This is a genomic window from Streptomyces sp. NPDC001443 (assembly GCF_053597355.1).
Genome location: NZ_JBSFIA010000058.1, coordinates 1 through 41,099 on the forward strand (window position 1 = coordinate 1; position 41,099 = coordinate 41,099).

A 41,099-nucleotide genomic window follows, 5' to 3' on the forward strand; every position below is an offset into this window, starting at 1 on the left:
AAGGTCCTTGTAGCGGAGCTACCAGGGCCTTTCGGCAACGCGGCGAGGGTGCGTGCCGGGCGCCGCCCGCCGGGCCCCACTTCTGTCCGGAGCTCCAAGAGCTCCGAGCGCGCGGGCCGTCAGTGCGGGGCGCGCTCCTGAAGGGCCGTGCGCCAGGCCGGGGCCGGTCCCTCCGGTTCGGGTTCCGGACGGCGGCCGCCGCGGGAGAAGAAGTCGGCGAGCGGCAGGATCGCCGCGCCGACGGTGACCGCGTCGGGCCCGAGCCGGCCGAGCTCGACGGTGACCTTCTCGGCGGGATGGCGCAGGGCGTACGCGGTCGCGTGCCGGCGGACGGAGGGCAGGAAGCGGGCGCCGAGCTGGAGACCGGCCCAGCCGCCGATGAGGATGCGTTCGGGCTGGAAGAGGTTGATCAGGTCGGACAGGCCCGCGCCCAGGTACTCGGCGGTCTCCTCCAGCACGGCGAGGGCGACCGGGTCGGCCGTGCCGTCGCCGTCGACGGGGTAGGCGGCGGCCAGCATCGCGGTCAGCGCCGTCTCCTCGTCGGCGCCCTGCGGCGGCTGTCCGCCCGCCTCGCTCCACCGCTGGAGCAGCGACTCGGCGCCCGCGTACGCCTCCAGGCAGCCGAGCGCGCCGCAGCGGCAGCGGCGCCCTCTGACCCGTACGGTCAGATGGCCCCACTCCACGGCCCGGCCGTGTTCCACGTCGGCGGTGACGAGGCAGGCCCCGACGCCGGAGCCGAAGAGGACGACGACGGCGTTGTGCGCCCCGCGTCCGCCGCCGAACCACATCTCGGCCTGGCCGAGGGTCTTGGCGCCGTTGTCGATGAAGTACGGCACGCTGTCGGGGAGCTCGGTCCCGGCGCGCAGCAGCGCCTCCAGCGGGACCGCGGTCCAGCCGATGGTCTGCCCGTGCACGACGGCCCCGCGGTCGGCGGTGTGCTCGACGATGCCGGGCACGCCTATGCCGACGCCGAGCAGCCGCTCGGCGGGGATGCCCGCGGTGGCGAGCACCTCGGCGATGCCGTCGCGGATGTGCCCGACGATCACCTCGACCTCGTACCGCTGGTGCTCCAGGGGGCGTTCCGCGCGGGCGAGCTCGGTGAGGGTCAGGTCGAACAGCTCGATGCGTACCCGGGTCTCGCCGACGTCGACGCCGATCATGTGGCCGCTGCCGGGCGCGACGCGCAGCAGGGTACGGGGGCGGCCGCCGTCGGAGTCGACGCTGCCGGCCTCCTCCAGCAGGCCGTCCGCGACCAGGTCGGAGACGACGTTGCTGACCGAGCCGGAGCTCAGGCCGGTCACCGGGCCCAGCTCGAAACGGCTCAACGGGCCGTCGAAGTAAAGCCGTTGCAGCACGACCGTGCGGTTGGCCCGCCTGAGGTCGCGCACCGTGCGCCCGTTCCGCCCCGCCATGTGGTTCCCTCCCGAACCCTGCCCGGAACCCGTCGGAACGGATCCGGCACCCTGCCCGACCTGCAACATACCGCCGCAAGCTCTCCGGGCGCACTTCTTATGACCCTTAATTCATGTAACGAGCTAAGCGACGCCACACCTTCTCGCCCTGGAAATCCGTTGGCGTCCCCCCGGGACACTGCTTACCCTTGGCAGAAACCTAGTACCCCTAGGTTTACGGGCGTCCGGGACCGTCGGCACCACCGGAACGCGACGCCGTACCCGCCGAACCCGCCTTGACCGCCGTACCAGGAGGCCACCCCCATGAGATCGCTCACCGAGCCGGAGATCCGCGAGTCCTTCGTCAACTGTTCGAAGGGCGAAGCCAAGCGGTTGTCCGTACCCCGGGATCTCGACCGGCGCCCCTGGGCCGACCTCGACTTCCTGGGCTGGCGGGATCCGGGCGCGCCGGACCGCAGCTACCTGGTCACCGAGCGGGCGGGACGGCTCGTCGGGGTGACCCTGCGGTTCCCGTCCTCGCAGCGCGGCATCCTGCACCGCAGCATGTGCTCGCTCTGCCTGACGACCCACCGTGGCGGCGGCGTCTCGCTGATGACCGCGCGCAAGGCGGGGGCCGCGGGCCGCGAGGGGAACTCGGTCGGCCTGTACATGTGCACCGACCTCGCGTGTTCCCTCTACGTCCGCGGCAAGAAGTCGCTCGACTCCGGTTCCCGGTTCGAGGAGAGCCTGACGGAGGAGGAGCAGATCGCCCGTACGACGGGCAACCTGTCCGCGTTCCTCGACAAGCTGGACGTCTGAGCCCGCGCACACCCGGCAGACGGCCCGGCCCCCCTCCATCGGAACGTTCGAGTGGTCCTGGGACGGGGAACAGGCCAAGAGATGCAAGTTGCACATGAGTGGAAAGAGTCCCTACGTCGGCTGGTGAGGCGCCACCGGGACCCCGTCGTCGTCCAGGCGTTCCGGTCGACCGCCGCGGCGACGATCGCCTACGTCATCGCCCTGCACCTCAGTCCGGAGCCCGCGCCCCTGACGGCCCCGCTGACCGCGCTGCTGGTCGTCCAGGTCACCCTGTACTCCACGCTCACCACCGGGATCCGCCGGGTGAACTCCGTGGTGGCCGGTGTCCTGGTCGCCATCGCCTTCAGCCTGCTGGTGGGGCTGACCTGGTGGAGCCTCGCGCTGGTCATCGTGGCGTCGCTGGCCGTGGGGCATCTGGTGCGGGTCGACGAGTTCGTGCCCGAGGTGGCGATCAGCGCCATGCTGGTGCTCGGTGTCACCGCGGTCGGCAACACGGCGTGGGCGCGGGTCCTGGAGACGCTGATCGGCGCGGTCGTCGGGCTCGGCTGCAATCTGCTGCTCGCCCCACCGGTGTGGGTGGACGAGGCGGGCGAGTCGATCGTGGAACTGGCGCGCCGGGTGCGTCAGCTGATGCTGCGGGTCGGCGACGAGGCCGCCGGGCACACGCCCGTGGAGAACGCGACGGCCCGGCTGCACGAGGCACGCAGGCTCGACCACGACATCGCCCAGGTGGACGCCGACCTGCGGCAGGCCGAGGACAGTCTGCGGCTCAATCCGCGGGTGCAGGAGGGCCTGTTGCACCGCATCGTGCTGCGCACCGGGCTGGACACCCTGGAGATCTGCACGGTCGTACTGCGGGTGATCACCCGCACGCTGACCGACCTCGCCAAGGAGCGTGAGTCGGAGCCCCTGTTCCCGCCCGGGACGGGGGAGGTCGTGGAGCAGTTGCTGTCCGAGGTCGCCGACGCCGTGGTCAGTTTCGCGGTCCTGGTCACCAGCCACGTGAGCGTCAACGCCGAGTCGGCCGAGGAGCGGCTCGCCGCCGCGCTGCGGCAGGCGGCGACCACCCGGGACAAGCTGTCCCGGCTGCTGCTGGAGGAGATCCAGCGCGACGCCCGGCAGTGGCAGCTGTTCGGTGCGGTGCTGACCGAGGCGACCCGCATCATCGACGAGCTGGACACCGAGCACCGCTCGCGCCGGCTGATGGAGGAGCTGGACCGCTGCGCACGGCGACAGCACGCACGACTGTCGTGGGTGGCCCGGCTGCGCGCTTAGCCCGGTCGGGCAGCCCGGCAGGGCTCCGCGGCCTGCCGGAGCCCCGCGCCGCGGCCGCCATGGGACTCGGTGTCGGCGGCTCGATGCGCCAGGAGGTCCACCGGGACGCCCGGCCGGTCGACGACCGGTCGGCCGAGCCGGCCGGGCGGGTCTTCGTGCACCTGGTGACCCCGCCGGAGTGGCGTCGTGTCACCGGCGAGGAGCCGCCGCCGCCCGTGGACCGCGCCGCCTGCACCCGGGCCGGCCTGCCCCGGTACGACTACTACGACGAGGAGGCCGAGGACCCCGCCCCCACGGACCCCCTCGAGGACGTACGACCGGTCGGCGACCGACTCGATGACGATCACGAACCCTGGCAGCAGCCGTCGCCCCATCAGGTGCAGCCGCCGAAGGACGCGCCGGGCGAGCCGGTGCAGGACGGCGACTGGTAGCGGGCCCGGACCCCGGTGGGTGTCGCACCCTGCGCAACACCCATCGGTCGTTTTGCGCTTCGGGGGCGCCGCGCGTCAGGGTGGCGGGGACGACCGGGACCACCGACGACCTGAGGTGCACAGATGGGCAGTGGGGCAGAAGCGTCGCGCGACGGCTGGAGCAGGCGCCGTTTCGTCGGCGCGCTCGGCGGAGCGGCCGCGGCGACGGCCCTGGCCGCCTGCGGGTCCTCGTCGGAGGCCTCGCGGGCGCCCGCGACGGCGGGAGCCGGGACGGCCGGCACCGGGTCCGGGTCCGGGTCCGGGACCCGGCGGCCGGACCCGGACGCGTCGGGCGGATCCTCGGACTCCACCGGCCCGCGCCCCCTCTACGTCGGCACCTACACCTCTCCCGAGGACGGCGGCAAGGGCATCGGGCTCGCCTCCTACGACACCGCGACCGGCCTGATCACCGCCACCGGCTCGGGCGTCCTCACCGGCGTCGCCGACCCGTCGTACCTCACGGCGCACCCGGACGGCCGGACGCTGTACGCGGTGAACGAGCGCGAACAGGGCACGGTGACCGCCGTACGGCTGTCCGACGGCCGCGTACTGGGCAGCCGTGCCACCGGCGGCGCGTCGCCCTGTCATCTGTCGGTCCACCCGGGCGGACGCTGGCTGCTCACCGCCGACTACGGCTCCGGCAGCGTGAGCGTGCACCCGATCGGGGCGTCCGGGGCGCCGGGCGAGCGCACGGACCGGGTGACGCACTCCTCCCCCGCCCCCGGCCCCGGCCAGCACGGCCCGCACGCGCACCAGGTCGTCACCGCCCCGGACGGCCGTCACGTCCTCGCCGTCGACCTCGGTACCGACACGGTCTACACGTACCGGCTGGACGACCGGGCCGGCACGCTCGCCGAGGTCGCGCGGGCGCACACCCGGCCGGGCGCGGGACCGCGCCAGCTGGCCTTCCACCCCGGCGGCCGGTACGCCTACCTGGCCAACGAGGTCGACGACACGGTGGCCGTCTGCCGCTACGACCCGGCCACCGGCCGGCTGGCCGTCGGCGATCCGCAGTCCACCGGGAGCGGCAAGGGCACCAACTACCCCGCGCAGTTCCTGATCACGGCGAACGGTTCCTACGCGTTCCTCGCCAACCGGGGCCACAACAGCATCGCGCGGTACGCGGTGGAGGCGGACGGCGCGCGGCTGCGGATGCTCGGCACGGTGCCGGTGGCGGGCGACTTCCCGCGCCAGATCGCGTTCTCGCCGGACGGCGGGCTGCTGTTCGCGGCGAACCAGCGTTCCGGCACGGTCAGCGTCTTCCACGTGGACGCGGAACGCGGCGGGCTGCGGCTCGCGGGCGACCCGTTCGCCTCACCCCTCGCGGTCTGTGCGCTGCCACTGTAGGGAACGCGGGCAGGCGGCGGCACTCGCCTGGGCGAGCAGGACGTGCATGCGCTCGGTGAGCTGGGCGACGTCGTCGGCGGGCGCGTGGAAGGGCAGCCGCACCTCGCCGTGGGTGCGGGCCCGTTCGATGCGCAGGGTCAGTCCGTGCCGGTCGACGGCGAGCGGCTGGACGCGTACGGCGCCGTGCAGGCTGTCCGGCCGGACCAGCCGGGTGAGCCGTTCGACCGCGTCGGGGTGGGCGTCGGCGAGGTGGGTCAGCAGATGGGCCTCGGCCAGGGCGAGCGGGTCGGGCTCGGCGGCGGCGAACTCGTCGAGGCCGACGACCGTGGCCCCGGACTGCTGCCGCAGCACCACGCGCGTGGCCCGGAAGAGGAGGTGGCCGTCCACGGGCTGGAACCAGCCGGCCAGCCAGAGCCGGCCGCGGATGCGGTTGCGCACGGGGACGGGCGCGACGTCGGCGAACTCCAGGACGGCGGACGGCTCGCCGCGGGGCGCGCAGATCGCGGCCGTGCGCAGGGCGCTCTCGTCGGGCACGTGCAGGAGCACCCGGCCGTCGGTGTCCACGGCGTGCGCGCCGACGTACTCCTCGCGTCCGCCGTCCGCGGTCACCGCGCACGACCACGCGGCGGCGAGCACCGAACGTGCCCGCTCCGCCGCGGAAGGCGCGGCCGTCCAGGTCTGGCTGTCACCCATCCCGAAGCCTCCTTAGGTAAGCCTTGCCTAACCTATCGAAGATCGGGGTGCACGCCAACCACGCGGCACGTGTCCGGTCGCGGACTCCGGTGCGAGCTTCGATCACGAGGTCCGGTCACGGGGGCCGGTCACGGGGCCGGTCAACGAGATCCGGGATCCCTACGAGATGACCCCCAGGAGCGCCCGCGCGCACAGCTCCCGCACCTGCTCCCGCGACACGCCCTCCCCCCGCAGCCACTCCAGGCAGACGGCGGTGGTGAACGCGAGCCAGCCGCGCACCGCGAGCCGTACGTCGGGACGCTCCTCGAAGACCGGGCCGAACTCCGGGTCGGCGGCGAGGGCCGCCAGGATCTGGCGTTCCTGGGCGGCCAGGGCGCGCTGATAGACCCTGCGCACGGCCTGGTCGCCGGCCGCGTCCGCGCGGTGGAAGGCGCGGTACCCGTGAGCGTGGGAGTGGACGTACTCCAGATACGCGTCGAGGCCCGCGGTGAGCTGCTCGCGCACCGGGACGCCGGGCACGGCGGCGGTCATCCGCAGCATCCGCTCGCTCTCGCGCTCCACGACCGCCGCGAAGAAGTCCCGCTTGGTCGGGAAGTAGTGGTAGAGCAGCCCCCGGGACACCCCCGCGATCTCCGCGACCTGCTCGATCCACACGTCGTCGTACGGACTCTCCGAGAACAGCCGCGCGCCGACCGACAGAAGCTGCTCCCTGCGCTCCTCGGTACTGAGCCGACGACGTGCGCGCTGCCCCTGGTTCGCGGCCATGGCCGCACTTTACTTGACGTCGGTTCAGCGGCGGGACCAGACTGGAACCGTTATTGAACCCACGTACAACACGAGCGACGCGCCGCTGATCGAGGGAGATCACGTCATGGCGGAGACGGCGGAGACGGCGAAAGCAGCGGGCCCGGCAGGGACGGCGGGACCGCCGCGGGTGGCAAGGGCGGCGGGGGCGGAACCGGTGGGCACGCCCGCGCCTCCCGACGGCGCGCTGCCGCGAGGGTTCCGCAGCGCCGAGCAGGGCTGGCCCGAGCTGGACCGCATCCCTCATCCACCGCACCGGCTGCCCCTGCTCGGCGACCTCGTCGGCGCGAGCCGGCGCACCCCCGTGCAGGACTCGATGCGGTTCGCCCGGGAGCTGGGGCCCGTCTTCCGGCGCCGGGTGTTCGGCCACGAGTTCGTCTTCGTGTGGGGGGCCGGGCTCGCGGCCGACCTGGCGGACGAGTCCCGCTTCGCCAAGCACGTCGGGCTGGGCATCGCCAACCTGCGGCCGGTCGTCGGGGACGCGCTGTTCACCGCGTACAACCACGAACCCAACTGGCAGCTGGCGCACGACGTGCTGGCCCCGGGCTTCAGCCGGGACGCCATGGCGGCCTACCACCCGATGATGCTGGACGTGGCCGCCCGGCTCACCGACCACTGGGACCGCGCGCTGGCGTCGGGCCGGTCGGTGGACGTGCCCGGCGACATGACCCGGCTGACCCTGGAGACCATCGCGCGCACCGGCTTCGGGCACGACTTCGACTCCTTCGAACGCTCCCGGCCGCATCCCTTCGTCACCGCCATGGTGGGCACGCTCAGCCATGCCCAGCGGCTCAACACCGTGCCCGCGCCGCTGACCCCGCTGCTGCTGCGCCGGGCGTCCCGGCGCAACGCCGCCGACATCGCCTACCTCAACCGCACGGTCGACGACCTCGTACGGGCCCGGCGCGCGGCGCACACCGACGGCGGCGACAGCGACGGCGGCGGCGATCTGCTCGACCGGATGCTGCGCACCGCGCACCCGGAGACCGGGGAGCGGCTGTCCGCGCAGAACGTACGCCGCCAGGTCGTCACGTTCCTGGTCGCGGGCCACGAGACGACCTCGGGCGCGCTCTCCTTCGCCCTGCACTACCTCTCCCGGCACCCCGAGATCGCGGACCGCGCCCGCGCCGAGGTGGACCGTGTGTGGGGCGACGCCGCCGTGCCGGGGTACGAGCAGGTGGCCCGGCTGCGCTATGTGCGCCGGGTGCTGGACGAGTCGCTGCGGCTGTGGCCGACGGCGCCCGCCTTCGCCCGGGAGGCCCGGCAGGACACCGTACTGGGCGGCACGCATCCGATGCGGCGGGGCGCGTGGGCGCTGGTGCTCACGCCGATGCTGCACCGCGACCCCGAGGTGTGGGGGCCGGACGCCGAGCGCTTCGACCCGGACCGCTTCGACGCCCAAGCGGTACGGGCCCGCGCCCCGCACACCTTCAAGCCGTTCGGGACCGGCGCCCGGGCCTGCATCGGCCGCCAGTTCGCGCTGCACGAGGCCACGCTGGTGCTCGGCCTGCTGCTGCGCCGCTACGACCTGCGGCCCGACCCCGACTACCGGCTGCGGGTGACCGAGCGGCTCACGCTGATGCCGGAAGGTCTGCGGCTGCACCTCGAACACCGCGCCCCCGCCCACCGGGCGGACGGCTGAGCCCGGCGTCGGGCCGCCGTCGAAATCTCACCGCGGTGTTTCCGGTCCTGTGGGGGACTCCTCATCCAACGGAAAACAACGTCGGCTACCAAGGGGGGAGGAGCCGACCGAGGCAGGAGCCCGCGGATCGAGGAGAGACGTCATGTGCAGCCACCAACCCCCCTGTCCCAGCGCGGACAGCACGCACCACCACTCCGCCGTGACCGTGTCGGCCCATCCCGAGCAGGGCTGGAGCCTGCTGTGCAACGGCACGATCGTCTTCGACGACACCGGTGAACTGCTGCCCGACGGGCGGGTCGTCGGCCCGCTCGCGGTCGCCGGCTGAGCCGCCCGGCCGGCCCTCGGGCCCGCCGCGGCCAGCTCGGGCGTCCGGGCCGTCGTCCAGTCCGCCAGGTCGTTCAGTCCGCCAGGTCGTTCAGTCCGCCAGGGTGTCGAGGCCGAGGTCGGCGAGGCGTTCCGGGTCGGCCAGGATGTACATGCCGGTGATCAGGCCGTCGACGACGGTCACGGCGGCGACCGACTGCGGCTGCCCGTCGGGCACGGCGGCGAGCCCCAGCGAGCCGTTGACCGACACCAGCCGGGTGGCGTCCGCGAACCGGGAGAACATCGCCGCCTGTTCGGCCACCCGCCGGGCCCCGCGCACCACCTTGGACGCGGCCGCGCCACGCACCAGCGCACCCGAGTCGACCCGCAGCACCACGTCCGGATGCAGGACGGCGACCAGCCCCTCCAGGTCACCGGCCCGGGAGGCGGCGAGGAAGGCCTCCAGCACCTCGCGCTGGCGTCCGCGGTCGGGCTCGGCAGGCGGCGCGACGTCCTTCACCCGGCGCCGGGCCCGGCTGGCCAGCTGCCGGGTCGCGGCCGGACTGCGGTCGACGATCCGCGCGATGTCGTCGAAGGGCACCGCGAACATGTCGTGCAGGACGAACGCGAGCCGCTCGGCGGGCTCCAGGGTCTCCAGCACGACGAGGAGCGCGAGGCCCACCGAGTCGGCCTGGAGCACCTCCGCCTCCGGGTCGATCCGGGTCGCCGGACCGACCACGGGGTCGGGAACGAAGGTGTCGAGGGCGTCGAAGGTGCCGCCGGTGTCCGTCAGTTGCTCACGACGCGCGGCCCGCGACCGCAGCAGGTCCAGGCACACCCGCCCGATCACGGTGGTCAGCCAGCCCCCGAGGTTGCGAATCTCCTCCGTCTCGGTCCGGGCGAGCTTCAGCCAGGTCTCCTGGACCGCGTCCTCGGCCTCGGCGAGCGAGCCGAGCATCCGGTAGGCGACCGCCTTCAGATGCCCCCGGTGCTCCTCGAAACGCTGTGCGAGCAGTTCCGTGTCGCTCACTGCATGTCCCCCCATTGCCCCAACGGCTCGAACACCACGGCCGACGCGCCGTGAAGACGCTACCCGACGCCCTGCGCCACCCCCTCGACGACAAGAGCCGACTGCGGCGTCGGTTAGGGAACTCCTCTGTGCCGCACGTCGATGGCGGCACCCGCCGAAGTGGTGTCGCGCCGCCACGGTAGGGTCACCCCCTGCAGACGGGGAGGGGCCGACAGATGACGGCGTACCAATGGGGCTATGCGGTAGGACAGTGCGCGTTCTGGATCGCCCTGGGGCTGGCGGTGTTCTGGTTTGCGACGGGCCGGTGGCGGAATTGACCACGCGCATCGAATTCGGTTCGGAACTGCCGTCACACCGGGGGAACATGACATGCCCGTCGCCAAGTATCTGAGGCCCGTCCTCGCCGCCGCTCTCCTGGCGTCGCTCACTGCCTGCGAAGCATCGTCCGCGCCGGACGCCCCGGCGAGCTCCACGAACAGCTCGGTGGCCGCCGGGACGCGTCGTCCGGCAGAACCCGAGCCCATTGCCGCCGTCATGCCCGATGTCATCGGCGGCAACGCCGGGCGGGCATTCGAGCAGATGAGCTCCGAACTCGACATGGTCTTCAAGGACGCGAGCGGACAGGGCCGTGCGGTGGACGACCCCACCGAGTGGAAGATCTGCGGTTCCCGGCCTGGCCCGAACCAGCCGATCTCCAAGTTCCCGGTGGTCTTCGAGGTGGTGGAAGTCTCGGAGAGCTGCGCAGACGCGACGCCGAAGTGACGTCCGCCTGACGCGCCGACTCCGACGGCGCGTCACGGTCCCCGGCCCCCGATGTCACGCCCTTGGCGAGGGGCCGGTCCTACGGAAGTTCCGGCATCCAGTGCCGGGGCGAACCGGCGTACCCGTAGCGCGGCAGGCCCGTGATCGCGGTGGTGCGGAAGGGACGGCCGCGGTCGTCGATCCGTATCGTGCCGACGCGCCCCTGCGAGGACCAGTCGAGGTCGAGGTACCACTCACAGGCGCAGGACCCGGTCTTTGCCGTGACCCGCAGCACCTCCGGGTCCTGCACGGAGACCCGGTACGGGAGCCGCCGCGCCGGCACGGTCACGTCCCCCCTGCTCCCGGGCATCGCCCGGGCGACGGGATCGTGCGCGTCGAGGCTCACCTCGAACGACCTGGGCGTGATGCCTCCGCCGCAGCCCGGGGACGTGTCGTAGACGTAGACCCCACCGGCGGGCGGCGCGGCGCGGCGCACGACGCGCACGTGCAGGGCCTCCAGTACGACGGCCGAGGAGGTACGCCCCTGCACCGCCACCTGCACGATCGTCTCCCGGCCGTGCACCGCGTCCTGGGCGTTCGCCCACGCCTCGGCGTCCTCGGCGAGCGGTGGCGGCGGGACCTGCCCCGGGGGCTTGTCGATGATGTAGTCGTGGCCGCAGTCGTCCTCCCACATATGGGAGTTCACCGTCCAGGTGAACGGTGCGGCCGGGGCGGACGGCCCTACCGTGGCTCCGGTGGGCGACGCCGACGGACGGTGCCGCGGCAGTGCCCCGCCGCCGGACGAACTCCGGTCCGAGAACGCGGGGATCGCCGAGAACGCCGACAGCCCCGCGGCGGTCAGCCCGAACACGGCGCCCAGAACCACGCACACCACGACCGAGCGCCTCAGCCACAGGACACGAGAAGGCCGCGCCCCGGTCCTCCCGGGCGTCACCTCCGGCGCTGCCGGCGCGGCTAGCACGGGCAACTCGTCCGGCAGAGACCGTGCGAGGGAAGCGGTCACGCCCCGCGGCACGCCCGGGCGGGACCGCCGGCGCCGCTCGCCGGCCAGGATCCACCGCCGGTGCAACTCCACGCGCTCCCGGTCCGAGGCCCCACACAGCGCAGCGAAGCGTTCCACCACGGCGAACTCCCGTGGCACCGCGTCCCCCGCGCAATAGCGGTACAGCGTCGAGACGTTCATGCCCAGGCACCGGGCGAGATCCGCATAGCTGCGATCCGTACGGTCCCTCAGGACCGTCATCAGCTCCGCGAACCCCGTCACCTCGTCGTCGGCTGCTGCCACGACCCGTGCCCACCTCCGCTCGTACAGGGCCGTCCCATTCCGGAACGGCATCTCAGGCCCCCCATGTCTCTGCACGTCAACAGCCCTGAGACGGTTCCACTGTTGCGGATGGGACGTCGGCGGTTGCCATACGCCGCCGCAGCCGACGATGCTCTTGGTGTCGCCAGCGGTACGGCCCCACCGGTCGGCAGGTTCACCGCAGCGGCGTCCACAGCACCCACCCGTCCCCGGGGACACCCATGCCCGAGCGCACCCACGACGGCGCGTCCGGCAGTCCCGTGCGACGGCGTACACCGACCCGGAACGAGGAACACACATGCACGGCAACACTCTCGGACGCCGCCGCGTCCGTCGTATCGCAGCCCTTGCCACCGGCCTCGCCCTGGGCCTCGGACTCGGCGCGACAGCCCAGGCCTCCGCCGCCGGGTCGCAGGCCGTCACCGGCAAGCCCGCCCACTCCGCTGCGTCCACCACGCTCGCCGGCTCGGACGGGACGGTGCTGACCGGCCACCAGATGGCCAGGGTGCTGAAGTCCCTGCTCCCCAAGGGCGGGAAGATCAGCGACGAGTTCAACCAGGACGGCTACGCCCAGCTGGTCTGGGACGACGGCCGCGGCAAGAGCCTGATCGGCGTGAACGCCCAGCTCGACATGGGCGACGTCGTCGCCGGGCACATGCACTGCGAGGGCCAGTACCTCGAGTGCCAGGCGCTGACCCTGGCCGACGGCACCCTGGTCATGCGCGCCAAGCGGGCATCCGAGAAGGGCGGTTCCGCCGTGGTCTGGCTGGTCGACACCCTCCACCCCGACGGCCGCCGGGTCGTGATCCAGGAAGTCAACGCCGCCGCCGAGAGCGGCCCCGTCACCAGGCCGGAGCCCCCGCTCACCCTCGACCGGCTCCAGACCGTCGCCCTCAGCCCCCGCTGGGCAGGCTGAGGGCGGGAGCGGTGGACCGGGCAGCCCGGTGCGGGGGTTGGGCCCCCGCACCGGGCTGCCCCTTCGACTGGTCCGGGGCCGAGTTCCAGTTCCCGCAGCGTCGGTTCTATCCGTCCGCGACGTGGATGACGACCTTGCCGCGCCGGTGCTCCTGCTCGAGCGCCTCGTACGCGGCACGGGTCTGCGCGAGGGGAACGATCCGGTCGATCTGCGGACTCAGCCGTCCGCTCGTGATCAGCTCGCTGATGGAGTCGAGTCCGTCGCGGTCCGGCTCGACGACGAAGAACACTCCGCGTGTGGCAGGGTCCTCGGCCGCGCCGGGGTCGGGGGGCGCGACGATGCTGACAAGGACGCCGCCCGGCCGCAGAACGGCCCAGGAGCGGGTCTGGGTGGCGCCGCCCACCGTGTCGAACACGACGTCCACGTCGGCCACCTGATCGTCGAACCGGCCGGCCGCGTAGTCGATGACGTTCCGGGCGCCGAGGCCCGCGACGAACTCGGTGTCGCGGGCCGAGGCGGTCGCGGTGACCGTGGCGCCCAGCGCGGCGGCGATCTGCACGGCGAACGCGCCGACTCCTCCGGCGCCGCCGTGGACGAGCACGTGCCGGCCGGGCTCCAGGCGGGCCTGGTCGACCAGTCCCTGCCATGCCGTGAGCGCCGCCAGGGGGACGGCCGCCGCGCGCTGGTGGTCCAGCCCGTCCGGCTTGTCCGCGAGAATCCCGGCCGGTACGGCGACGTACTCGGCGGCGGCTCCGTCACGCAGGAACGGGATGAGCCCGTACACCTCGGCGCCCACGGCGGGAGCCGTGACACCGGCCCCCCGCTCGACCACGACGCCGGACACCTCGTGCGCGGGAACGATGGGCGTCCGGTCCCGCCCGGATCCGTCGAAGCTGTCGGTCCAGGTGGCGTCCCAGGCGAGTTCTCCGGTGGTGATGGAGGCGGCGCGTACCGCGACGACAACGTCGCCGGAGCCGGGCTCGGGACGCGGCGCGGTCTCGTAGACCAGTTGTTCGGGGCCTCCGCGCCGGTGCCCACGGACTGCGCGCATCGTGTCCATGAGGCGATCACTCCTGATGATGGGCGGTGCCGTGCCGGTGGCCAGGCCGTCGCGTCCAGCATCACAGGTACGGCCGCTGTCGTTCATCGCCCGTTCAAGGGATCTTTGCCCCTTCGGAGGCGCCGTTCGACGGCAGTCCGAACCCGGCTCCGCTCCCCCGCAGCCGGCGGGTTCACAGCGTGTGGCGACGCCGGCGGACTCCCGCCTCCTCTGCCAGGTGGCCTGCGCCTCCCAGGACGATCACGCGGAAAGCCGTACCGACGTACGCGGTCACGAAGCGGAAGATCCTGCGGGTGGTGCGCATGGTGGGTTGCCTTCCTGCTCGGGTCTGTGGGCTGCTGTTCTTCGAGCGCGCGTTCAGGCGTCACCAGGTGACGGCGTCGTCCATCGACTGCTGCCAGTACGTGACCTTGAGCGAGCCGTCGACGTAGACGCCCTTCGCGGGCAGCGGCGGGTGGGCGCCCGCGCCGACGCTCTCGTTGCCGGAGGGGCCGTGGAAGTAGACCGTCAGGGACTTCGCGGTGTAGCCGTTCGAGCCACTGCCGTCGCCGGCGGAGAGGCTCACGGAGGCGTACCCGGTCTCGCCCGGTCCGAGCGTGACGACTGCCTGCGGCTGCGAGTCCTCGATGACCGGAGGCACGGCCTGGGCCTCGCCGAAGCGGACGGCCGGGTAGCCGTAGAGGTAGCAGCTCTTGCCACCGGTGTTGGTCACCGTGAGCAGCATGTGGTTCACGGGACGGCTCAGCGGAGCCGCGACTGTCTTGGTGTTGGACCCCTCACAGGTGACCGGCTTGCCGGAGGAGACGGGCGCCTTCGTCGCGGAGGTGTGCGGGGCGGGCGCCGTGGTGGTGGTGGCGGCGGCGGGCTTGCCGTCCGAGGAGGAGGAATCCGAGGAGGAGTTGGAGCCGGAACCGGAGGAAGGAGCGCCGGAGGAAGAGCTCGCGGTCGGGGTGGTGGCCGTCGAGGCGCCCTCGGTGCGAGCGCCTGTTCCGTCGTTGCACGCGGTCAGGGAGAGCGCGGCGAGGGCGACGGTCGCGGCGGCGCCGGCCAGACGGGTGCGGGAAGTGCGAAGGCTGGACATGTGGCTGAGCCCTTCGGTGTTCGGGTGGGGATGGTGATTGGATGACTGAAGCTTGTGAGGTGATCCGTCCCAACCGCCACGCACAGCGGGCAGTTGGGGACACTGGAACACTGGAACGCGCTCCGACCAGGGAGAAGGCAGTACCCCTGGAACGCGGGGCTGGGACACGGGGGATGGGGGAACGGGTGTCGGAGGCAACAGGGGCCGGGGAGACGGAGGCGTTCGCACGACTGCTGCGGGGCCTCAAGGACCGCTCGGGACTCAGCTACGGGGCGCTCGCCAAGCGGCTGCACATGAGCACGTCGACGCTGCACCGTTACTGCAACGGCACCGCGGTGCCGATCGAGTACGCACCGGTGGAGCGCCTCGCCAGGGTCTGCCGGGCAACGCCGCAGGAGCTGGTGGAACTGCACCGGCACTGGATCCTGGCGGACGCGGCACGAGGGCGCAGGCCGGATCAGGTCGCGACGAAGGGTTCGGCTCAGGGCGCCGGTTCGGACGGCTCGGACGGCTCGGCGGATGCCGTCGGTTCGGCGGCCGCGCCAGAAACGGCCGAAACAGCCGGAATGGCCGGAACAGCCGACAACGGCTCAACTGCATCGCGCGGAAGGAGCGGCGGCGAGAACGGTGAGCCGATTGTCGTCGGTGCGCCGCGCGAGCTCGCGCGGCCGCATCGGCCCCGTCGAGGCCGTACCGTGCTGATCGCCTCCGTCGCGACGGCCGCCGTGCTGGGAGCCGTGGCGCTCACCGTGCCTCCGCTGTTCGGCGACCGGAACGACACGGGTCACCGGCAGGCGGCCGGTGCTGCCACCGCCGCGGCCACCGGCACGGCCGACGCCGGGAAGCCGTCCGCCGCACCGTCCCCGAGCGCGACGGGACACAAGCCCTCCGCAACGCCCTCCCCCTCCGCCACCGAGTCCGGGGGATCCGGGAAGGGCGACGGCAAGCAGCAGGGCGCGACCCACCCCAATGGCGGCAGCGCCACCGACGCCGTCCCGCTCACTGTCGGCACCCGCCCATACGTCTACGACAGCCCGTGCAGCCAGCACTTCCTCGTCGACAGCGAACCGGCGCAGGTCGGTCCGCCGGCGAGCGAGGAGACCGCCCCGCGCTGGGCCGCCGCGTACGGGGCGGTCTCCTCGGGCGAACAGCGGGTCGCCCTCACCGTTCAGGGCACTGGCAAGGACACCGTCGTACTGGAGGCGTTGCATGTACGTGTCCTCACCAAGAGGACGCCGCTCGCCTGGAACGACTACGCAATGGGCGTCGGCTGCGGTGGCGGCGTCGACACCGAGTCGTTCGACGTCGCCCTCGACGCCGGCAGTCCTGCGGTCACCGTCAAGAACGGCCAACGTGACTTCCCGTACAAGGTCAGCGAGTCGGACCCCGAGGTCTTCTACGTCACCGCCCACACCGAGGCACACGACGTCCGCTGGGACCTCACCCTGGACTGGTCCAGCGGCCGCCACCGCGGCACCGTCCACATCGACGACAACGGCACCCCGTTCCGCACCAGTGCCGACGCGCACCGCCCGGGCTACGACTACCCGCTGGGCGGCGGCGAGTGGATCAAACGGGAGAGCTAGCGTGGCGCGCGATCGGCGTCCTGAACCGTCAGCGGCCGATCCGCGTAGAGCTACGGATCAGAAGGTTGCAGGTTCGAATCCTGCCGGGTGCACAACAGACCAGAGGCCCTGTGGAGAGATCCACAGGGCCTCTGGCTCTTGCGTTGACGGCAGTGGCTGACGGCAACCGCTCCAGAGGGCTGACGCAGGGTTGACGGGAAGGCGCTCGGCGGATCACGGGATCCATCCGGTGCGGAACTGAGTATCCGTGCTCATGCGCCGCCCTACGCGCGTGGGCAGGGTGGCGAGTATGGACTTACCCGTTGACCCTCAGGCCCTCGGTGCCACCACCGGCTCCGGACCGCAGCGTCGTGTGGACCGTGGTGCCGACATCGCAGCCGGGTGCGGTCTCGTGCTCCTGGAGCTGATCGCCCTGGCGGTGATCTTCGGGCTCTGGTTCCTGTCCGGTTTCGATCTCGACCCGGAGGGGAGCGTCGCGACCGATCCCTTGTGGGGGTATCTGGTCGCTGCCGGTGGAGTCGGAGTTCTCGCCATCGTGGCGGCCGTGATAGCCGCACGGGTCGACGCCGTCGTGACGGTTGTCACCCAAGCCGTTATGGCCGTCTTGGTCTTCATGATTTTCTTGGGTGGGGGTCAGGTCCAGTCCCACCAGGATCAGTTGTGCCACGACGCGCCGTCAGCGGCTGGCTGCAAGGACAGTGGCTAGTTGTATCGATCACGAGCGTTGTTGACACTGGCGGGTCTTGATCGGATGCACAGCACGACTACAGACGTGGCAGGCACGTTGTTTCGGCGATGCATGTGCACTTGGTCTTCGCGACGAAGTACCGGCGCGGGGTGTTCGACGACGAGACGCTGACACGCTGCGAAGAGAACATGCGCAAGGTCTGCGAGGACTTCGAAGCGGAGCTGAAGGAGTTCAACGGCGAACGCGATCACGTCCACCTCCTCGTGCACTACCCGCCCAAGGCCGCCGTCTCCAAGCTGGTCAACAGCCTCAAGAGCGTCTCCGCCCGCCGGATACGGCAGGAGTTCACCGGCCAAATCAACCGCGCCATCATGCACGGGCACCTGTGGTCGCCCTCGTATTTCTCCGCATCGTGCGGGGGAGCACCCCGCGCTCGATCCCACGGCGCCCGGCTCCACGGCATGCTCGCCGGGATCGTCTTCAGCTTCGAGCAGCATCACCATCGCCCGCTCGGTGTTCGTCACGAAGGCCGGCGATCGCACGGATCCGAGAGGCAGTGGGGCGCCGGTCCGCGGGCAGGGCCGGACCTGAGGGAACCTCGGTCCGGCCTGCCCGTGGGTCCGTCGGCGGGCGTCACCCGCGAGTCGGTCGGTGCGCCGAGCGGCTCAGACCTCGTCGCGGGTCAGGGCCAGGAGGCGGTCCAGGACGCGGGGGCCGCCGGCTCGTACGCCGTCGTGTTCGAACTCGTCCGTGACCCAGGTGCGCAGGCCGCGGACGGCGCGGGCGGTCTCCAGGGAGTGGGCCGTGTCGACGTACATGTCGTCGTGGTAGACGGCCGCCGCGACCGGCACCTCGTTGGCGGCCAGGCGCGCCGGGTCGTAGAGGGGCTGCCAGTCGGTGCGGGCGGCGAGGTGTTCGGCGGTCTCGCGCAGCGGTCGCAGCGCCGGGTCGCAGTCGAACATCCAGGGGTGCACGGACTCGCCGGTGAACAGCAGGGGTGCGTCGCCGGTGAGCGTCTTCGCCGCGTCGAACTGCGGGAACTCGGCACGGACGCGTTCCGCCGACCATGCGGTGGGGCGGCCGTCCTGGCCGTAGATCGCCTCGTGGACGAGGGCGTACAGGGGGTGCCCGGCGTACGAGAGCAGGCCCTGTACCTCTTCCTGGAAGGCGTCGGACAGCTCCAGGCCCGACGGGGTGCGCACGAAGGCGCGTTCGAGGAGGAAGTGCAGCTGATGGCTGCCCTCGGCGCCGCCGAGGAGGATGCCGAGGGACTGGAAGGCCTCGACGGTGAACCGGTAGCCGTTGGGGAGGGTCACCTCGTGGTGGAGGAGGTGGTCGGCGATGCGGCGGGCGCGCTCGACGTCCTGCGGGTAGCGGGCGTAGTGGGCGACGACCTTGCGTTCGATGCGCGGGTAGGCGGCCCGGTAGACGTCCTCGGCGTGGGCGTGCAGGGAGGGCAGGCCGCCGGTGAGCATGGCCGCCGCCAGGCCTTCGGGCGCCTTGGACAGGTACGTGACCGTGCAGAAGCCGCCGAAGCTCTGGCCGAGGACGGTCCAGGGGGCGCCGCCGGTGACCTGGGGGCGGATGGCCTCGCAGTCCCGGACGATGGAGTCGGCGCGGAAGCGGGCGAGGTAGTCGGCCTGCTCGGCGGGGCCGCCGCGCAGCGGGAGCGTCTGGCGGTTGGCGGGCGTGGAGTGGCCGGTGCCGCGCTGGTCCAGGAGGAGGACGCGGTACTCCTCCAGGGCGCGGCCGAGCCAGGCCTGCCGGCCGACGAACCGGTTGGCGCCGAAGCCGGGGCCGCCCTGGAGGTAGACCAGCCACGGCAGGTCCTGACGTGCCCGGTCGCTCGCGACGACTTCCCGACCGTAGAGCTGGATCGTTTCTGCGGCCGGGTCGTCGTGATCGAGGGGGACGGTGAAGTGACGGTCGGTGAGGACGACACCGGGCTGGCGGTAACTGACGGTCAACAGGGCTCCCCATACGGACGGACTGGGCCGTCCCAGTTCAGCACACCCGGGGCGGCGCGGCCCGACCGGGGATCATGAACAGCAACTGAACCGTGGCTCAGCGCCCGGGAAGGCTGGAGCGCCGGACGACCAGCTCGGGCTGGAGCACCACCCGTCGGTGTTCGTGGGCCTTGCGACCGGACTCCGCCTCCGCCTCCGTCTCCTCCAGGAGCAGCTCGGCGGCGAGCGCGCCCAGGGTGACGGCGGGCTGCCGTACGGAGGTGAGCGGGACGGCCGCGGCGGCCGCGAACTCGATGTCGTCGTAGCCGACGATCGCGAGGTCGTCGGGGACGCCGACCCCGGCCGCGTACATGGCCTGCAGGACACCGAGGGCGAGCAGGTCGTTGGCGCAGAAGACGGCGGTCGGCCGGTCGGCGAGACCGAGCAGCCGGGCGCCCGCGTCCCGGCCCGCCGCGACGTCGAGCCGTTCGGTGGGCAGCTCGCGCAGCGCCTCGGGGCCCAGTCCCGCCTCGGCGAGCGCGTTCAGGGCGCCGGTCCTGCGGTCGCGGACCTGGTTGAGGCCCGGCGGCCCGCAGACGTAGGCGATGCTGCGGTGCCCGGCGTCGACGAGATGGCGCACGGCCAGCGCGCCGCCCGCCACGTCGTCGACGGAGACCGAGCACTCGGTGGTGCCCTCCGCCACCCGGTCGACCAGGACGAACGGGATGCCGTGCCGGCGGAAGGAGTCGATGTTGCGTCCGGTGGCGTCGGCGGGGGTGAGCAGCACGCCCCGCACCCGCTGCTCGGCGAAGAGCGAGAGGTACTCGGCCTCCTCGCTCGGGTTCTGCGCGCTGTTGCAGACCATCACGCCGAGCCCGGCCTCGCGCGCGGCCCGCTCGGCACCGCGCGCGACGTCCACGAAGAAGGGGTTGCCCATGTCGAGGACGAGCAGCCCCATGATCCGGCTGCGGCCCGCGCGCAGCTGACGCGCGGACTCGCTGCGGACGTAGCCCAGCCGGTCGATCGCGGACAGCACCCGGGCCCGGGTCTCGCCGGCGACCGTGTCCGGGCGGTTGATGACGTTCGAGACCGTGCCTACGGAGACTCCGGCGGCACGGGCGACGTCCTTGATACCCACCGACTGGGCCATCGGGCGGGGACCTCCAGAAGAACAAGGGGCGGCGGGAATGCTTCACATTACCGCCAGGCCCCGGGCGAGCAGGGGTGATCAGGCGGGCAGGGCGAAGTCGGCGACACGCAGTGCCGACGGGGTCGTACCGGTGGACTTCTCCTGGTACATGAACGACAGCACGTTGTCCGCCTTGACACGCCATTCGTCGATCACGACTTCGCCGAAGGCGTTCAGCCCGGCGGCGTCGTACAGCAGGGTCCAGTCGGTGTACCCGGAGGACTTCGAAGCGCCGGTGATCCGGCCGTAGGGCAGGACGGCGTAGGCGTTGTCGTACTTGTCCAGGACCAGTTTGGTGCGCTGGCTGGAGTTCGGGGCGACGGGGATCTCGGTCTTCTGCCAGCCGCCGGAGGAGTTCTTGCGCAGGTGGAAGGCGCGGCCGTTGGCCGTGCGGTCGGCGACGTAGTTCGTGGTGCACTGGCCGAAGCGGCCGGGTACGTAGCTGATGATCGCGTGCGGCAGCCCGGCGGAGTCGGTGGCCTGGCTCTCCTGGTTCATCAGGGAGTGGTCGGGGTTGAGCGCGTCGACGACCAGGCCGCTGTCGGTGACCGCCACCGGGTCGGAGCCGCCGGTGGTGGCGACGAGCGTGCCTGCGTCGTTGCGCCAGGTGCGGCCGCGGTCGGTGGAGTACACGTAGCCGGTGTCGTGGTTGGTGATGCCGCCGCCGTTGCACATCACGGCGCTGTTCTGTTCGCGCCAGGTGAAGAAGGCGTGCAGTCGGCCGCCGGCGTCGTAGTCGATGCCGTGCAGGTACATGTTGCGGGCGGTGCTGGAGCCGTGCTCGCTGGTGTAGGTGCCGGTGGCGGAGGTCCACTCCCCCAGTGCCTTCCAGGCCGAACCGTCGTACTCCGCGAGGGCGTTGCGGCCGTTGCCGGAGACGCCGACGCGGTAGCTGAGCTGGAGCCTGCCCTCGGGGGTGGCGACGAACTGCGGGTAGGTGAACTGCGAGGTGGGCGCGAGCCCGTCGAGGGTGGTCTGGACGGAGCCGAGGACCGCCGCGGTCCAGGCGGTGCTCGCCGGGTTGTCGAGGAGGCCCGCGACCGACTTCACGTAGAAGAAGCCGTCGCTGTGCGAGTCCATGTTCAGGTGCAGCCGGCCGTCCGTCCTGGAGACGCCCAGACAGATCACGTTGTGCGAGTCGTCGCTCTTGAGCTGGTGGGAGAGGGTGATCGTGGACCAGCCGGTGGCGCCCAGGGCCCGGCGGGCGACGACCGCGTTGCGGGTGGCGGTGTACCAGGCCGCGTACTGGTAGCCCTTGTACGTCAGCAGGCCGTTCTTCTGGAAGGCGTTGTTGTTGACGAGACCGTCGTAGGAGACGAAGTAGATCGCCCGTGCGTCGAGCAGGGTCGTGCCCGACGCGGTGACCGAGGGGCCGGGGCCGGCCGCCCGGGCCGTGCCGGGGACGGCCACCGCGGCGGCCAGGGCACTCGCGAGAACCGTGCGTCTTCTCATGGGGGCTCCAGTCATGGGGTTTCCAGTCGTGGTTCCGGTCGTGGTTCCGGTCGTGGGGGGGCTCCGGTCCTGGCGGGGGCTCGGGCCCTGGGAGGACCGCTCGAACCCCCTGAGGGCTCGAACCCGGTGCGGGTTCGAGCCCTGGGGCTCCAGGTCAGGAGAGGTGGAAGACTTCCGTGAGGGGTTTCATCGCCTCGTCGGGTCTGGCGCCGTCCAGCGACTCGAAGAACGGCGCCATCTCCGCCTGCCAGCGGGCGTTGACGTCGGTGGCCTCCATGCCTGCCTGGGCGGCCGCGAAGTCCTCGGTCTCCAGGTAGCCGACGAGCAGGCCGTCCTCGCGCAGGAACAGCGAGTAGTTGTGCCAGCCGGTGGCGGAGAGCGCGTCGAGCATCTCCGGCCACACGGCGGCGTGCCGCTCGCGGTACTCGTCGAGGCGCTCCGCCCGGACCTTCAGCAGGAAGCACACGCGTTGCATCAACACCCCTTGGTGAATCAGAAGTTGAACTGGTCGATGTTCTTGGCGTCGAACACGGTCGGCTTGCCGAGGCTGATCACGCCGTCCTTGCCGATCGTGTACGAACCCATGGAGCCGGCCGTGAAGGTCTCGCCCTCCTTGCCGGTGATCTGTCCCGAGGACAGCGCGACCGCGGTACGGGCGGCGAGCTCGCCGAGCTTGGCCGGGTCCCACAGCTCGAAGCCGTCGACGGTGCCGTTCTTGACGTACTTGCGCATGTCGTTCGGCGTGCCCAGACCGGTGAGCTTGACCTTGCCCTTGTACTTCGAGCCGGACAGGTACTGCGCGGCCGCCTTGATGCCGACCGTGGTCGGGGAGATGATCCCCTTCAGGTCCGGGTACTCCTGGAGCAGGCCCTGGGTCTGCTGGAAGGACTGCTGGGCCTCGTCGTTGCCGTAGGCGACCTTGACCAGCTTCATGTCCTTGTACTTCGGGTCCTTCAGCTCCTCCTTCATGTAGTCGATCCAGGTGTTCTGGTTCGTCGCGGTCTGCGCCGCCGACAGGATCGCGATCTCGCCCTTGTAGCCGATCTGCTCGGCCAGCAGCTGCACCTCGGTACGGCCCAGGTCCTCGGCACCGGCCTGCGAGACGAACGCGTTGCGGCAGTCCGCCTTGGTGTCGGAGTCGTACGTGACGACCTTGATGCCGCCCTTCATCGCCTGCTTCAGCGCCGTGCACAGCGCGCCCGGGTCCTGCGCCGACACCGCGATCGCGTCCACCTGCTGCTGGGTGAGCGTGTTGACGTAGGAGACCTGGCCGGCCGTGTCGGTGGCGCTGGAGGTGCCGACCTCCTTGTAGCTGGAACCCAGCTCCTTCAGCGCCGCCTCGCCGCCCTTGTCGGACGTGGTGAAGTACGGGTTGTTGACCGCCTTGGGCAGGAAGCCCACGGTCAGGCCCTTCTTCGTGGCGGCGTTCGGGTCGGCCGTACCGCCCGCGACGGCCGAACCGCTGTCGGCGGCGACGTCCTTCTTGGTGGTGCCACCGCACGCGGTGACGGCCAGGGCGAGAGAGGTGACGGCGGCCAGGGCCGCACAGGCACGACGGAGCGACGACTTGCGCATGGGCGTGTTCCTTTACGAGGGTGGGCGAAGCGGGATGCCGGGCTGAGGTGGAGCGGGAGTTACGACGTCGGGGTCGAGGCGGCCCTGCGGCCCGCCCGTGCCACGGAGATCTGCCGCGCGACCCGGGGGCCGAGCACGGAGACGACGAGCAGGACGCCGGTGACGACGATCTGCGACTGGGCCGAGACGTTCACCAGGCTCATCACGTTCTGGAGCGCGCCGAGCAGGAAGACGCCCGCGATCGCGCCGCCGAGCGTGCCCTTGCCGCCGTCGAAGTCGATACCGCCGAGCAGTACGGCGGCCACGACGGACAGTTCGAGGCCGGTGGCGTTGTCGTAGCGGGCGCTGGCGTAGTGCAGTGCCCAGAAGATGCCGGTGAGGGACGCCATCAGGCCGGTCATCGTGAAGAGGATCAGCTTCTGGCGCCGGACGCGGATGCCGGCGAACCGGGCCGCCTCCTCGCTGGCGCCGATGGCGTAGAGCGAGCGGCCGAACGGGGTGGCGTGCAGCGCCACCACGGCGATCGCGAGCAGGACCAGGAAGGGCAGGAAGGCCTGCGGGAGGAAGCTGTCCCCGAGCCGTCCGGCCGCGAAGTCCAGGTACTGGGTGGGAAAGTCGGTCACCGCGTCGGAGCCGAGCACGATCTGCGCGATGCCTCGGTAGGCGGCGAGGGTACCGATGGTGACGGCGAGGGAGGGCAGTCCGAGCCGGGTCACCAGCAGACCGTTGATCAGCCCGCAGACCACGCCGAGCAGCAGGCACAGCGGGATGATCGTCTCGATCGTCATGCCCTGGTTCCACAGGGCGCCCATCACGGCGCCGGACAGGCCTGCCGTGGACGCCACCGAGAGGTCGATCTCGCCGGCCACCACGAGCAGCGTCATGGGCAGCGCGACCATGGCGATCGGCAGGGTGTTGCCGATCAGGAACGACAGGTTGAGGGCGTTGCCGAACCCGTCGACGAAGCCGAAGGAGAACAGCAGGACGACGATGAGCAGGGCGCCGACGACCGTGTCCCAGCGGACGGCGCGCACGAGAGCGGAGTCAGCCATGGCGGGCGTTCCTCTTCTTCAGGGCCTGGGCCACGCGCAGCGCGACGATCCGGTCGACCGCGATGGCGAGGAGGAGCAGGATGCCGTTGATCGCGAGCACCCAGACGGAGCTGACGCCGAGGGCGGGCAGCACGCTGTTGATCGAGGTGAGCAGCAGGGCGCCGAGGGCTGCGCCGTAGACGCTGCCGGAGCCGCCGGTGAAGACCACGCCGCCGACCACGACCGCGCTGACGACGGTGAGTTCGTAGCCGTTGCCGGTGCCGGAGTCGACGTTGCCGAACCGGGCCAGGTACAGGGCGCCCGCGAGGCCGGCCAGGGCGCCGCAGAAGGTGTACGCGGCCAGGATCCGCTTGCGGACCGGGATGCCGGCGAGCCGGGCGGCCTCGGGGTTGGAGCCGAGCGCGTACATCTCGCGGCCGCTGCCGTAGTGCTTGAGGCAGTAGGCGGTGCCCACCAGTACGGCCAGCGCGATCAGGGCGAGCCAGGGCACCGCGGAGATGCCTCCGGCGCCGAAGTCGACGAATCCGCCGGGCAGGTCGGCCGCGGTGATCTGCCGGGAGCCGACCCAGATGGAGTCGATGCCGCGGATGATGTACAGCGTGCCGAGGGTGACCACGAGCGCGGGCACCTGGCCGAGGCTGACCAGCAGTCCGTTGAGCAGTCCGAAGCCGATGCCGAGCAGGATCGCCAGGACGACCGCCACGACCGGGTTTCCGCCGCCCTGGAGGTAGACGCCGGCGGCGAAGGCGCTGATGCCGAGGGTCGAGCCGACCGACAGGTCGACGTTGCGGGTGATGACCACCAGGGACTGTCCGGTGGCGACCAGGACCAGGATGGTCGCGTTCAGCAGCAGGTCCTTGATGCCCTGCTCGGAGAGGAACTCGCTGTTGCCCATCTGGGTGACGGCGATCATCACCAGGAAGACGACCAGGATGGCGAGTTCGCGCATCTTGAAGACGCGGTCGACCAGTCGGGTGCCACTGGACCCGGACACTTCGTCGGCCGGGGTGGGGCTGGGTGCGGTCACCGTCATGCGGCGGCCCTCCCGGTGGCTGCGGCCATCACGGATTCCTCGGTGGCTTCGGAGCGGGGGATCTCGGCCGTGAGCCGGCCTTCGTGCATGACCAGCACGCGGTCGGCCATGCCGAGGATCTCGGGCAGGTCGGAGGAGATCATCAGGACGGCGACCCCGTCGGCGGCGAGCTGCGACAGCAGCCGGTGGACCTCGGCCTTGGTGCCGACGTCGATGCCGCGGGTGGGCTCGTCGACGATGAGCACCTTGGGGCCGGTGGCCAGCCACTTGGCCAGGACGACCTTCTGCTGGTTGCCGCCGGACAGGGTGGCGACGGCGTCGGCGATCCGGGCGTACTTGACCTGGAGCTTCACGGCCCAGTCGAGGGAGCGGCTGCGCTCGGCGCCCCGGTCCACGAGACCGGCCTTCACGCTCGTACGCAGTCCGGTCAGGCCGATGTTCCGCTCGATGGACATGTCCATCACCAGGCCCTGGGCGCGCCGGTCCTCGGGGACCAGGGCGATCCCGGCGGACATCGCGGCGGACGGGGAGCCGCCCGCGAGCGCGCGCCCGCCGACCTCGACCTCGCCCGCGTCCCGGCGGTCGATGCCGAAGACGGCCCGCGCGACCTCCGTGCGGCCGGCTCCGACCAGTCCGGCCAGCCCGACGATCTCGCCGCTGCGCACCTCGAAGGAGACGTCGGTGAAGACGCCCTCGCGGGTCAGGCGGCGCACGTCGAGGACGACCTCGCCGGGCGTCACGTCCTGCTTGGGGTAGAGCTCCTCGAGGTCGCGGCCGACCATGCGCCGGACGAGGTCGTCCTCGGTCATGCCCTCCAGCGGCTCGCTGGAGATCAGGGCGCCGTCGCGCAGGGTGGTCACCCGTCGGCAGATCGCGAAGATCTCCTCCAGGCGGTGGGAGATGAACAGGACGGCGGCGCCCTGGTCGCGCAGGGTGCGTACGACGCCGAAGAGGCGCGCGACCTCGCTGCCGGTGAGGGCGGCGGTCGGCTCGTCCATGATCAGGACCCGCGCGTCGAAGGAGAGCGCTTTGGCGATCTCGACGATCTGCTGGTCGGCGATGGACAGGCCGCTGGCCGGGCGGTCGGGGTCGAGGTCGACGCCCAGGCGCCGCATCAGGGCGGCGGTCGCCTCGTGGGTGGCCTTGTGGTCGATGCGGCCGAGGGCGCGCCGGGGCTGGCGGCCCATGAAGATGTTCTCGGCGATCGAGAGGTCGGGAAAGAGCGTGGGCTCCTGGTAGATCACGGCGATGCCGGCGTCACGCGCGTCGCCGGGGCCGTGGAAGACGACGGGCGCACCGTCGAGCAGTACCTGGCCGGCGTCCGGTCGGTGCACCCCGGCGAGCGTCTTGATGAGGGTCGACTTGCCCGCGCCGTTCTCGCCGGCGAGGGCGTGGACCTCGCCGGGGAACAGCGTCAGGGAGACGTCCCGCAGGGCACGGACGGCGCCGAAGGACTTGGTGATGTCCTTCAGCGCCAGCACCGGGGCCGGACCCGTGTCGGACGGGTTGGTCATTGGGGGCTCCTCGACGACGCCGGCGGGCTGCCCCTCAGCGTCGTGAAAGGTTTCAACTGGATTGCCGGGACGTTAGACAGATCCGGCATGTGACGTCAATGGGTCCGTGTCGAAAAAGTTTCGACAGCGCAAGGTCTCGTTCTTGTTACGGAGGGACACCCTCGCCGCAGGGGTTGACACCCGTCCGGAGGGCTCATAACTTCCCGTTCTGAAACGTTTCATTGAATCGTTCGCCCCCAACGACGTCCCAGGAGCCCTGAAGTGACCGATCTCGCCGCGGTGAAGGCCGCCCTCAAGACCCAGGCCGTCGAGACTCCGTCGTGGGCGTACGGCAACTCGGGGACCCGCTTCAAGGTGTTCGCCCAGCCCGGTGTGCCCCGCGATCCCCGGGAGAAGCTGGACGACGCGGCCCAGGTGCACGCCCACACGGGCGTCGCCCCGACCGTCTCGCTGCACATCCCCTGGGACAAGGTCGGCGACTACGCCGCCCTCGCCAAGCACGCCGAGGACCGCGGGGTGCGGCTGGGCGCGATCAACTCCAACACGTTCCAGGACGACGACTACAAGCTGGGCAGCATCTGCCATCCGGACGCGGCGGTGCGCCGAAAGGCTGTCGATCACTTGCTGGAGTGTGTCGACATCATGGACGCCACCGGGTCGCGCGACCTGAAGCTGTGGTTCGCCGACGGCACGAACTACCCCGGCCAGGACGACATCCGCGGCCGCCAGGACCGGCTGGCCGAGGGGCTCGCCGAGGTGTACGCGCGGCTGGGCGAGGAGCAGCGGATGCTGCTGGAGTACAAGTTCTTCGAGCCCGCCTTCTACACCACCGACGTCCCGGACTGGGGCACCGCGTACGCCCACTGCCTCAAGCTCGGCCCGAAGGCGCAGGTCGTGGTGGACACCGGGCACCACGCGCCGGGCACCAACATCGAGTTCATCGTGGCCACGCTGCTGCGCGAGGGCAAGCTCGGCGGGTTCGACTTCAACTCGCGCTTCTACGCGGACGACGACCTGATGGTCGGCGCCGCCGACCCCTTCCAGCTCTTCCGGATCATGTACGAGGTCATCCGCGGCGGCGGCTTCGTGTCCGACGTGGCCTTCATGCTCGACCAGTGCCACAACATCGAGGCGAAGGTCCCGGCGATCATCCGCTCGGTGATGAACGTGCAGGAGGCGACCGCGAAGGCGCTGCTGGTCGACGGGGAGGCACTGGCCGCGGCGCAGCGCTCCGGCGATGTGCTGGAGGCGAACGCGGTGCTGATGGACGCGTACAATACGGACGTACGTCCGCTGCTGCGCGAGGTGCGCGAGGAGCTCGGGATCGACCCCGACCCGATCGCGGCGTACCGCCGGTCCGGCTGGGCCGAGCGGATCGTCGCGGAGCGGGTGGGCGGGGAGCAGGCGGGGTGGGGCGCGTAAGTCCCTCCCGGGGGCGGGCCGGCTGATGGTGGGCGGGGCCGCGGGGTCGGTTCCCTGGCCCCTCAGCCCCGTAAGGGGCGCGGGGAACTGCGCGACCAGCCCCCACCGGACCGCAGCCGCGGGCTCCGCGTGGTGCCCCCGCGCGGGTGCGTCGTGGCTTGTCGCGCGGTTCCCCGCGCCCCTGAGTGGGCTGCCGGAAGGCCTCCCGACCGGGGGCCGCACCCGGCCGAAAGCGCCCCTGGGTGGGCCGCCGGAAGGCCTCCCGACCGGGGGCCGCACCCGGCCGAAAGCGCCCCTGGGTGGGCCGCCGGAAGGCCTCCCGACCGGGGGCCGCACCCGGCCTGGAAAGCCCCTGGCCCGCCCGGAGGGCCCCGCGCGGGTGCGTCGTGGCTTGTCGCGCAGTTCCCCGCGCCCCTGGGTGGGCCGCCGGAAGGCCTCCCGACCAGGGGCCGCACCCGGCCTGGAAAGCCCCTGGCCCGCCCGGAGGGCCCCACGCCCCTTGTGGGGCCCGACAGAAGGATTCCCGATCAGGGAGCCGCCCCGGCCGGAAGGCCACCTCGTTCGCCCGGTAGAGCCCGTTACCAACGTGACCTAAGGAATCCGCATGTCCACTCATCCCGAAGCCGCCGCCCTGCTCGCACGGTCCCATCGGCTCGGCGCCGATCCCCGCAACACCAACTACGCGGGCGGCAACACCTCCGCGAAGGGTTCCGACACCGACCCGGTCACCGGTGGTGACATCGAGCTGATGTGGGTCAAGGGCTCGGGCGGCGACCTCGGCACGCTCACCGAGGACGGTCTCGCCGTCCTGCGGCTGGACCGGCTGCGGGCCCTCGCCGGCGTCTACCCGGGCGTCGAGCGCGAGGACGAGATGGTGGCCGCGTTCGACTACTGCCTGCACGGCAAGGGCGGTGCGGCCCCCTCCATCGACACCGCGATGCACGGGCTCGTCGACGCCGCCCACGTGGACCATCTGCACCCCGACTCGGGAATCGCGCTGGCCTGCGCCGCGGACGGCGAGAAGCTGACCGCCGAGTGCTTCGGCGACACGGTGGTGTGGGTGCCCTGGCGGCGGCCCGGCTTCCAGCTCGGCCTGGACATCGCCGCGGTCAAGGCGGCCAACCCGCAGGCGATCGGCTGTGTCCTCGGCGGACACGGCGTCACCGCCTGGGGCGACACCTCCGAGGAGTGCGAGCGCAACTCGCTGCACATCATCCGCACCGCCGAGGCGTTCCTGACCGAGCGGGGCAGGCCGAAGCCCTTCGGAGCGGTGGTCGAGGGCTACGAGGCGCTGCCCGAGGGCGAGCGCCGGGAGCGGGCCGTGGCGCTGGCGCCGTACGTCCGTGCCGTCGCCTCGAAGGACCGGCCGCAGGTCGGGCACTTCGACGACTCCGACACCGTGCTCGACTTCCTCGCGCGCGCCGAGCACCCGCGGCTCGCCGCCCTGGGCACCTCCTGCCCCGACCACTTCCTGCGCACCAAGGTCCGCCCGCTGGTCCTGGACCTGCCGCCGGGCGCCCCGCTGGACGAGGCCGTGGCGCGGCTCAAGGAGCTGCACGCCGAGTACCGCGAGGAGTACGCGGGCTACTACCGGCGCCACGCCGAGCCCGACTCCCCCGCGATGCGCGGCGCCGACCCGGCGATCGTGCTGATCCCCGGTGTCGGCATGTTCTCCTTCGGCAAGGACAAGCAGACCGCGCGCGTCGCCGGCGAGTTCTACCTCAACGCGATCAACGTGATGCGCGGCGCCGAGGCGGTGTCGACGTACGCGCCGATCGAGGAGTCGGAGAAGTTCCGCATCGAGTACTGGGCGCTGGAGGAGGCCAAGCTCCAGCGGATGCCGAAGCCCAAGCCGCTCGCCACCCGGGTGGCCCTGGTCACCGGCGCGGGCAGCGGCATCGGCAAGGCGATCGCGCACCGGCTGGTCGCCGCGGGCGCCTGCGTCGTCGTCGCCGACCTGAACGCGGAGAACGCGGCCGCGGTCGCCGAGGAGCTCGGCGGCCCGGACAAGGCCGTGGCGGTGACCGTCGACGTCACCTCCGAGGAGCAGATCGCGGACGCGGTCAAGGCGGCCCTGCTGGCCTTCGGCGGGATCGACCTGGTGGTCAACAACGCCGGGATCTCGCTGTCCAAGCCGCTGCTGGAGACCACCGCGAAGGACTGGGACCTCCAGCACGACATCATGGCCCGCGGCTCCTTCCTGGTCTCGCGCGAGACGGCCCGGGTGATGATCGCCCAGGAGCTGGGCGGCGACGTCGTCTACATCGCGTCCAAGAACGCCGTCTTCGCCGGTCCGAACAACATCGCCTACTCCGCGACCAAGGCCGACCAGGCCCACCAGGTGCGGCTGCTCGCCGCCGAGCTGGGCGAGCACGGCATCCGCGTCAACGGCGTCAACCCGGACGGGGTCGTGCGCGGCTCCGGGATCTTCGCGGCCGGCTGGGGTGCCCAGCGGGCGGCCGTGTACGGGGTGGAGGAGGAGAAGCTGGGCGAGTTCTACGCCCAGCGGACCCTCCTCAAGCGTGAGGTGCTCCCCGAGCACGTCGCCAACGCCGTGTTCGCCCTCACCGGCGGCGACCTGACCCACACCACCGGACTGCACGTCCCCGTCGACGCGGGTGTGGCGGCCGCGTTCCTGCGATGAGCGCCGTCGACACGCCGTCCACCGTGCGGTCGTACGCCGCGGTCGACCTCGGCGCGTCCAGTGGGCGCGTCATGGTCGGCCGGGTGGAACCTGACTTCCTGGAGCTGTCCGAGGCGCACCGCTTCCCCAACCGGCCGGTCCGGGTGCCCGAGGGGCTGCGCTGGGACGTCCTCGGGCTGTACGCGGGAGTGCTGGAGGGGCTGCGGGCGGCCGGGGCCGGTCACGGCGGCCGGCTGGACTCCGTCGGCATCGACAGCTGGGCGGTGGACTACGGACTGCTGGACGCGGACGGCGCCCTGCTCGGCAACCCCGTGCACTACCGCGACGCCCGCACCGAGGGCGTCGCGGAGAAGGTCTGGGCGACCGTCCCGGCCGCCGAGCTGTACGCGCACACCGGGCTCCAGTACGCCCCCTTCAACACCCTGTACCAGCTCACGGCGGCCCAGGGTTCGGCACAACTCGCGCACGCCAAGCGCCTGTTGCTCGTCCCGGACCTGCTGGCGTACTGGCTGACCGGCGAGCAGGGCACCGAGCTGACCAACGCCTCGACGACCCAGCTGATCGATCCCCGGACGCGCGAGTGGTCGTACGACGTCGCCGCCCGGCTGGGTGTCGACCTCGGCCTGTTCGCGCCGCTGCGCCGGCCCGGCGACCCGGCGGGCCTGCTGCGGCCCGAGGTGCTGGAGGAGACCGGGCTGAGCGGTCCCGTGCCGGTCACGGCGGTCGGCTCGCACGACACGGCGTCCGCGGTGGCCGCGGTGCCCGCAGTGCCCGCGACAGGCGCGCGGTTCGCGTACATCTGCACCGGCACCTGGTCGCTGGCCGGTCTCGAACTGGCCGCGCCCGTGCTGACCGAGGAGAGCCGGGCCGCCAACTTCACCAACGAGCTGGGGCTGGACGGCACGGTCCGCTATCTGCGCAACATCATGGGGCTGTGGCTGCTCCAGGAGTGCGTACGGGCCTGGGGCGACCCCGATCTGGGCGAGCTGCTGCGCGAGGCGGCCGGGGCGGCGCCGCTGCGCTCGGTGGTGGACGCGGGCGACGCGGCCTTCCTGGCGCCCGGCCGGATGCCGGAGCGGATCGCCGAGGCCTGCCGGGCCGCGGGCGAACCCGTGCCCCGCGACCGGGCCGAGACCACCCGTTGCATCCTCGACTCGCTCGCCCTGGCCCACCGCCGGGCCGTCGAGGACGCCCAGCGGCTGGCGGACCATCCGGTCGACGTCGTGCACATCGTCGGCGGCGGCACCCGCAACTCCCTGTTGTGCCAGCTGACCGCCGACGCCTGCGGGCTGCCCGTGGTGGCCGGCCCGACGGAGGCGGCCGCGCTCGGCAACGTCCTGGTGCAGGCCCGGGCCCACGGGGTGGTCGGCGACCTCGCCGACATGCGCGGCCTGCTGGCCCGTACCCAGCCGCTGACCCGCTACGGACCGCGCGGCGACACCGCCGCGTGGCGCGCGGCACAGGACCGGCTCACCGCGCGCTGAGCCGGGCCTTCCCCGGCCCCCGCGCTTCCCCGTCCCGTCCGCGCCTCCCCACTACGCTCACGCGTGGGGGGAGGCGCGCAATTCCCATCCGATGATCCATGCGATCCAAGACTAGGAGCCGCGATGCGTGTCGCACTGTTCCTGACCTGTGTCAACGACACGCTCTATCCGGACACCGGCCGCGCGGTGGTGAAGCTCCTGACCAGACTGGGCGTCGACGTCGACTTCCCGGCGGCGCAGACGTGCTGCGGGCAGGCGCACTACAACACCGGCTACCGGCACGAGGCGGAGCCGCTGGCCCGGCACTTCGCCGAGGTCTTCGGTGAGTACGACGCGATCGTGACCCCCTCGGGGTCGTGCGGGGCGATGGTGCGGGAGCTGTACCCGCGGATGGGCGAGCGGGCGCGGGCCGAGGGGCGCGGGGACTCCCTCGCCGCCACGCTGGCGCCGGTGGTGCCGAAGACGTACGAGCTGTCGGAGTTCCTGGTCGACGTGCTCGGGGTGACGGACGTGGGGGCCTGGTACCCGCACACCGTGACCTACCACCCGACCTGCCACGGGCTGCGCGGCCTGGGCCTGGGCGACCGTCCCCGGCGGCTGCTGGGCGCCGTGAAGGGGCTGGAACTCGTCGAGCTGCCGGGCGCCGAGGAGTGCTGCGGGTTCGGCGGCACCTTCGCCGTGAAGAACGCCGACGTCTCGGCCGCGATGGGCGCGGACAAGGTGCGCAACGCCGAGTCCACCGGCGCCGAGGTGCTGTGCGCGGCCGACAACTCCTGCCTGATGCACATCGGCGGGACCATGACCAGGCTGCGCGCCGGCATCCGGCCGGTGCACCTCGCGGAGATCCTGGCGAGCACCGAGGAGGAACCGGCCGTATGAGCGGGACGTTCGTGGGAATGCCGGCCTTCCCCGTGGCCGCGCGCGAGGCCGTCGGCGACGGGACGCTGCGCGCCAATCTTCGGCACGCCACGCACACCATCCGGGCCAAGCGGGCGAACGCCGTGGCCGAGGTGTCCGACTGGGCCGGGCTGCGCGAGGCGGGCAAGCAGATCAAGGACCACACGCTGCGCCGACTCGACGACTACCTCGTGCAGTTGGAGGAGGCGGTCACCGCGGCGGGCGGCATCGTCCACTGGGCCGCCGACGCCGACGAGGCCAACCGGATCGTGGCCGAACTGGTCAAGGAGACCGGCGAGTCGGAGGTCGTCAAGGTCAAGTCGATGGCCACCCAGGAGATCGGCCTCAACGAGGCGCTGGAGGCCGAGGGCATCCGCGCCTACGAGACCGATCTCGCCGAGCTGATCGTGCAGTTGGGCAAGGACCGGCCGTCGCACATCCTGGTGCCGGCGATCCACCGCAACCGGGGCGAGATCCGGGACATCTTCGCCCGCGAGATGGGCGAGTGGGGAAGGGCCGCCCCCGAGGGGCTGACCGACTCCCCCGCCGAGCTCGCCGAGGCGGCCCGGCTGCATCTGCGGGAGAAGTTCCTGCGCGCCAAGGTCGGGATCTCCGGGGCCAACTTCATGGTCGCCGAGACCGGCACGCTCGTGGTCGTCGAGTCGGAGGGCAACGGGCGGATGTGCCTGACCCTGCCCGAGACGCTGATCTCGGTGGTCGGCATCGAGAAGGTCGTGCCGACCTGGCGCGACCTGGAGGTGTTCCTCCAGACGCTGCCCCGCTCCTCCACGGCCGAGCGGATGAACCCGTACACCTCGACGTGGACCGGCACCACCGACGGGGACGGGCCGCGCGTCTTCCATCTGGTGCTGCTGGACAACGGCCGCACCGACACCCTCGCCGACGAGGTCGGCCGCCAGGCGCTGCGCTGCATCCGCTGCTCGGCGTGCCTGAACGTCTGCCCGGTGTACGAACGGGCCGGCGGTCACGCCTACGGCTCGGTCTACCCGGGGCCGATCGGCGCGATCCTCAGCCCCCAGCTCAGGGGCACCGGGAGCGAGATCGACGCCTCGCTGCCGTACGCCTCCTCGCTGTGCGGCGCCTGCTACGAGGTCTGCCCCGTGGCCATCGACATCCCCGAGGTGCTGGTGCACCTGCGCGAACGGGTCGCCCAGGGCGGCGAGGTGACGCGCGAGGGCAACAAGGTGGTGCTCAAGCCCGCGAAGGGCCATGCCGCCGAGCGGGCGGCGATGCGGGCGGCGCGCTGGGCGTTCGCCCGTCCGGGCGTCCTGCGTGCCGGGCAGCGGCTCGCCTCCCGCACCCGGCGGCTGCATCCGCGGTCGCTGCCCGGCCCCGGCCGGGCCTGGAGCGCGACCCGGGACCTGCCGCCGGTGCCCGCGGAACCGTTCCGCGACTGGTGGCAGCGCACGAACGGCGGAAAGGACGGCGCGAAGTGAGCGGCAGGGAACGGATCCTGGGCCGGGTGCGGCGGGCGCTCGCCGACGTGCCGCGGGACGACACTCCGTACGAGCGGGCGGTGGAGCGCGACTATCTGCGCGAGCACGGCGGTCTGGGCGTCGAGGCGACGGTGGACCTGCTGGCGGAGAACCTCGCGGACTACCGGGCGATCGTGCACCGCGTGACCGAGGAGCAACTGCCGTTGCTCGTCATGCGGCTGCTCGCCGAGCGCGGGTCGCGGTACGTGCTGGTGCCGCCGGGACTCCCGCCGGAGTGGATGTCCGCGGCCGACCCCACCCGGATCCACGACCGGGCCGTGAGCACGCCCGGGGAGCTGGACGAGGTGGAGAGCGTGGTGACCGGCTGCGCCGTCGCGATCGCCGAGACCGGGACGATCGTGCTCGACGGCGGACCGGACCAGGGCCGCCGCCGGATCACCCTGATCCCGGACCACCACATCTGTGTCGTGCGGGTCCCCGGCCAGGTCGTGGCGTCCGTGCCCCAGGCCCTCGAACGCCTCGACCCGGCGCGCCCGCTGACCTGGATCTCCGGCCCCTCCGCCACCAGCGACATCGAACTGGACCGGGTGGAGGGCGTACACGGCCCTCGCACGCTGGAAGTGGTGCTGGTCGGCGGCGAGTGACGGGCCGGGCCGGGCCGCGGGGTGCCTGACCCACCCTGCGGCCCGGCCTCGGCCTCACCGGGGATCGTCCGGCCTTGGCTTCACCGGGAGCAGGTGACAGCATGGGTGAGCAAGCGCTTGGAAAGTCGAGCGGTACGCGCCTGGACGGACGACCGGACCCCGGTTCGCCCACGACCACCGGAGGCCCCCGTTGTTCACGTCCGTCGACGATGTCACCGCCCGCCTGGCGGCGACCGGCTATCTGGCCTCCCCCGCCGTGGCGACCGCCGTCTTCCTCGCCGACCGCCTCGGCAAGCCCCTGCTGGTGGAGGGCCCCGCGGGCGTCGGCAAGACGGAGCTCGCCAAGGCCGTGGCCCAGGTGGCGGAGGCCCGGCTGGTACGGCTCCAGTGCTACGAGGGCGTGGACGAGTCACGCGCGCTGTACGAGTGGAACCACGCCAAGCAGTTGCTGCGCATCAGCGCCGGGCGCGACGAGACCTGGGACGAGGCGCGCACGGACATCTTCAGCGAGGAGTTCCTGCTCCCCCGCCCGCTGCTGACCGCGATCCGCGGCGAGGAGCCGACGGTCCTGCTGATCGACGAGACCGACAAGGCCGACGTCGAGGTGGAGGGTCTGCTGCTGGAGGTGCTCAGCGACTTCCAGATCACCGTTCCGGAACTCGGGACGATCACGGCGACCCGCCGCCCGTTCGTCGTGCTCACCTCCAACGCAGGCCGCGAGCTGTCCGAGGCGCTGCGCCGGCGCTGTCTGTTCCTGCACATCGGCTTCCCCGAGGAGGAGTTGGAGCGGCGGATCGTGCGGCAGAAGGTCCCGGAGCTGAGCGAGGCGCTCACGGCGTCGGTGGTCCGGGTGGTCGGCGCGCTGCGCGCGATGGACCTGCGCAAGCTGCCGTCGGTGGCCGAGACCGTCGACTGGGCGCACACCCTGCTCGCGCTCGGTGCCGACACCCTCGACGAGGACGTCGTACGCGCCAGCCTGGGAGTGCTCCTCAAGCACCAGGACGACATCCTCAAGGCGGCCGCCAAGCTGGACCTGGACGCCGTATGACCGCGTCGGCGGACGACACGACCGTTTCCGCGGACGACGTGGCGGCCCGGCTGACGGGCTTCGTCGCCGCGCTGCGCGCCCACGGTCTGCGCATCGGCACCGGCGAGACCGTGGACGCGGCACAGGCGGTGGCCGCGCTGGGCCTGGCCGACCGGGACCTGCTGCGGGCGGGTCTGGCCGCGACCCTGCTGCACACCGAGGGTCAACGGCGGGTGTTCGACCCGGTCTTCGACCTCTACTTCCCGAGCCGGGTCGGAGCGCCGACCGCCACCGGTGCCGCGGACCGGGAGGATCTGCGCGAGCGGATCGCGCGGGCCCTGGCCGCCGACGACGCGGCGCTGCTGGGGCGGTTGGCGGCCGAGGCGGTCGACGGCTTCGGCGGGTACGGGAGTTCGCCGGGCTCGGACGGCTGGTCGTCGTACCAGGCCCTCGACCGGATCCGGCCGCAGACCCTGTTCGCGCGCGTCCGGGACGACGTCCGCGCGGGCAGCGGTGGTTCCGGGTTCGCCGACCGGTTGCTGGACGACGAGATCCGGCGGCGGATCGAGGCCTTCCGGGGGCAGGTGGCCACGGAGGCACGACGGCGGGTGGCCGAGCGGCGCGGCCGCGACGAGATCGCCCGGCGCGCGGTGGCCCCGAGCGCCGACCGGGTGGACTTCCTGTTCGCCGGGCGGGACCGGCTGGCCGAGCTGCGCCGGAGCGTGCAGCCGCTCGCCCGCAAGCTGGCCACCCGGCTGGCCGCCCGCCGCCGCCGGGCCGCCCGCGGCACCATCGATCTGCGCCGGACGCTGCGCGGTTCGCTGTCCACGGGCGGGGTGCCGATGCGGCCGGTGCTGCGTCGGCGGCGGCCGGTCCGCCCCGAGCTGGTGCTGCTGTGCGACGTGTCGGGCTCGGTGTCCGGATTCTCGGACTTCACGATGCTGCTGGTGCAGGCGCTGCACGAGCAGTTCGGCAAGGTGCGCGTGTTCGCCTTCGTCAACCGGGTCGACGAGGTGACCGGTCTGCTGGTGCGCGGCGCGGCCGACCCCGAGGGCCTGAGCGCCCGCATCCGGGCGGAGGCGACCCTGACCGGCTGGCACGGCAGCAGCGACTACGGCGTCGCGCTGGGCGAGTTCGCGGAGCGGTACGAGGGCGCGGTCGGGCCGCGCACGACCGTCTTCGTGCTGGGTGACGGCCGGACGAACATGAGCGACCCCAATCTGCCTGCCGTACGCCGGATCGGCGAGCGCGCCCGCCGCCTGTACTGGCTCAATCCGGAGCCGCGCGCCCAGTGGGGCACCGGCGACTCGGCCGCCGCGGCCTACGCCGAGCTGGTCGAGATGCACGAGTGCCGCAACGTACGGCAGCTGGAGACGCTGGTGGGGCGGCTGCTGCCGGTGTGACCCACCTGGTTCGGGTGAGATGCCCCCCTGGCCGGGCCGGTCGGGCCAGTCCGGTCAGGCCGGGTCCGCGCACAGGGCGGCGAAGCGTGCGGCGTCGACGTTCCCGCCGGAGACGATCACGCCGACCCGGGGCGGGAGGGGGCCCGCGCGACCCGCGAGCAGCGCGGCCAGCGGGGTGGCACCGCTCGGCTCGACGACGGTCTTCAGCCGCTCGAACGCGAACCGCATCGCGCCCCTGATCTCGTCGTCGGAGACCAGCGCGATGTCGTCGACGAGGCGGCGGTTGACGGCGAAGGTCAGTTCGCCGGGGGTGTGCAGGGCCTGGCCGTCGGCGATGGTGCGCGGCACCGGGACGGTCACGCGCCGGCCCGCGGCCAGCGACCGCCGGGTGTCGTCGCCCGCCTCCGGCTCGACGCCCGTCACCCGGATGTCCGGGCGCAGTCCCTTGGCCACGGTGGCGCTGCCGGCGATCAGCCCGCCACCGCCGACCGGCACCACCAGCAGGTCCAGCTCGCCGACCTCCTCCAGGAGTTCCAGCGCGGCGGTACCCTGGCCCGCCATCACATCCGGATGGTCGTAGGGCGGGACGATCGCGAGACCGCGTTCGGCGGCCAGGGCCTCTGCGATGACGACCCGGTCGCCGGTGTAGCGGTCGTACGTGACGATCTCGGCGCCGTAGTCGGCGGTCGCGTCCCGCTTGGAGCGCGGGGCGTCCTCGGGCATCACGATGACGGCGGTGGTGCCGAGTTCGCGGGCGGCCAGGGCGACCGCCTGCGCGTGGTTGCCCGAGGAGTAGGCGGCGACGCCCCGGGCGAGCTGTGCGGGAGCGAGCCGGGAGAGCGCGTTGTAGGCACCGCGGAACTTGAAGGCCCCTACGCGCTGGAGGTTCTCGCACTTGAGGAACACCTGCGCGCCGACGAGGCCGTCGAGCGTCCTGGAGCGCAGGACCGGCGTGCGGTGGGCGACGCCCTTGAGCCGCGCGGCGGCGTCGAGGACGTCGTCGAGGGTGATGGGCAGGGATGCGGCGGCGGTCACGGCTGTACTCCCTCGTCGGTCCGGGCGGTGTCGGGCGCGGGCGGGTCCGGGGCGGTTGCGGGGGCGGGCGCGGGTGAGTCGGATCCGGGGTCCGCCGCTCTCGACTGCGAGAGATAGGTGTAGGCGGAGGCGCGGGAGATGCCGAGGCGGGTGGCGACCTGCTCGACGGAGCGCCGCACCGCGAAGACACCGCGTTCGTCCAGTCCGCGGAACAGCTCCAGGCGCTGCGGGCGGTCCAGCGCGGCCCAGGGCTGGTGGTGGCGCAGCTGGTGCGTGTCGAGGATGGCGTCGACGACCGAGTCGATGTCGTTGCCGTACGTCGTGACGGGCGGCTCGGCGGTGCCGCGCCCGAATCCCGCGAGTGCGCCGAGCAGGGCGTGGGCCTGGCCGACCGCCGTCACGTCCACGTTGACGCAGAGCGCGCCGAACACCGCACCCGTGGAGTCGCGCAGCACCATCGTGGACGCCTTGACCAGGGCTCCGGAGTCGGTCCGGGTCAGATAGTTGAGCTCGTCGGACGCGTGGTCGCCGCGGGCCAGCATCCGCATGCCGATCTCGCTCATCGCCCCGCCCACCGCACGCCCCGTCACCGAACCCGCGACGGCGACCACCGAGTGCTCCGGACGCCGGTAGTCGTGCAGCACCACCTCGCACACCGGCCCGAAGGTCGCCACGAGCCCGTCGAGGACCGGGGCCAGGGCGCCGAGGACCGCGTCCCGCTCCCGCTCCAGGTTCGGATCCGTCATCCACGCCCCCTTGCGTCTGGATTGTCAGTCCAATCTCTGTACGAAAAATCTAACCCGAAGGCAGGGGAAACGGCAAGGGCGGACCGCTGGGATCCGCCCTTGCCGTGCCGCGCCCGCGCGGCGGGACGTACTCGCTCCGGGACCGGTCAGGCGGCCAGGATCTTCTCCTTCGCGCGGCGGAACTCCTCGTCCGTGATGTCTCCCTTGCTCCGCAGCTCGGACAGCTTGGCGAGCTGGTCGGCGCTGCTGGGCGTGGTGGCGGTCTGCCGTATGTAGCTGTCGAACTCCGCCTTCTGCGCCTGCGCCTGTTCGATCTGACGGCGGCCCATGTTCTTGCCACGCGCGATGACGTAGACGAAGACACCGAGGAAGGGCAGCACGATGACGAAGATCAGCCAGCCCGCCTTGCCCCAGCCGCCGAGCGAGTCGTCACGGAAGATGTCGACGATGATGCGGAAGAGCAGGACGAACCACAGGATCCACAGGAAGAACCACAGCATGGTCCAGAACGTGCTCAGCAGCGGGTAGTCGTAGGCGAGGTACACGTTTCCGTCCACTTTCCGTCCTCCTCCGTACAAGGCGGTCGCCCGTCGGTCGGTTCGTGCGCATCCAGCGTGGGCGGTGGACCGCCCGGCCGCCTCACCCGGGAGGGGTGAGCTTCCCGGACGGTCAGGAGGTGAGTCCGCGGTCTCTCGCGACCTTGCGGAGCCCGGCCCTCAGGGTGAACGCCACGGCCACCTCCAGCAGGCCCAGCAGTACGAGCCACAGGCCGAGCAGCCGGGTCAGGACGACCGCGGACTCGGTGGGCAGGGCGAGCACCACGATTCCCGCGACGACCCCGAGCGCGCCCACGCCGATCAGGACGCCGCGGTGCGGCAGACCCTTGGCGGCGACGCCGATGTAGACGGTGACCATGCCGGACACCAGCCAGGTCACGCCGACGATCAGGGAGAGCGCGGCGATCGTCTGGAGCGGGTTGCGCAGGCACAGCACACCGGCCAGCACGAACAGCACCGCGAGCAGGAGCCGGGTGATCCGCTCCCCGTGGCTCTCCGGGCCGAAGGCCATGATGAATCTGAAGAACCCGGCGAGCAGCAGGTACACACCGATGATGACCGCCAGGATGTGCAGGGTCTCGTCGGGCCACACCAGGATCAGGATGCCGGGCAGCAGGGTCGCGAGCGCCGTGGCCAGGGCCCAGTGCCACGACGAGCCGATGGCGCCGAGCACCCGCTCGGGGTCGTCCGGGGCGCTCGGACCGTGCCGGGCGGGGGACTGCTCCGGCCCGGCCGGAGGTGTCGGACGAGGCGGTACGGTCATGGCTCCTCCGTAAGTTGTTAGGCGGCCCGGGAGGGCCGGGTGTGGCTTATGGCTTCTTGCCTTCAGTGGCTTCCGAGGAGTGGCCGCCC

37 protein-coding genes and 2 pseudogenes are annotated in these 41,099 nt (G+C 72.2%); 19 read left to right on the forward strand and 20 right to left on the reverse strand.

Features of this window, described 5'->3' with window-relative positions; genetic code table 11:
- Positions 1 to 119: 119 nt before the first annotated feature.
- Complete coding sequence (locus ACWC24_RS38090; RefSeq protein ID WP_450667498.1) at positions 120 to 1,412, reverse strand: ROK family protein; 1,293 nt, start codon at positions 1,410 to 1,412, stop codon at positions 120 to 122.
- A gap of 303 nt (positions 1,413 to 1,715) precedes the next feature.
- Here ACWC24_RS38090 and ACWC24_RS38095 point away from each other — a divergent pair, with 303 nt between their 5' ends.
- From ACWC24_RS38095 to ACWC24_RS38110, 4 genes and pseudogenes are all read left to right on the forward strand, one after another.
- Positions 1,716 to 2,210: an FBP domain-containing protein gene (locus ACWC24_RS38095; protein ID WP_152894916.1), complete on the forward strand. Its 495-nt coding sequence runs from the start codon at positions 1,716 to 1,718 to the stop codon at positions 2,208 to 2,210.
- An 81-nt stretch (positions 2,211 to 2,291) separates the two neighbouring features.
- Positions 2,292 to 3,485 (forward strand): FUSC family protein, encoded by a 1,194-nt coding sequence (locus tag ACWC24_RS38100; RefSeq protein ID WP_450667499.1) that lies wholly within the window; start codon positions 2,292 to 2,294, stop codon positions 3,483 to 3,485.
- 35 nt (positions 3,486 to 3,520) lie between these two features.
- Positions 3,521 to 3,916: pseudogene (locus ACWC24_RS38105) on the forward strand (hypothetical protein); the annotation flags it as partial.
- 123 nt (positions 3,917 to 4,039) lie between these two features.
- On the forward strand, positions 4,040 to 5,302 hold the full coding sequence (locus ACWC24_RS38110) for a lactonase family protein (RefSeq protein WP_450667500.1): 1,263 nt from the start codon (positions 4,040 to 4,042) through the stop codon (positions 5,300 to 5,302).
- Here ACWC24_RS38110 and ACWC24_RS38115 read toward each other — a convergent pair.
- Together ACWC24_RS38115 and ACWC24_RS38120 are read right to left on the reverse strand one after the other, a co-directional pair.
- Entirely contained in the window at positions 5,270 to 5,995 is a 726-nt protein-coding gene (locus ACWC24_RS38115) for a DUF2470 domain-containing protein (RefSeq protein ID WP_450667501.1), read from the reverse strand. The two genes, ACWC24_RS38110 and ACWC24_RS38115, sit on opposite strands and share 33 nt — an antisense overlap.
- A gap of 159 nt (positions 5,996 to 6,154) precedes the next feature.
- Positions 6,155 to 6,760: a TetR/AcrR family transcriptional regulator gene (locus tag ACWC24_RS38120; protein ID WP_450667502.1), complete on the reverse strand. Its 606-nt coding sequence runs from the start codon at positions 6,758 to 6,760 to the stop codon at positions 6,155 to 6,157.
- Positions 6,761 to 6,866: 106 nt separating this feature from the next.
- Between ACWC24_RS38120 and ACWC24_RS38125 the strand changes: the two genes are divergently transcribed.
- A complete protein-coding gene (locus tag ACWC24_RS38125; protein WP_450667503.1) occupies positions 6,867 to 8,441 on the forward strand; it encodes a cytochrome P450 in 1,575 nt (524 codons plus the stop codon).
- 142 nt (positions 8,442 to 8,583) lie between these two features.
- The gene (locus tag ACWC24_RS38130; protein ID WP_450667504.1) at positions 8,584 to 8,766 is read left to right on the forward strand and encodes a DUF5999 family protein; all 183 of its coding nucleotides are present in this window, start codon (positions 8,584 to 8,586) and stop codon (positions 8,764 to 8,766) included.
- 90 nt (positions 8,767 to 8,856) lie between these two features.
- Here the strand turns inward: ACWC24_RS38130 and sigJ are convergent, their stop codons facing one another.
- Positions 8,857 to 9,774 carry an RNA polymerase sigma factor SigJ gene (sigJ, locus tag ACWC24_RS38135; protein ID WP_450667505.1) on the reverse strand — a complete coding sequence of 306 codons (918 nt, stop codon included), beginning with the start codon at positions 9,772 to 9,774 and terminating at the stop codon, positions 8,857 to 8,859.
- 369 nt (positions 9,775 to 10,143) lie between these two features.
- Between sigJ and ACWC24_RS38140 the strand changes: the two genes are divergently transcribed.
- Positions 10,144 to 10,536, forward strand: a complete 393-nt coding sequence (locus tag ACWC24_RS38140) for a hypothetical protein (protein WP_450667506.1) — start codon at positions 10,144 to 10,146, stop codon at positions 10,534 to 10,536.
- 79 nt (positions 10,537 to 10,615) lie between these two features.
- On the opposite strand, the gene ACWC24_RS38145 is transcribed toward ACWC24_RS38140, so the two are convergent.
- Positions 10,616 to 11,821, reverse strand: a complete 1,206-nt coding sequence (locus tag ACWC24_RS38145) for a helix-turn-helix domain-containing protein (protein ID WP_450667507.1) — start codon at positions 11,819 to 11,821, stop codon at positions 10,616 to 10,618.
- Between the two features lie 316 nt (positions 11,822 to 12,137).
- Here ACWC24_RS38145 and ACWC24_RS38150 point away from each other — a divergent pair, with 316 nt between their 5' ends.
- Complete coding sequence (locus ACWC24_RS38150; protein ID WP_450667508.1) at positions 12,138 to 12,755, forward strand: hypothetical protein; 618 nt, start codon at positions 12,138 to 12,140, stop codon at positions 12,753 to 12,755.
- A 106-nt stretch (positions 12,756 to 12,861) separates the two neighbouring features.
- On the opposite strand, the gene ACWC24_RS38155 is transcribed toward ACWC24_RS38150, so the two are convergent.
- From ACWC24_RS38155 to ACWC24_RS38165, 3 genes are all read right to left on the reverse strand, one after another.
- On the reverse strand, positions 12,862 to 13,815 hold the full coding sequence (locus ACWC24_RS38155; protein ID WP_450667509.1) for an NADP-dependent oxidoreductase: 954 nt from the start codon (positions 13,813 to 13,815) through the stop codon (positions 12,862 to 12,864).
- Between the two features lie 172 nt (positions 13,816 to 13,987).
- Positions 13,988 to 14,119 (reverse strand): hypothetical protein, encoded by a 132-nt coding sequence (locus tag ACWC24_RS38160; protein WP_450667510.1) that lies wholly within the window; start codon positions 14,117 to 14,119, stop codon positions 13,988 to 13,990.
- 60 nt (positions 14,120 to 14,179) lie between these two features.
- Positions 14,180 to 14,896, reverse strand: a complete 717-nt coding sequence (locus tag ACWC24_RS38165; RefSeq protein ID WP_450667511.1) for a DUF4232 domain-containing protein — start codon at positions 14,894 to 14,896, stop codon at positions 14,180 to 14,182.
- 185 nt (positions 14,897 to 15,081) lie between these two features.
- Here ACWC24_RS38165 and ACWC24_RS38170 point away from each other — a divergent pair, with 185 nt between their 5' ends.
- The 3 genes and pseudogenes from ACWC24_RS38170 to tnpA form a co-directional block, all read left to right on the forward strand.
- Positions 15,082 to 16,482: a helix-turn-helix domain-containing protein gene (locus ACWC24_RS38170; RefSeq protein WP_450667512.1), complete on the forward strand. Its 1,401-nt coding sequence runs from the start codon at positions 15,082 to 15,084 to the stop codon at positions 16,480 to 16,482.
- A gap of 289 nt (positions 16,483 to 16,771) precedes the next feature.
- Complete coding sequence (locus ACWC24_RS38175; RefSeq protein WP_450667513.1) at positions 16,772 to 17,188, forward strand: DUF6234 family protein; 417 nt, start codon at positions 16,772 to 16,774, stop codon at positions 17,186 to 17,188.
- Between the two features lie 89 nt (positions 17,189 to 17,277).
- Positions 17,278 to 17,598: pseudogene (gene tnpA / locus ACWC24_RS38180) on the forward strand (IS200/IS605 family transposase); the annotation flags it as partial.
- A 237-nt stretch (positions 17,599 to 17,835) separates the two neighbouring features.
- Here the strand turns inward: tnpA and ACWC24_RS38185 are convergent.
- The 8 genes from ACWC24_RS38185 to ACWC24_RS38220 all read right to left on the reverse strand — a co-directional run bounded on the left by ACWC24_RS38185 (position 17,836) and on the right by ACWC24_RS38220 (position 26,931).
- A complete protein-coding gene (locus ACWC24_RS38185; protein ID WP_450667514.1) occupies positions 17,836 to 19,137 on the reverse strand; it encodes an alpha/beta fold hydrolase in 1,302 nt (433 codons plus the stop codon).
- Between the two features lie 97 nt (positions 19,138 to 19,234).
- Positions 19,235 to 20,266 carry a LacI family DNA-binding transcriptional regulator gene (locus tag ACWC24_RS38190; RefSeq protein WP_450667515.1) on the reverse strand — a complete coding sequence of 344 codons (1,032 nt, stop codon included), beginning with the start codon at positions 20,264 to 20,266 and terminating at the stop codon, positions 19,235 to 19,237.
- Between the two features lie 78 nt (positions 20,267 to 20,344).
- Positions 20,345 to 21,757: a BNR repeat-containing protein gene (locus tag ACWC24_RS38195; protein WP_450667516.1), complete on the reverse strand. Its 1,413-nt coding sequence runs from the start codon at positions 21,755 to 21,757 to the stop codon at positions 20,345 to 20,347.
- A 154-nt stretch (positions 21,758 to 21,911) separates the two neighbouring features.
- Positions 21,912 to 22,232: an L-rhamnose mutarotase gene (locus tag ACWC24_RS38200; RefSeq protein WP_152893892.1), complete on the reverse strand. Its 321-nt coding sequence runs from the start codon at positions 22,230 to 22,232 to the stop codon at positions 21,912 to 21,914.
- A 17-nt stretch (positions 22,233 to 22,249) separates the two neighbouring features.
- Positions 22,250 to 23,332, reverse strand: coding sequence for a rhamnose ABC transporter substrate-binding protein (gene rhaS, locus ACWC24_RS38205; protein WP_450667517.1), 1,083 nt, complete (start codon positions 23,330 to 23,332; stop codon positions 22,250 to 22,252).
- A 59-nt stretch (positions 23,333 to 23,391) separates the two neighbouring features.
- On the reverse strand, positions 23,392 to 24,384 hold the full coding sequence (locus tag ACWC24_RS38210; protein WP_450667518.1) for an ABC transporter permease: 993 nt from the start codon (positions 24,382 to 24,384) through the stop codon (positions 23,392 to 23,394).
- Positions 24,377 to 25,417: an ABC transporter permease gene (locus ACWC24_RS38215; RefSeq protein WP_450667519.1), complete on the reverse strand. Its 1,041-nt coding sequence runs from the start codon at positions 25,415 to 25,417 to the stop codon at positions 24,377 to 24,379. The genes ACWC24_RS38210 and ACWC24_RS38215 overlap by 8 nt, the downstream gene beginning before the upstream one ends.
- On the reverse strand, positions 25,414 to 26,931 hold the full coding sequence (locus ACWC24_RS38220; RefSeq protein ID WP_450667520.1) for a sugar ABC transporter ATP-binding protein: 1,518 nt from the start codon (positions 26,929 to 26,931) through the stop codon (positions 25,414 to 25,416). The genes ACWC24_RS38215 and ACWC24_RS38220 overlap by 4 nt, the downstream gene beginning before the upstream one ends.
- A gap of 261 nt (positions 26,932 to 27,192) precedes the next feature.
- On the opposite strand from ACWC24_RS38220, the gene rhaI reads away from it, so the two are divergent.
- The 8 genes from rhaI to ACWC24_RS38260 all read left to right on the forward strand — a co-directional run bounded on the left by rhaI (position 27,193) and on the right by ACWC24_RS38260 (position 37,909).
- Positions 27,193 to 28,353, forward strand: coding sequence for an L-rhamnose isomerase (gene rhaI, locus ACWC24_RS38225; protein WP_450667521.1), 1,161 nt, complete (start codon positions 27,193 to 27,195; stop codon positions 28,351 to 28,353).
- Between the two features lie 604 nt (positions 28,354 to 28,957).
- Positions 28,958 to 30,997, forward strand: coding sequence for a bifunctional aldolase/short-chain dehydrogenase (locus ACWC24_RS38230; RefSeq protein WP_450667522.1), 2,040 nt, complete (start codon positions 28,958 to 28,960; stop codon positions 30,995 to 30,997).
- A gap of 23 nt (positions 30,998 to 31,020) precedes the next feature.
- Complete coding sequence (locus tag ACWC24_RS38235) at positions 31,021 to 32,481, forward strand: rhamnulokinase (RefSeq protein ID WP_450667532.1); 1,461 nt, start codon at positions 31,021 to 31,023, stop codon at positions 32,479 to 32,481.
- Positions 32,482 to 32,604: 123 nt separating this feature from the next.
- A complete protein-coding gene (locus tag ACWC24_RS38240) occupies positions 32,605 to 33,360 on the forward strand; it encodes a (Fe-S)-binding protein (RefSeq protein ID WP_450667523.1) in 756 nt (251 codons plus the stop codon).
- Positions 33,357 to 34,835, forward strand: coding sequence for a LutB/LldF family L-lactate oxidation iron-sulfur protein (locus ACWC24_RS38245; protein WP_450667524.1), 1,479 nt, complete (start codon positions 33,357 to 33,359; stop codon positions 34,833 to 34,835). Before ACWC24_RS38240 ends, ACWC24_RS38245 begins: the two co-directional genes overlap by 4 nt.
- Complete coding sequence (locus ACWC24_RS38250) at positions 34,832 to 35,479, forward strand: LutC/YkgG family protein (RefSeq protein WP_450667525.1); 648 nt, start codon at positions 34,832 to 34,834, stop codon at positions 35,477 to 35,479. The genes ACWC24_RS38245 and ACWC24_RS38250 overlap by 4 nt, the downstream gene beginning before the upstream one ends.
- 190 nt (positions 35,480 to 35,669) lie before the next feature.
- Positions 35,670 to 36,527 (forward strand): AAA family ATPase, encoded by an 858-nt coding sequence (locus ACWC24_RS38255; RefSeq protein WP_450667526.1) that lies wholly within the window; start codon positions 35,670 to 35,672, stop codon positions 36,525 to 36,527.
- Positions 36,524 to 37,909 (forward strand): vWA domain-containing protein, encoded by a 1,386-nt coding sequence (locus ACWC24_RS38260; protein WP_450667527.1) that lies wholly within the window; start codon positions 36,524 to 36,526, stop codon positions 37,907 to 37,909. Before ACWC24_RS38255 ends, ACWC24_RS38260 begins: the two co-directional genes overlap by 4 nt.
- A gap of 54 nt (positions 37,910 to 37,963) precedes the next feature.
- On the opposite strand, the gene ACWC24_RS38265 is transcribed toward ACWC24_RS38260, so the two are convergent.
- The 4 genes from ACWC24_RS38265 to ACWC24_RS38280 all read right to left on the reverse strand — a co-directional run bounded on the left by ACWC24_RS38265 (position 37,964) and on the right by ACWC24_RS38280 (position 41,010).
- On the reverse strand, positions 37,964 to 38,944 hold the full coding sequence (locus tag ACWC24_RS38265) for a pyridoxal-phosphate dependent enzyme (RefSeq protein WP_450667528.1): 981 nt from the start codon (positions 38,942 to 38,944) through the stop codon (positions 37,964 to 37,966).
- Complete coding sequence (locus tag ACWC24_RS38270; protein WP_450667529.1) at positions 38,941 to 39,690, reverse strand: helix-turn-helix transcriptional regulator; 750 nt, start codon at positions 39,688 to 39,690, stop codon at positions 38,941 to 38,943. The genes ACWC24_RS38265 and ACWC24_RS38270 overlap by 4 nt, the downstream gene beginning before the upstream one ends.
- A gap of 146 nt (positions 39,691 to 39,836) precedes the next feature.
- Entirely contained in the window at positions 39,837 to 40,247 is a 411-nt protein-coding gene (locus ACWC24_RS38275; protein ID WP_450667530.1) for an SHOCT domain-containing protein, read from the reverse strand.
- A 112-nt stretch (positions 40,248 to 40,359) separates the two neighbouring features.
- Positions 40,360 to 41,010, reverse strand: a complete 651-nt coding sequence (locus ACWC24_RS38280) for an HdeD family acid-resistance protein (RefSeq protein ID WP_450667531.1) — start codon at positions 41,008 to 41,010, stop codon at positions 40,360 to 40,362.
- Positions 41,011 to 41,099: the final 89 nt, after the last annotated feature.

Excerpts from the sequence above, each read along its gene's own strand:
- ACWC24_RS38140 (WP_450667506.1), top strand. The coding sequence starts at position 10,144 with ATGCCCGTCGCCAAGTATCTGAGGCCCGTCCTCGCCGCCGCTCTCCTG.
- ACWC24_RS38095 (WP_152894916.1), top strand. The coding sequence starts at position 1,716 with ATGAGATCGCTCACCGAGCCGGAGATCCGCGAGTCCTTCGTCAACTGT.
- ACWC24_RS38260 (WP_450667527.1), top strand. The coding sequence starts at position 36,524 with ATGACCGCGTCGGCGGACGACACGACCGTTTCCGCGGACGACGTGGCG.
- ACWC24_RS38120 (WP_450667502.1), bottom strand. The coding sequence starts at position 6,760 with ATGGCCGCGAACCAGGGGCAGCGCGCACGTCGTCGGCTCAGTACCGAG.
- ACWC24_RS38160 (WP_450667510.1), bottom strand. The coding sequence starts at position 14,119 with ATGCGCACCACCCGCAGGATCTTCCGCTTCGTGACCGCGTACGTCGGT.
- ACWC24_RS38155 (WP_450667509.1), bottom strand. The coding sequence starts at position 13,815 with ATGGACACGATGCGCGCAGTCCGTGGGCACCGGCGCGGAGGCCCCGAA.
- ACWC24_RS38215 (WP_450667519.1), bottom strand. The coding sequence starts at position 25,417 with ATGACGGTGACCGCACCCAGCCCCACCCCGGCCGACGAAGTGTCCGGG.
- ACWC24_RS38220 (WP_450667520.1), bottom strand. The coding sequence starts at position 26,931 with ATGACCAACCCGTCCGACACGGGTCCGGCCCCGGTGCTGGCGCTGAAG.
- ACWC24_RS38165 (WP_450667511.1), bottom strand. The coding sequence starts at position 14,896 with ATGTCCAGCCTTCGCACTTCCCGCACCCGTCTGGCCGGCGCCGCCGCG.
- ACWC24_RS38240 (WP_450667523.1), top strand. The coding sequence starts at position 32,605 with ATGCGTGTCGCACTGTTCCTGACCTGTGTCAACGACACGCTCTATCCG.
- ACWC24_RS38100 (WP_450667499.1), top strand. The coding sequence starts at position 2,292 with ATGCAAGTTGCACATGAGTGGAAAGAGTCCCTACGTCGGCTGGTGAGG.
- ACWC24_RS38230 (WP_450667522.1), top strand. The coding sequence starts at position 28,958 with ATGTCCACTCATCCCGAAGCCGCCGCCCTGCTCGCACGGTCCCATCGG.
- ACWC24_RS38175 (WP_450667513.1), top strand. The coding sequence starts at position 16,772 with ATGGACTTACCCGTTGACCCTCAGGCCCTCGGTGCCACCACCGGCTCC.
- ACWC24_RS38125 (WP_450667503.1), top strand. The coding sequence starts at position 6,867 with ATGGCGGAGACGGCGGAGACGGCGAAAGCAGCGGGCCCGGCAGGGACG.
- ACWC24_RS38090 (WP_450667498.1), bottom strand. The coding sequence starts at position 1,412 with ATGGCGGGGCGGAACGGGCGCACGGTGCGCGACCTCAGGCGGGCCAAC.
- ACWC24_RS38130 (WP_450667504.1), top strand. The coding sequence starts at position 8,584 with ATGTGCAGCCACCAACCCCCCTGTCCCAGCGCGGACAGCACGCACCAC.
- ACWC24_RS38280 (WP_450667531.1), bottom strand. The coding sequence starts at position 41,010 with ATGACCGTACCGCCTCGTCCGACACCTCCGGCCGGGCCGGAGCAGTCC.
- ACWC24_RS38210 (WP_450667518.1), bottom strand. The coding sequence starts at position 24,384 with ATGGCTGACTCCGCTCTCGTGCGCGCCGTCCGCTGGGACACGGTCGTC.
- ACWC24_RS38190 (WP_450667515.1), bottom strand. The coding sequence starts at position 20,266 with ATGGCCCAGTCGGTGGGTATCAAGGACGTCGCCCGTGCCGCCGGAGTC.
- ACWC24_RS38115 (WP_450667501.1), bottom strand. The coding sequence starts at position 5,995 with ATGGGTGACAGCCAGACCTGGACGGCCGCGCCTTCCGCGGCGGAGCGG.
- ACWC24_RS38245 (WP_450667524.1), top strand. The coding sequence starts at position 33,357 with ATGAGCGGGACGTTCGTGGGAATGCCGGCCTTCCCCGTGGCCGCGCGC.
- ACWC24_RS38200 (WP_152893892.1), bottom strand. The coding sequence starts at position 22,232 with ATGCAACGCGTGTGCTTCCTGCTGAAGGTCCGGGCGGAGCGCCTCGAC.
- rhaS (WP_450667517.1), bottom strand. The coding sequence starts at position 23,332 with ATGCGCAAGTCGTCGCTCCGTCGTGCCTGTGCGGCCCTGGCCGCCGTC.
- ACWC24_RS38195 (WP_450667516.1), bottom strand. The coding sequence starts at position 21,757 with ATGAGAAGACGCACGGTTCTCGCGAGTGCCCTGGCCGCCGCGGTGGCC.
- ACWC24_RS38270 (WP_450667529.1), bottom strand. The coding sequence starts at position 39,690 with ATGACGGATCCGAACCTGGAGCGGGAGCGGGACGCGGTCCTCGGCGCC.
- ACWC24_RS38110 (WP_450667500.1), top strand. The coding sequence starts at position 4,040 with ATGGGCAGTGGGGCAGAAGCGTCGCGCGACGGCTGGAGCAGGCGCCGT.
- ACWC24_RS38150 (WP_450667508.1), top strand. The coding sequence starts at position 12,138 with ATGCACGGCAACACTCTCGGACGCCGCCGCGTCCGTCGTATCGCAGCC.